The following is a 55,317-nucleotide window of genomic DNA, read 5'->3' on the forward strand; positions in this document are numbered from 1 at the left end:
GCAAGATCGAGATCTGCGAGCGTTCGTACCGGGTGCTGGTCGACGAGGTCGGCTTCGACCCGGCCGACATCATCTTCGACCCGAACATCTTCGCGGTCGCCACCGGCATCGAGGAACACGCCAAGTACGGCCTCGATTTCATCGAGGCGACCGGCTGGATCAAGCAGCACCTGCCGCACGCCAAGATCTCGGGCGGCGTCTCCAACGTGTCGTTCTCGTTCCGCGGCAACAACAAGGTGCGCGAGGCGATCCACGCGGTCTTCCTCTACCACGCGATCCAGCGCGGCATGACCATGGGCATCGTCAACGCCGGCGCGCTCGAGGTCTACGAGGAGGTCGACGCCGAATTGCGCGAGGCGATCGAGGACGTCGTATTGAATCGACAACCTCGCGCCGGCGGCGCGAGTGGAAATCCCCCTCTCCCCCGGGCGCGGGCAGGGGTGAGGGAGCGCCGGCCGAGCAATCACTGGATACCACCGAACGCCTGATCGCCCTGGCAGAGCGCTTCAAGGGCGACGCCAACGCGCAGAAGGGCGAGGACCTGGCTTGGCGCCAGCTGCCGCTGCAGGAGCGCATCACCCATGCGCTGGTCAAGGGCATCACCACCTTCATCGTCGAGGACACCGAGGAAGCGCGCCAGAGCCTGCCGCGGCCGATCAACGTGATCGAAGGCCCGCTGATGAACGGCATGAACCACGTCGGCGACCTGTTCGGCTCGGGCAAGATGTTCCTGCCCCAGGTGGTCAAGTCGGCCCGCGTGATGAAGGCCGCGGTGGCCTACCTCGAGCCCTTCATCGAGGAGGAGAAGGTGCGGCTGGGCCTCAAGGACGCCGCCGCCAAGGGCCGCATCGTGATGGCCACGGTGAAGGGCGACGTGCACGACATCGGCAAGAACATCGTCGGCGTGGTGCTGCGCTGCAATAACTACGAGGTGATCGACCTCGGCGTGATGGTGCCGGCGCAGAAGATCCTCGACACCGCGCGCGAGGCGCGCGCCGACATCATCGGCCTGTCGGCCTGATCACGCCCTCGCTGGAGGAGATGGCCCACGTCGCCAAGGAGATGGAGCGGCAGGGCTTCGACATCCCGCTGCTGATCGGCGGCGCCACCACCTCCAAGGTCCATACCGCGGTCAAGATCGCGCCGAACTACCATGCGCCGGTGGTCTACGTGCCCGACGCCAGCCGCGCGGTCGGCGTCTGCTCCAACCTGCTCAGCGACGAGCTGCGCGACGGCTTCGTCGCCAAGGTGGCCGACGAGTACGCCAACATCCGCACCATCCACGCCAACCGCGGCGCGCTGGACCTGGTGAAGATCGAGGCGGCGCGCGCCAACGGCTTCGCCTTCGACTGGGCCGGCTATGTACCGCCGCAGCCGCGCCGGACCGGCGTGCTGCGCTTCGAGCGCTACCCGCTGGCCGAGATCGCCGAATACATCGACTGGAGCCCGTTCTTCAACGCCTGGGAGCTGGCCGGCAAATACCCGCGCATCCTCGACGACGAAGTGGTCGGCGAGTCGGCGCGCGCGCTGTTCGCCGACGGCCAGGCCATGCTGCGGCAGATCGTCGAGGAGAACTGGCTCGAGGCCAACGGCGTGATCGGCCTGTTCCCGGCCGACCGGGTCGGCGACGACGTGGTGCTGTACGACCCGGCCAGCGGCGAGAAGCTGATGGCGATGCACTGCCTGCGCCAGCAGAACCGCAAGGCCGAGGGCAAGCCGAACTGGAGCCTGGCCGATTTCGTGGCGCCGAAGGAGGCCGGCCTGCGCGATCACGTCGGCCTGTTCGCCGTCACCGCCGGCCTCGGCATCGAGCCGCACGTCGCGCGCTTCGAGGCGGCCAACGACGACTACGCCGCGATCATGGTCAAGGCGCTGGCCGACCGGCTGGCCGAGGCCTTCGCCGAGCTGATGCACGCCAAGGTGCGCCGCGAAATCTGGGGCTATGCCGCCGACGAGACGCTCGACAACGAAGCGCTGATCGACGAGCGCTACGCCGGCATCCGCCCGGCGCCGGGCTATCCGGCCTGCCCCGACCACACCACCAAGACCGACCTGTTCCGCGTGCTCGACGCCGAAAGCATCGGCATGCAGCTGACCGAGGGCTACGCCATGCTGCCGACCGCGGCGGTCAGCGGGCTCTATTTCAGCCACCCGGCGTCGCAGTATTTCGCGGTCGGCAAGATCGACCGCGACCAGGTCGAGGACTACGCGGCGCGGCGCGGCGTGAGCGTCGAGCAGGCCGAGCGCGACCTGGCGCCGAACCTGGGCTACAACGCCTGACCGGTCGCCGTGCCGCTGCGGGGTGGATCAGTACGCCGGCCTGGCCGGCTTGCCGCCGACCACGTAGCGCTCGTCGACCGCCTCGACGTTGTTGTGGCGCGACGGCAGCAGCAGGGTGATTTCCTTGCTCACGCTGCCGTCGATCTCGAAGCGGTAGTCGTCGATCAGCGTGGCCTTGTCGCCGTCGCGCTCGATCAAGCGGTAGCTGCCGCGCGGCAGCGTGGCCGGCACCCACCAGGCGGTCCGGCCCGCGTCCGCGCTCGGCCCGCGGCTGAACAGCGGCCGGGTGTGTTCCTGCCAGCCGAGGGTCAGGTTCTCGGCCGGTCGCGGCGCATCCGGCCTGCTCGCGCAGGCGCCGAGTCCGAGCAGCAGGCTGGCGCCGAGCACGCCGCGCAGGAGGCGGCCGGAAAGGGGGGACGTAGGCATGGCAGACCTCGCATGGATTGGGCTTGAGAGGCGCTTGGAGCCCGCGGGCCGCTAAAAGTGCCGCCGGAATTGCGCCGCGGCAGCGGGACGGCGATCCGGATGGCGGATGCGACGAGGCCGCGATGGACCCTGGGGTTCATCGCGGCCTCGTCGTCCGGCGGCCGTGGCCGCCGTGGCTACCGCCCCGCCTCAGTGGCTGCGGGTGATCGGCAGATAGGCCTTGCCGTGGTAGCGGGCGCTGTCCTGGCCGAACTGGGACTGGAAGCGCACCTGGTACTGGCGCCCGACCTGTTCCACCGACAGCACCTCGAAGCGGATGGTCTCGCCGTGGCGGTCCTGGGTGAAGCGGTCACCGGGTTTGAGTTCTTGAACGATCATGATTGTTCCTTCCTTATGGCTGTTTTTGATCGCGGGCCGTGCGGGCCTGGCCTGCACGGACGCGCCGCCTGTCCTGGCGTTCCGCCGCCCTCGCGGGGCATGCGGCCGGCTAGTGTGCGCCGGCCGGAGCTGACTGGACAAGATGACGCGCGCAGAGTTCAGGCGGCTCGCGGGAAGACCCTCGAACCATGCACCGACACCGCGGCCGGACCGAAGCCCGGCGGCTGGACGAAACCGTGACGCCGGCGGCATGGCCGCCATGGAGCGCACGGTACGGCGCCTTCGTTACAGTGGATGAAGCGGGCGCTTGCGGAGCGCCATTCGATACAAGCTTGGGGTATCAAGGGCCGGTGTTCGCAGGAGGCGAAGCGGCTTGCCAGAGGGACGAGGCTTGAGGACTGCAAGAAGGCTCGATCAGGCTACAAGCCCGACCGGAGGCGCACCATAGCACGGCCATCGCAAATGATGCAAGCGCAAGTGCCTGTTTTGATTCCGAAAAAGAAAACCGCCGTTATCTCCTCGATCCGAGGGGCGCGCGCAGAAGGTCGAAATACACACGAACGAGCGCCGGCGAGGCCCCTCTGGTCCACCCCGCAAAGTCTGCGGCTTTGCGGGGGCCTCGGGGCGGCGAGGGCGGGGGCGTCGGATTGAATCAGGACGAAGCGTTGGCCGAGTACTCGCCCATCGAAAACGCCCGGCTTGGCCGGGCGCTACATAAAAGGTCGAGCAGAACGGAATCCAATCAACCCTAAAGCTTCGGGATTTTGATCCGGCTGATCATCAAGGAGCCCGAGATGGCAAACATCAGCACCAGCGGATGGAAGCGGAACCCGCCGATTTCGTACACGCCGAACCACATCCGGTCGCCCAGCGCATCCTGCCAGACCGCGGCGGCCAGCACGGCCACCAGCAGCAGCGAGGTCGGGATCGGCGTGCCCTCGAAATACTTCACCTTGTCGCCGCCCTCGGCGAGCTTCTCGGCCGTCACGTTGTAGCGCGCCAGCCGCGACACGCCGCTGGCGACGAAGAACAGCAGCACGATGCGGTCGAACAGCCCCTGCATGCCGCAGCCGTAGGCGATCACCGCCGGCGCCACGCCGAAGGAGATCACGTCGGCCAGCGAATCGAGCTCGCGGCCCATCGCCGAGCTCTTCTGGCGCCAGCGGGCGATGCGGCCGTCGAGCACGTCGAACAGCAGCGCGAACGGGATCAGCCCGCAGGCGAAGTAGAGATGCAGCACCTCGCCGCTCTGCAGATAGGTCATCACCGCGAACAGCGCGCCGACGCCGCAGAAGGCGTTCGACAGCGTGAACCAGTCGGCCAGATGGAATTCGCGGATCATCGAGAAGGGCTTGGGCGGTGACGTGGTCATGGTGGCGTCCGGATACGGGTTGCTGCGCATGGTAAGCGAAACTGGCCGGCATGCAGAAGGCATGGGCGCGGGTCGCGATCGCATTGCTGCGAGCGGTGCGCCGGTTGCCGGCGCGATGGCGGGAAATGCAACGTTGTGGTGCGGATGTAACGGCACCGTGCGATACGACGGTGCGAACGTGCCATCATTCGGGCTGGCTCGCGCACTGGAGCAAATATTCGGGGCGTCGTGCGCTTGCTCGCTGATCGAGCGCTAGGTAGCCGTCATGAGGGGCGGTCCGCAAAGGCCCGCAGTGTGGTGAATGGATGGAGACAAACATATGAAAATGAACAACTGCTTCAAGAGCTGGCTGGTGCTGGCCGGCAGCCTGCTGGCGCTGAGCGGGCAGGCCGCCGCCGTCGAGGTGGCCGGCGTGTCGATCGATGACAGCGCCAGGGTCGCCGGCGCCGAGCTCAAGCTCAACGGCGCCGGCGTGCGCACCAAGGTCCTGTTCAAGGTCTACGTGGCTGCGCTCTACCTGGGCGACAAGAAGTCCACGCCGGCCGAAGTGCTGGCCGCGCCGGGACCCAAGCGGGTATCGCTGACCATGCTGCGCGAGGTCAGCTCCGACACGCTGAGCCAGGCGCTGCTCGAAGGCCTCAATCACAACAGCAGCGACGAAGAGAAGTCGCGGCTGTTCAACCAGATGCTGGCCATCGGCCAGATCTTCGGCGCCTACCGTTCGATCAAGCCCCGCGACGTGATCACCGTCGACTGGGTGCCGAACACCGGCACGGTGATCCAGATGAACGGCAAGAAGCTCGGCGACACGCTGCCGGACGTCGCCTTCTACAACGCGATCCTGAAGATCTGGCTCGGCGACCGGCCGGCCGACAAGACGCTGAAGCGGCAACTGCTGGGCGAAGCGGCGTCCTGATCCCGGCTTCGCGCCGGACCGCGCCAAGGGGCCGCGATCGCGGCCCCGTTCCATTTTCGCCGCGGCCGCGCGCGGACCGGGCGCCGGGCCACTAGAATGGCGCCATTCCAAGCCAACCCGGACTTTTCCATGCCCACCCTGATCTGCGGCTCGGTCGCCTACGACACCATCATGGTCTTCCCCGACCGCTTCAAGCACCACATCCTGCCGGACAAGGTGCACATGCTGTCGGTCTCCTTCCTGGTGCCCGAGATGCGCCGCGAATTCGGCGGCTGCGCCGGCAACATCGCCTACAACCTGCACCTGCTCGGCGGCGAGCCGGTCATCATGGCCACCGTCGGCCAGGATTTCGGTCCCTACGCCGAGCGGCTCGACGCGCTCGGCATCCGGCATGACTGCACCCGCGTGCTGCCGACCCATTTCACGCCGCAGTGCTTCATCACCAACGACCTCGACGACAACCAGATCACCGCCTTCCACCCGGGCGCGATGAGCGAGTCGCACGACAACCGTTTCGACCACGTCGAGGGCCTGACGCTGGCGCTGATCGGGCCGGACGGCCGCGAGGGCATGCTGGCGCGCACGCGTGAGCTGAAGGCGGCCGGCATCCCCTTCGTGTTCGATCCGGGCCAGGGCATGCCGCTGTTCTCGGGCGAGGAGCTGCTCGGCTGCGTGGCCGCCGCCGACTACCTGGCGATGAACGACTACGAGGCGGCGCTGATGACCGACAAGACCGGCAAGACGCTGGCCGAGCTGGCCGCCATGGTGCGCGCGCTGATCGTCACGCGCGGCGCCGACGGCTCGACCATCTATGTCGACGGCCGCGAGATCGCCATCCCGGCCGCGCGCGCCGAGGCGGTGCTCGACCCGACCGGCTGCGGCGACGCCTACCGCGCCGGCCTGTTGTTCGGCATCGAACGCGGCTGGGACTGGGAGACGACCGGCCGGCTGGCCTCGCTGCTCGGCGCGCTCAAGATCGCGCAGCGCGGCGGTCAGAATCACCGCTTCGACCGCGCCAGCCTGGCGGTGGCCTACCGCGAGGCGTTCGGCTGCGAGCTGCCGGCCTGGTAGGCCTGTCCGGCATCCGCCAAGCGAAAAGCCAGCCCCGCGGGGCTGGCTTTTTTCATGCCGGGGCGATGATGCGAACGTCAGCCGGCTGCAAGCCGCCGATCTTCCAGCAGCGTGCCGGCGGCGAGCGCTTCGGCCTCGTGGCCCGGCTCGCGCCACGGCTCGGCCAGGGCCGCCGCCAGCCAGCGCTGCATGCCCGGCAGCGCGCGCAGGCGGGCGGCATAGGCATCGGCCGCCTCGCCCAATTGCAGGCCGTAGCTCTCGAGCCGGAAGGCGACCGGCGCGAAGAAGGCGTCGACCGCGCTGAACTGCGCGCCGGCCAGGAAGGGGCCGCCGAAGCGCGCGAGGCCCTCGTTCCACAGCTCGGCGATGCGGTCGAGATCGCGCTGCAGCTCGGCCGGCACGGCGTGGAGGCGGATGCGCACGCCGCAGTTCATCGAGCAGCGCTGGCGCAGCGCGCCGAAGCCGGCATGCATCTCGGCCGCCGCGCAGCGCGCCCAGGTGCGCGCGGCACCGTCGGCCGGCCAGACGCCGGCATGGCGCTCGGCCAGGTACTCGACGATGGCCAGCGAATCCCAGACCACGGTGTCGCCGTCGTGCAGGCAGGGCACCCGGCCGTTGGGCGCGAAGCGGCGGAACGGCGCCCAGTTGGCGCCGCCGGCATCGAAGGGGATCAACCGCTCGTCGAAGGCGATGCCGAGCTCGCTCAGCAGCAGCCAGGGCCGCAGCGACCACGACGAATAGTTCTTGTTGGCGATATGCAGTTGGTACATGGCCGCTCCGGCGGGGATCGAGGGGAGGGCCATCATGGCATGCGCCGGCCGGCGTGCAAGGCACAGTGGCGCGGGCGGCGGCACCGGCTGCCCGGCTGTACCGCAGCGCCGGCGCGGGATCGGAGGCGTTCAGGCGCCGCGCTGGTTCGCCGCTTCCTGCAGGTGCAGCACCAGCTCGCGCAGCGAGCAGTCGGCCGGCGGTTCGCAGGCCAGCGTGCGGACCGGCTCGTCGCCGTGCCAGACGTCGATCACGCCGGCGCCTTCGCGGCGGCGGAAGTGCCAGGATTGCAGGACCTCGAACGGGAAGGCGGATTCGCTCGCCATCAGGAGGCTGGTCGCGCGGACCGACTGCACCGCGTCGAGCGGCGGCTCGTCCGCGCCGGCCGGCCACAGGCCGCGCATCGCCTGCGTCACCGCCCGCGTATCGAGCGGGCCGCGGCCGTCGTCCAGCGCGCCGCCGCTCAGCAGCTCGCCGTCCGGGCACAGCTCGACCGCCGACAGCGTGTCGCCGCGGCCCGGCGAGATCTCGAGCGCCAGGTTGCTCACTTGCCGGCTCTCGCCGTGGAACACGCTGATATTGGTGCGCAGCAGGCAGGGGCGCGCCATCAATACGCGCAGGGTCTGGTCGATGGAGGCTTGGGCGTGCATGAGCGGGCCGACGGTTGCGTGCCGCTTTCCTGACCGGAGCGGCGAGGTGGATGACGATATTAAGCGATTAATAATATACAGATGTTGTACGTTTGTACTGTCCGATCGTCGATCCAGGCGCCGGTCCGCAATATTCACATGGCATCGACTGCCGGGCGCGGCCGGCCCGGGCGGAAGCAACTGGCCGGGGTGCAGCCGAAACTGCGGCGGAACACCGCGATGAAGGCGCTGACACTATCGTAGCCCAGGCTCAGCGCCACGTTGCCGACCGGTTCGCCGCGCGCCAGCCATTCGAACGATTTCACCAGCCGCGCCTGCTGGCGCCACTGGGCGAAGCCGAGCCCGGTCTCGGCCGCGAAGCGGCGGCTCAGCGTGCGCTCGCTGAGACCGGCCCAGTCGGCCCACTGCGCCAGCGTGCGGCGGTCGGCCAGGTCGGCCAGCAGCGCCTGGGTGATGGCGAGCAGCCGCCGGTCGCGCGGCAGCGGCAAGGACAGCGGCTCGGCCAGGCCTTGCGCCAGTTCGTCGAGCAGCACCTCGAGCAGGCGCCGGCGCGGCGGATCGAGCGGTGCGGCCGCCGGCCACTCCACCATGCGCGCCACGATCGCCGCCACCAGCGCGGAGCCGGCCAGTACGCAGGGCGTGGCCGGCAGCGCGGCGCACAGGTCGGCGTCCAGGTAGACGCTCCAGCCGGCCAGCGCGCCGTGGCCCTGGGCGGCGTGGGCGCAGTGCGGCGGCAGCCAGCCGATGCGGCCCGGCGGCATCGCCCAGGTCGCGCCCTCGGTCTCGACCACCAGGAGGCCGTCGTCGAGCGCATACAGCTGGCCTTGCGCATGGGCATGCCAGCCGGCGTGCTGATGGCCGTCGTGGCGCAGCCGTTGCACCACCAGCGGCGGGGGCGAGGTTACCGGTTCGGTCATATGGCGGTTTCGCGCTATTTATTGGCGGAGTGAAGATAACGCGCCAATGGGCCGCCCGGCTACGCTAGCGCCTCCAATCACCTACAGGAGCAATGCCATGAAAGCCGAACACATTCTGCCCGACGACCTCGACACCGTTCGCCGCGGCGACGTCGTGGTGCGCAAGGGCAGCGTCGGCGCCTTCCTGGCCAACGCCGCCGTGCTGGCCGATCCGGCCGCGCCGGCGGCCGAGCGCGAGGCGGCGCAGGCCGATCTGATCGAGCTGCTGCCGGCGCTGGAGGCGCTCGGCCTGTTCGAAGTGTTCGCGGTGCGCGATCCGGCGCTGGCCGGGCTGGTCGGCCGGGAACTGGGCCGCCGGAGCTGATCGCCCGCCGCGGCCGACGAGCCGCGGGCGCTGCGGAGCGGGCGGCGGCTACGCCGCCCGGAACGGCGCTCAGTCCAGCCGCAGGCAGCCGGCGGTGCTGCAGACGGCGGTATAGCGCGGTGCGCCCTGGCAGATCACCTGGTAGGTCTCTTCGTTGCCGTTGCGGTCGACCACCCAGGCGCCCTCGCCCTGGCAGCCGTCGGCGCGGCCCATCCGCTCGACCTCGTAGGACCACTGGCCGAGCTTGAGGTCGCGCGTGTCGGCCGGCATCGGCGGCGTGTAGACCGGCGGCTCCTCCAGCGTGCTGGCGACCGTCGGCGCCGGCTCGGCCAGTCGCGTCACGGTCGGCGCGGCGACCGGTACAGGCGCTGCCGGCGCGGTGACGGCGGCGGCTACCTGCATCGGCCGCAGGGCGGAAGCACGCAGATCGATCACGTCGTCGGCGTGGCAATAGGGGGCGAACAGACTGCAGGCGAGCAGGAGCGAGGCGCGCGACATGGCAAACATCCAGCGTATATTTATGACGATGGATTATGCCTTCGGCATTGAAATTAGCCAAGCATGATCTTGGCGAAAGTGGCGGTTCTTCCTCTTCAATTCAAGGATGTACGACGAAAGGCGTGGACCTGATCCCTTTGCGCGCCGACGCACTGAAGTGCCGCGTGATCTGCTCCCGCGGGCGAGACAAGCGACCGCTCTTCGTAGAGCCAACCCTCACCCCAACCCTCTCCCGTGCACGGGAGAGGGGCTTTGAACTCGGCCCTCTGCCATAACTTGGCGCCTGTACCGGTGCTGGCGATAGCGAAGTGTCGGGTCTAACAGTTGATTCATAGAATCACTAACGAGCGTCAGCGAGGCCCCCTCTGGTCCACCCCACAAAGTCTTCGACTTTGCGGGGGCCCCGACGCGGCGAGGGCGGGGGAGTGGGGATGAACCAGAGGAAGCGCGGCTGGTCGAGCACCCATCAAAGAAAAACGCCCGGCTATGCCGGGCGCTGCACTGACGATCAAGCGTTTCACACAGGGCTGGAGATCAACCCGCGCTTCTTCAGCATCGGCTCCACCACCGGATCCCGCCCACGGAAGGCACGGTAGGCCTGCGCCGGATCCTGGGTATTGCCGGCGCTGTAGATGAAGCGATACAGCCGCTCGGCGGTCGCCGCGTCGAACGGATCGCCGGCCTCGACGAAGGCGTCGTAGCCGTCGGCGTCGAGCACTTCGGCCCACATGTAGACGTAGTAGCCGGCCGCATAGCCCGGCCCGGCGAACAGATGGCCGAAGTGCGACAGGTAGTGGCGCTGGCCGATGTCGGCCGGCACGCCGAGGCGCGCGCACTGCTCGGCCTCGAAGGCGGCGATGTCGACCGCCGTGCCGCGCGGCAGCGCGTGCAGCGCCATGTCGATCAGCGCCGGACCGACATACTGGATGGTGGCCCAGGCCTGGTCGAACTGGCGCGCGCGGCGCAGCTTGCCGAGCAGTTCGGCCGGGATCGGCTCGCCGGTGCGGTAGTGGCGGGCGTGGCGCGCCAGCACGGATTCTTCCTCGGCCCAGTTCTCGAAGATCTGCGACGGCAGCTCGACGAAATCCTGCAGCACCTCGGTGCCGGACAGCTTCTCGTAGCGCACCTTGGACAAGAGGCCGTGCAGGCCGTGGCCGAACTCGTGGAACAGCGTGCGCACGTCGTCGAAGCTCAGCAGCGTCGGCTCGGCGCGGGCGAAATTGTTGTTGTTGATGACGATCGGCAGCGTGCCGCCGCCGTGGCTGGACTGGTGGCGGAACAGGCTCATCCAGGCGCCGCTGCGCTTGGTCGGGCGGGCGTAGTTGTCGCCGATGAACAGGCCGGCCAGCTTGCCGTCGCGGTCGCGCATTTCCCACAGCCGCGCGTCCGGGTGGTACAGCGGCACGCCGTGCTGCTCGACGAAGCTGACGCCGAACAGCCGGCCGGCACAGTCGAACATCGCCGCGATCATGTTGTCGAGCGTGAAGTAGGGCTTGAGCTCGGCGTCGTCGAGGTCGTAGCGCTGCTGGCGCACCTTCTCGGCCAGGTAGCGCCAGTCCCAGGCGGCGATCGGCGTCGGCTCGCCGAGCTCGGCGGCGCGGCGCTCGAGTTCGGCGCGGTCGAGCGCGGCCTTGTCCAGCGCCGGCTGCCAGGCCTTCTCCAGCAGTTCCAGCACCGCCGCCGGCTTGCCGGCCATGCGGTCGACCAGCTCGTAGTCGGCGAAGCTGGCGTAGCCGTGCAGCGCGGCCTGTTCCTGCCGCAGCGCGACGATGGCGGCCGCCAGCGGACGGTTGTCGTGCTCGCCGGCATGCGCGCCGCGGGCCACGCGCTCGCGCCAGATCGTCTCGCGCAGGTCGCGCCGCGACGAGAAGGTCATGAAGGGCTCGGCCAGCGAGGGCGACAGCGTGATCACGTGGCTGCCCTCGGCCAGCTTGCGCTCGGCGGCCGCGCCGCGCGCCGCGGCGCGCACGAACTCGGGCAGGCCGGCCAGGTCGGCCTCGCCGTGCAGTTCGAGCGTGAAGGCGGCCTCGTCGGCCAGCACGTTCTGGCTGAAGCGGGTGCACAGCTCGGCCAGCTCCTGCGTCACCGCGGCGTAGCGGGTCTTGGCGGCGTCGTCGAGGCGGGCGCCGGCGCGCACGAAGTCGAGATGGATGCGTTCGAGCAGCCGCAGCTGCTCGCCGTCGAGGCCCAGCCCGGCGCGGTCACGGTACAACGCGTCGATGCGGGAGAACAGGCCGGCATGCAGGTAGATGGCGCTGTCGTGAGCGGCCAGGCGCGGTGCCATGGCCAGCTCGGCGGCCTGCAGCTCGGGCGAGGTCTCGCTCAGGCACAGGTTGTCGAACAGCAGGTAGATGCGGCCGTACAGGCGGCCGGCGCCGTCGAAGGCGACCACCGTGTTGTCGAAGCTCGGCGCCGCGTCCTGGCTGGCGATCGCGTCGAGCTCGGCCAGGTGGGCCGGCATGGCGACGTCGAAGGCGGGCAGGAAATGCTCGGGCCGCACGCGGTCGAACGGGGGCAGGCCGTAGGGGGTGTCCCAGTCGGCCAACAGCGGGTTGGTGTCGAACGGCTGGGTGGGGGCGAGGGTATCGCGCAGTGCATCGTTCATCGCGGCGTTCCGGTCGGGTCAGCGGGACCGCGATCTTACCGGCTGGGCGCGGCGCCCGTTGCCTGCTGCGACGAACTGTCGGCCGGGCCGACCGGTGGCGCGCGGGCGGCCCGGCCGAGGCCGGTTCAGGCGGTGAAGAAGCGCGACTCCAGCTCTTCCAGCCCCACCTCGGCCAGCACGGCGTGCAGCCGCTCAGCCGGCGCGCGGCGCGGCCGGCCTTCGCGGCGGGCGATGATCAGCTCGTTCTTCATCGAGTGTTCCCAGCCGACCAGCTCGGTCACCGTCACCGCGTAGCCATGCGCCTCGAGCTGCAGGCAGCGCAGCACGTTGGTCAGCTGGCTGCCGAACTCGCGGGTGTGGATCGGATGGCGCCACAGCTCGGTCAGCGGGTTCTTCAGCATGCGGCCCTTGTTCTTGCGCAGCACCGCGGCGACCTCGGCCTGGCAGCACGGCACCAGCACGATGGCCTCGGCCTCCTTCTCCAGCGCGAAGCGGATCGCGTCGTCGGTAGCGGTGTTGCAGGCGTGCAGCGCGGTGACCAGGTCGATGCGCGCCGGCAGCGCGCTCGACTCGATCGACTCGGCCACCGACAGGTTGAGGAAGCGCATGCCGGCGAAACCGGCGCGGCGCGCCAGCTCCTCGGACTTGGCCACCAGTTCGTCGCGCGTCTCGATGCCCCAGATCTCGCCGGCCGGCGCGTGCTCGCGGAAGAACAGGTCGTAGAGGATGAAGCCGAGGTAGCTCTTGCCGGCGCCGTGGTCGACCAGCCGCAGGTCGGCATGGCGGCCCAGCGCCTCGCGCAGCAGCGGCTCGATGAAGTTGAACAGATGGTAGACCTGCTTGAGCTTGCGGCGGCTGTCCTGGTTGAGCTTGCCGTCGCGGGTGAGGATGTGCAGCTCCTTGAGCAGCTCGATCGACTGGCCCGGGCGGACGTCGTATTTCTCGGTCATGGGCGGCTTCCCGGCGGATTGTGACGGCGCGAATGCTACGCGCGGCGGGCGCAAACCGTAAGCGCCGCGACCGGCCGAACACGGTTAAGCTCGCGCACCCCGAAGGAGCACCGTCATGGAAGACCGCATCACCGAACTCGAAATCCGCCTCGCGCTGCAGGACGACCTGCTCGACGAGCTGAACCGCACCGTCGCCCGCCAGCAGCAACAGCTCGAATGGCTGGCGCGCGAATTCCGGCGGCTGCAGGAGCAGATGCGCGCGCAGGAGCCGGGCAAGCCGGCTTCGCTGCGCGACGAGATCCCGCCGCACTACTGAGCGGCCCGCCGCCCGACGGCGGCGCCCGGCGCCGCGCCGACGAAGGCGGCGTGGTCCGCGCCCGGCCACGTACAATCGCGCCCATTCCCTCATTCCCGCCGGAGCCCCCATGCCCGCCAAGCTCGTCCCCAAGCTCGCCGCCGCGCTCGATGCGCGCGCCGACCTGATCGCCCGTCTGCACGCCGAGGAGACCGACTGCTACCGGCTGTTCCACGGCAGCGTCGAGGGCGAGGCCGGCCTGACGGTCGACCGCTACGGCCCCTTCCTGCTGGTGCAGAGCTTCCACGTCTTCCTCAGCACCGAGAAGCTGGCCGCCGTGACGGCCTTCTACGCCGAGCGGCTGCCCGGCCTGCAGCTGTTCTACAACGACCGCAGCCGCACCAATTCGCGCATCGGCAACCCGCTCGAGGGCGAGGCGCTGCTGGCCGCCCAGGTGCCGTACGAAGTCAGCGAGATCGGCGTGAGCTACGTGGCGCAGGCCCGCCACGCCGGCCAGGACCCGTGGCTGTTCCTCGACCTGCGCGCCGGCCGGCGCCGGGTGATGCAGGAGGCGGCCGGCAAGTCGGTGCTCAACCTGTTCGCCTACACCTGCGGCGTCGGCGTGGCGGCGGCCAAGGCCGGCGCGGCCCACGTGGTCAACGTCGACTTCGCCGAATCGAGCCTGGCGGTCGGCAAGCAGAACGCCAAGCTCAACGATCTGCCAATCCGCCCGCGCTTCGTGCAGAGCGACGTGTTCGCCGCGGTGCGCCAGTACGCCGGCATCGGCCAGCCGGCCATGGTGCGCGGCAAGCGCATGCCGAGCTTTCCCAAGCTCGAGCCGCATGCCTTCGACCTGGTCTTTCTCGATCCGCCCAAGTACGCAAAGAGCCCGTTCGGCGTGGTCGACCTGGTCAACGACTACGCCGCGCTGTTCAAGCCGGCGCTGCTGGCCACCGCCGAGGGCGGCACGCTGATCTGCTGCAACAACGTCGCCCAGGTCGACCGCGACGAATGGGCCGACCAGCTGCAGCGCAGCGCGCGCAAGGCCGGCCGCGAGATCCGCGAGTTCGAGTGGATCGAGCCGGAGGCCGATTTCCCCAGCCTGGACGGCCGCCATCCGCTGAAGATGGCGCTGCTGCGGGTCTGAACGGCACGCCAGTCCCTCGATTTCCACCGGAGTCCGCCGTGTCCTTCCTCCGCCGTTTCGCCCTGACGGGCGCGCTGCTGGCCGCCATGCCGTCCGCCCGCGCCGACGATGCCGCCGAAGTCGGCAAGGTGCTCGACCGCCTGCACGCGGCGGCTGCCGCGGCGCAGTTCGAGCGCTACTTCGAATTGTTCGCGCCGGACGGCGTGTTCATCGGCACCGATGCCAGCGAGCGCTGGACCGTGCCGCAGTTCAAGGCCTACGCCAGGCCGCACTTCGACCAGGGCCGCGGCTGGACCTACACGGTGGTCGAGCGCCATCTGAACCTGCCGGCCGGCGGCCGCCATGCCTCGTTCGACGAGCTGCTCGATAACGCCGGCCTGGGCCGCTGCCGCGGCACCGGCGTGCTGCGCAAGATCGGCGGGCAATGGAAGATCGAGCAGTACCATCTGACCGTCCCGCTGCCCAATGCGCTGGCCGACCAGGTGGCGAAGCTGATCCGCGCCGAGCAGGCGCCGAAGGACCCGCCCGCCCGGCCCTAGTCCGCCGGCCGGTCCCGGGCCGCGCGCGGCGGCAGCCGGCTTCAGGACACGCTGAATTCGTCGCCGGTCTCGAAGAAGGTGCCGCCGGCGACGTAGTGGATCGAGCGGCCGCGGCCGGGCGCGAAGTGCCAGTGGCCTTCGCTGAAATCGGCCGGATCGGCCCAGGCGGCCACCACCTCGCCGATGAACAGGTCGTAGCGCTGCTGGTTGTGCGGCTCGGCGATCACCCGGCATTCGAGCCAGCCGACGCAGCCTTCGAGCAGCGGCGCCGCGATGCGCTCGGCGGCGAAGGTGGCGAGGCCCAGTTCGGCGAACTTGTCGCCGTCGCGGCCGCTCTGCGAGCCGACCGCCACCGTGGCGGCGGCCAGCGCGCGGGCCGGCACGTTGAGGGCGAATTCGCCGCTGGCTTCCACCAGGGCGCGCGTCAGCGTGCTCTTGTCGATCACCACGCAGACCTTGGGCGGCTCGAAGTCGAGCGGCATGCTCCAGGCCGCCGCCATCACGTTGCGCTGGCCGCCGTGGCTGCTTGAGACCAGCACGGTCGGGCCGTGGTTGAGCAGGCGGTAGGCTTTCTTGAGGTCGACGGCTTGGCGCATGGTGGGGGAGCTTTCGGCTGGAACGTTGAAATTGGGGGCCGGGTGGCCGCTGGACTGGCGCCATGCCCGGCAGGTCGGCTTTACGCCCGACAGCGCTATCAAGCAAGGCCGCTGTCGGGCGTAAAGCCCGACCTACGGCGGCGCGGCGCGGCGGATGGCTTTGCCGCAGGAGCGGCTTCAGCCGCGAACGCTTCGGCACGCGCCGCGGCCTGTTCGGCGATTCGCGGCTGAAGCCGCTTCTACGGTTGTTCGGCGTGTTCGCGCCGCGCCAGCCAGTCGAGCGCCCCGAGGCCCGCCGCACGGCCGCTGGCGAAACAGGCGCTGAGCAGGTAGCCGCCGGTCGGCGCTTCCCAGTCCAGCATCTCGCCGGCGCAGAACAGCCCGGGCACTGCGCGCGCCATCAGCGCCGCGTCGAGTGCCTCGAAGCGCACGCCGCCGGCGCTGCTGATCGCCTCGTCGATCGGCCGCGGCGCACGCACGGTGACCGGCAGCGCCTTGATCGCGGCGGCCAGCCGGGCCGGATCGGCGTAGGCCTCGCGGTCCAGGCATTCGCGCAGCAGGCCGGCCTTGACGCCGGTGATGCCGACCTTGCTCTGCAGATGGCTGGACAGCGAGCGCGAGCCGCGCGGATGGGCCACCTCGGCGGCGATGCGTTCGGGCGAACGGTCCGGCGCCAGGTCGAGCGCGAAGGTGGCGCTGCCGTGCGCGGCGATGGCGTCGCGCAGCGCGGCCGAGGCCGCGTAGACCAGGCTGCCCTCGATGCCGCCGGCGGTCACCACGCATTCGCCGCGGCGCTCGAAGCGGCGGCCGTCCGGGCCGGTGAAGGCGAGCGCCACCGATTTGAGCGGCGCGCCGGCGAATTTGTCGCGGAAATGCGCGCTCCAGCCCACGTCGAAGCCGCAGTTGGCCGGCACCAGCGGCGCGACGTCGACGCCGCGCGCAGCCAAGAGCGGCAGCCACGCGCCGTCCGAGCCGAGCCGCTGCCAGCTGGCGCCGCCGAGCGCCAGTACGGTGGCGTCCGGCCTGGCGAGCCGTTCGCCGGCCGGGGCGGCGAAGCGCAGCGCGCCGTCCGCGTCCCAGCCGAGCCAGCGGTGGCGCACGTGGAAGGCCACGCCGGCCGCCTTGAGCCGGTGCAGCCAGGCGCGCAGCAGCGGCGCCGCCTTCATGTCGGCCGGGAAGACCCGGCCCGAGCTGCCGACGAAGGTGTCGATGCCGAGGCCGTGCACCCAGTCGCACAGCCGCGCCGGCGAGAATTCGGCCAGCAGCGGCGTCAGCTCGGCCTCGCGCGCGCCGTAGCGCGCCAGGAACGGCTCGCGCGGTTCGGAATGGGTGAGGTTCATGCCGCCGACGCCGGCCAGCAGGAACTTGCGGCCGACCGAGGGCATGGCGTCGTACAGCTCGACCGCCGCGCCGCCTGCGGCCAGCACCTCGGCCGCCATCAGCCCGGCCGGGCCGCCGCCGATCACCGCGACGCGCGGCGCTTCAGCGCGCATGGGGCGGCTCCTTGGCGGCGTGCTGCGGCGCGGCGCCCGACGTGGCGATGCCCGCTGCCGCGGCGTCCGCCGTCGGCCGTTGCGCCAGCATCTGCTTGATCTGGTCGAGGTCGCGCAGCGTCTGCCAGGTCAGGTGGTCGAGCCGGCCGTGCAGTTCGCCGATGGCGGCCTCGGCCTTCAGGTTCACCTCGAAGTCCCGGATCATGGTCATGCGGTCGCGCGCGGTCTGGCGGTTCTGCGACATCAGGATGATCGGCGCCTGGATCGCGGCCAACATCGACAGCACCAGGTTGAGGAAGACGTAAGGGTAGGGGTCGAAGGCATGGCTGCGCAGCAGCTCGGTGTTGAGTACCGCCCAGCCCAGCAGGAACACCGCGAACAGGCTGATGAAGGTCCACGAGCCGCCGAACTCGGCGACCCGGTCGGCCAGCCGCTCGCCCAGCGTCACGCCGTCTTCCTCGGGCAGCCCGTTGCCGCGCGTCGTTTCCTGCAGCCGGCGCGAGATGCGCCTCAGCGCGGAGCGCTCGCGGCCGCCGAGGCCGCCTATGCCGGTATGCAGCAGGTGTTCCGCCAGGAAGCGGATGTGCTTGTCGTCGTGTTTCATTGCCTATGCCCTGTGGCGCGGACGCGGCGGATTATCCGGTCCGAAGGGGGAGATGGAGCGCGGCCGCGGCCGATGGTTCAGGCCGGCCGGGCCGGCGGCAAGGCCGCCACCGCGTCGAGCAGCGATTCTAACCGGCCTGGCTGCGGCCAGTCCGCCGGCAGGACCAGGCCGCGCGCCAGCTCGTGGCCGCCTTCGGCCGGCGGCGCATATTCGGCCACCATCATCGGCTGCGGCGCGGCGGCGAATTGACGCGCCGCTTCGGCCTGCTGCGCGGCGAGATCGGCGCCGGCCTCCTCCAGCCGGCGCGGCGCCAGCCAGTCCGGCTTGGCCAGCGCGCGCCAGCGGCCGCCGGGCCGGCTGCACGGCCAGGCCTCGCCCCAGCGCCGCCACCAGCCGCGCAGGTGGTCGGCGGCGAGGCCGGCCCAGGGCACATCGGCCGGATCGCGGTAGAACATCCAGCCGCGCAGCCAGGCCATCGGCTGGACCGCGGCGGCCGGGTCCGGCAGCGCGGCGCGGCCGGCCGGCGTCCCGGCCAGCCGCAGCTGGTGACCGAACAGCCGGGCCAGCTTGAGGTCGAGCGCGTCGCGCAGGCCGGGGCCGACGTAATGCAGGCCGCCGGCGTGCGGCAGCGCGACGTAGAACTTCACCGCCAGCTCGATGTGCAGCAGCGGCGCCTCGCCCGGCTGCCGCAGCAGGAAGTCGTACTCGCCGAGGCTGATGCCGCCGTCGCGGACCGGCAACTGGCTGGCCAGCAGCGCGTGGCCGGGCAGCCGGGCCAGGCCGGCGCGCAGCAGCGATTCGGCATGGCGGCCGAGACGAAACGGACCGGTGGCGGTCGAACCCTCGAATGCAGCCGCGACGGCGGCCGGGTCCAGCCGGCGCCACCAGGACTCGCCGAGCGCCGCGCTGCCGTCGGCGACGCCGGCAGGCAAGGCCGCCGGCGCCAGCAGCGAGGGCGAGCCCAGCAGCCAGTGCAGGTCGGCGAGGGCGGGCGATGCGGTCATGGGTCGAGGTGTGAAAGATGCGATGCAATACGATACGCTAGGGCCGTTGTTCGGGATGCGCGCCGCTCGCCGGCCGCCTCCTCTGGTCGGGCCCGCCCTGCGGGCCGCCGCACTGACTATCCACCAAGCGAGGACAGCCATGGGACACCACGACCGATCGCCGCGCGGCGCGCGCGAGCAAATCATCCAGCTGGCTGCCCGGCTGATGGCCGAGGAGCACGTCGACGACTACGGCCAGGCCAAGCGCAAGGCCATCAAGCGGCTGGGCCTGCCCGAGGGCAAGAACCTGCCCGGCAACGAGGAGATCGAGGCGGCGCTGCGCGACTACCGCGCGCTCTACCAGCCGGGCCACGCCGACGTGGTCGACGGCCTGCGCCGCACCGCGGCGACCGCCATGCGGCTGTTCACCGAGTTCAAGCCCTACCTGGTCGGCTCGGTGCTGGCCGGTACCGCGGGGCCGCATTCCGACATCAATCTGGTGGTCTACACCGACAACGACAAGGCGGTCGAGATCCGCTGCCTCAACCTCGGCATCGACTACCGCACCGAATCGAGCCCCAAGGGCGGCCATCCGACGCTGGCCTTTGTGGTCGACGGCAGCCTGGTCCGGCTGTCGATCCGGCCCGAGAACGACGAGCGGCAGGGCGCGCGCGGCGCCGCCGAACCGCTCGAGCGGGCGCGGCTGGCGCAGGTGGAGGCTTTGCTGGCGGTGGCGGCGTAGCGCTGCAGGCGCCGGCTGTCCAACTGGTCGGTCGGCGATCAATAGCTGAAGACACGCTGTCGCTACCCTCTCCCTCCGGGAGAGGGCAGGATGAGGGACGCCGGTTGAGCGTTAGCTGACCGTCAGCGTGTGACTGAACCGTCGCTCCCTCACCCCAACCCCTCTCCCGGAGGGAGAGGGGCTTTAACCCCCAGCTTCATCTTTGGCATATAGGCATTCGCCGTCCGCATCCATACATCCGCCGACCACCCCGGCAGGTAGCCCCTCCCCATGTAACCCCCGTGCATCCCCCGCCGCCTGGCAGTCCGCCGGCGCCGGTCTATGCTGGTACCGCCAAACCACAACACGCCTGTACGAGGCGCCGCCCTGCGCGGCGGCGCCCGCGCCCACGGCGGCCGGCGGGTGCGCGCCCGTTCCGGGAGGAGTCGATTGCATGGGATCGCTGCGGCCGCCCGCTCGCCGGGTGGCCGTCGTGCCCGTTGCGCCTGCTTCGCCTGCCCGTTCCCGCTCCCCTGCCCAGCCCGCCGACGTGCGGCCTCGTCCCGGCACCAGCCCACCATTTGCCGCGAGGAGCGCAAGCAATGGCCAAAGCCAGCAAGAAATCCGGCGCGAAAGCCCAGTCCGGACCGATCGAACTCGACGTCGCCGTGGTCGGCGGCGGCGTGTCCGGCACCTACAGCGCCTGGCGGCTGCAGGCCGCGCGCGGCGCCGAACAGCGCATCGCGCTGTTCGAATACAGCGACCGCATCGGCGGCCGGCTGTTCAGCAAGACCCTGCCCGGCCTGCCCAACGTGGTGGCCGAGCTCGGCGGCATGCGCTACATCCCGACCAGCCACATCATGGTCGCCAACCTGGTCACCCACCTCGACCTGCCGACCAAGAACTTCCCGATGGGCGCGCCCGCCCCAGTCGGCGCCAAGAACAACCTGTTCTACCTGCGCGGCCAGTACCTGCGCTACCGCGAGCTGTCCGACCCGGCCAAGGTGCCCTACAAGCTCGACTGGAGCGAGCAGGGCTACGGGCCGGAGGACCTGCAGGTCAAGGTGATGAACTACCTGTGCCCGAACTTCGCCAACATGAGCCTGTGCGAGCAGATGAACGTGAAGGTGTTCGGCAAGGAGATCTGGAAGTACGGCTTCTGGGACCTGCTCTATCGCGTGCTCAGCAACGAGGGCTACCAGTTCATGAAGGACGCCGGCGGTTACGAGGCCAACGTGGCCAACGCCAGCGCCGTCACCCAGCTGCCGGCCACCGAATACAGCGACGAGACCGTCTTCCTCACCCTGCGGCACGGCTTCCAGGCGCTGCCGCTGACGCTGGCCAAGCACTTCGCCGAGCTGCCCGGCGTGCTCGACGGCAAGGCGCGCGTGCACATGAACCAGCGGCTGGCCGAGATCCGCATCGACGACGGCGCCGACTACCGCTACACGCTGGTGTTCCGGCCCACCGTCAGCGAGAACGGCAAGACCCGCGACGTCGAGGACGGCGAAGAGACCGTGGTGCGCGCCAAGAAGCTGATCCTCGGCATGCCGCGCCGCTCGCTCGAACTGATCAAGTCCGATTTCTTCGACGATCCATGGCTCAAGAAGAACCTGACCTCGGTGCTGATCCAGTCGGCCTTCAAGATGTTCTTCGCCTACGAGCAGCCGTGGTGGCGCAGCCTGGGCCTGGTCGCCGGCCGTTCGGTGACCGACCTGCCGATCCGCCAGATGTACTACATGGGCACCGAGTGCGAGCAGGAGGGCGGCAAGCCCTGGCTCAACTCGCTGGCCATGGTGTCGTACAACGACATCGGCACCGTGCCGTTCTGGAAGGGGCTGGAGAACGACGAGCCCTACCGCGGCTTCGTGCCGCGCTGCATCGAGCCCGGCGTCGACCAGAACAACGTGGTGCCGCAGATGGCCCACATGGCGACGCGCGAGATGGTCTACGTGGCGCAGCGCCAGGTCGCCCAGCTGCACGACCAGCTCGAGCTGCCGCTACCGTATTCGACCGCCTACCAGGAATGGGGCGACGACCCCTACGGCGGCGGCTGGCACGAATGGAAGGCCAACTACCGGCTCGACGAGATCATGTGCCGCATGCGAAAGCCGGTGGACAGCCAGGACATCTTCATCGTCGGCGAGGCCTATTCCTACGGCCAGGGCTGGGTCGAGGGCGCGCTGACCACCGCCGAGTCGACGCTCGAATCGTTCTTCGGCCTGCCCCGGCCCGACTGGCTGCCGCCCGAGTCGGACTACCCGCTGATGCCGGTGCCGGTACCGGAAGGCTGCAGCATCGATACGGGCTGCCAGACCTGCCAGAACTGCGCGCCCATCCTCGACGACATCACCCAGTTCGCCTACAAGGGGATCGATCATGACGACGGTAACTAACCAGGCCGCGGCCAACGCGGCATCCGCCCCGTTCACCGTGGCGCAGTACCTGCTCACCCGGCTGGTCGAGCTCGGCGTGAGCAAGGTGTTCCAGGTGCCCGGCGACTACGTGTCGAAGTTCATGGCGGCGCTGGACGCCTTCCCCGGCATCGAGGCGGTCGGCGACGTGCACGAGCTCGGCGCCGGCTATGCCGCCGACGGCTATGCGCGCGCGCTCGGCGGCTTCGGCGCGGTCTCGGTGCAGTACGGCGTGGGCAGCTTCAGCGCGCTCAACGCGGTGGCCGGCGCCTACGTCGAGCGCAACCCGGTGGTGGTGATCTCGGCCAGCCCCTCGACCGCCAACCGTCAGGTGGCGCGCCAGCAGGGCATCCTGTTCCACCACTCGACCGGCGATTTCGAGGCCGACCGCGACGTGTTCGCCCAGGTCACCGTCGCCAGCGAGGTGCTGCGCGACGCCGCGCTGGCGCCGGGCCAGATCGACGCCGCGCTGGTCGCCGCGCTGACCCATCGCCAGCCGGTCTACCTCGAGGCCTACCAGAACGTCTGGGGCGATCCCTGCCGGCCGCCCGAAGGCCGCCTCGCGCCGCTGCCGCCGGCCAGCGACCTCGACGCGCTCAAGGCCGCGCTGGACCTGACGGTGGAGAAGCTCAAGGCGGCGCAGCGTCCGCTGCTGCTGCTCGGCGTCGAGATCGCCCGCTACGGCCTGGCCGAGCAGGCGCAGCAGCTGGTCGACCAGAGCGGCCTGCAGTTCACCACCACGCTCTTGGGCAAGACCGTGCTCGACGAATCGCAGCCGGCCTTCATCGGCACCTATGCCGGCCCGGCCTCGATCGCGTCGACGCGCGAGATCGTCAACGCCTCCGACTTCGTGCTGGCGCTCGGCGCGATCTTCACCGACGACTACCTCTACTTCATGGGCCAGCATTTCGACGCCATGACGCTGTCGGACGACCAGGGCCTGCGCATCGGGGCCGCCCACTACCGCGACGTCGCCATGCAGGATTTCCTGGCCGGCCTCCTGTCGCGCGTGGCCGAGTTCGCCCGGCCGCCGATCCCCGGTCCCAATACGCTGCCGCTGTTCGTCGACGAATCGGTCGACAAGTCCAGGCTCGACTACAACACCTTCTTCGCCCACCTGACCGACCACCTGTTCGAGCACAAGCTGACCCGCAGCACGCGGCTGATCCTGGGCGAGAGCTCCTCGCTCTACGTCGCCTCCAACATCAGCCACCTGCCGGCCGGCAGCTTCATCGGCGACGCCGCCTGGGGCTCGCTCGGCCACGAGACCGGCTGTGCGATCGGGGTGGCGCTGGCGACCGGCGCCAAGCCGGTGGTGGTGGCCGGCGACGGCGGCTTCATGATGGTCTGCCAGTCGCTGTCGACGCTGGCGCGCAACCGGGTCGAGTCGGTGGTGTTCGTGATGAGCAACCAGGTCTATGCGATCGAGCAGGCCTTCGTCGACGACAAGGCCTTCCTGCCCGACGGCGAGTTCGCGCCGTTCGACGTGCTGCCGGCGTGGGACTACGCCGGCGTGGCGGCGGCCTTCGGCGCGCGCAGCTTCAAGGTCGACAGCCTCGGCCAGCTCGGCGAAGTGCTGACGCAGGCTTTCGCGGTCGAGGGCGGGCCGGCGCTGGTCGAGGTGGCGATCTCGGACAAGGACCTGGCGCCGCAGATCAAGCGGCTGGTCGACAACACTCCTTGACCGTCGAAGCCGAGGCGCCGGCGCGCGGCCGCTGCCGCCGCGTGGCCGGCAGGTCGGGCTTTACGCCCGACAGCGCCGCAAATCGAGGTCGCTGTCGGGCGTAAATCCCGACCTACGTTGAAGCGCGGCCGCAGATCGGTGCGAGGCACGCATTTGCAGCTGCCGTCTTGCCTGCTTGCGCAATGTAGGTCGGGCTTCAGTCCGACAGCGATCCGTCCAACGGCGCCGCCGGGCTGAAGCCCGACCTGCATGGCGATCGCCGCAGGCGCGGCATCGGCTGAAGGTGACCCCGAGACCAGAACCACGCCTGCGCCACCTGTCGCCACGCCATTTCAACGGGCCGGCATAGACCGGCTCCATCCAAGAGGAGGAAAACCATGCGCACCCTTGTTGCATCCATCCTGGCCGCCGCCGCTGTGGCCTTGATCCCCACCTTGGTCGAAGCCCATTCGCTGGCCGGCCAGCGCGCCGAATTCACCCCCGCGCCGGACAGCCTGAGCTTCGCCGACGTCATGCGCGAATGCGTGCAGGCGATCGACCCGGCGCAGACGCAACTGCAGTCGGGCCTGGGCGATGCGAAGTACCCGCTGGTGACGCTCGGCCTGCACGTCGAGCAGGTCAAGCTGTTCTACAGCCAGGGCTTCACGCTGCAATACGGCTTCAACTTCCCCGACGCGATCCAGGCTTTCCACAAGGCGATCAGCCTCGACCAAGGCGTCGCCATGCCCTACTGGGGCATCGCGCTGTCGGCCAATTCCAACATCAACAGCGACGCCACCCACGGCTGCAACCGGCTGTCCTATCGCGCGAGCCAGGTCGCGCTGCGCAATGCCCAGGCGCGGTTGAAGGACCCGGCCGCCCGCGCCCAGTACAGCATCGCCCAGCTCGAGCGCGAGGTCGGCTATGCCGATGCCTTCGCCAGCCTGTTCGAGCGTTCCGGCACCAAGGTGGTGATCACCGACGCCACCCAGCGCCGCTACGTCGAGCGCATGAAGGCGCTGTCGGAGCGCTACGAGGACGACCTCGACGCCGCCACGCTGTACGCCGACGCGCTGCTCAACGTCACGCCGTGGAAATGGTGGAAGGGCACCGCCTCGACCAGCAACGAGGTCAAACCCACGCCCGAGGCTGACACCGCGCTGCAGGTGCTCAACAAGGTGCTGATGCAGAACGCGCTGCACAGCGGCGCCAACCACTTCTACATCCACGTGATCGAGGAATCGCCGTTCTCCGAGAGCGGCCAGCCGATGGCCGAGCGGCTGCCCAGGCTGACGCCGGCCTCGGGCCACCTGGTGCACATGGCCTCGCACATCTACCAGCGCATCGGCGACAACGCCGCCGCCAGCGCGGCCAACTACGCCGCGGTGTCGGTCGACCGCGCGCTGGCCAACCAGGACAAGTCCAACGACGTCTATCCGCTGCACTACCTCGGCCACAACATCCACTTCCTGACCTGGACGCTGTCGATCGAAGGCCGCCGCAACGAATCGCTGAACATGGCCGAGGAGCTGGTGCAGAACACCCGCACCTTCGCCAGCAACGACTACCTGTGCCGCCAGTTCCCCGAGGAGATCCAGGTCAAGAGCGACTACTTCTTCGCCGCGCCGTTCTACTTCGGCACCCGCTTCCAGGCCTGGGACTACGTCGAGCGCATGGCCGGCGAGGTGAAGGCGGCCAACGAGGCGATCAACCAGACCTGCCGCGCCGCGCGGCCCGACTGGCCGGAGCTGAAGATGCCGTACAGCCGCGCCATGCTGGCCTATGCGCGCGCCTACCAGGCGCTGGGCGGTCCCGGCGAGGCGGGCCAGGCCGCGCTGCGCGACTTCTGGGGCACGGTGCGCGCGGTGCTGGACGCCAACAAGAACCTGCAGTACGGCAACAATGCGGCGCTGCAGCTGTTCCGCATCGCCGACGTGATCCTGCTCGACCGCGCGCTGAATGGCGGCCGCTCGCCGGCGATCCCGCTCGAGACGCTGCGGCAGCAACTGAACGAGGCGGTCGGCGGCAGCCCGGCCGAGCCGCTGGCGCAGGATCTGGCCGACGCCAAGGGCGACGCCGAAGCGGTGGTGCTGCAACTGTGGCGCAAGGGCGTCGTACTGCAGGACGCGCTCAACTACAACGAGCCGCCGGACTGGTACTACACGCTGCGCGAATCGCTGGGCTACGCGCTGCTGTCGCGGGGCAGCGGGCTGCAGGGGCGGAGCCGCGAGAGCCAGGCCCAGGGCAAGACGGCGCAGGCGCAACGCGAAGCGGACGAGGCACAGGCCTATCTGGGCGAGTCGGAGCGGGTATTCCTGGCCGACCTGAAGAACAATCGCCAGAGCGGCCGCTCGCTGGCCGGCCTCAAGCTGAGCCTGGAAGCGCAGAAGAAGTCGGTGCCCGAGTGGGTGAAATCGCAGCTGGCGGCGGCCTGGCGCAACGCCACGGTGAGCGCGATACCGGCGCCGTAGGCAAGCGGGGCAGGTCGGTGGCGGCTACGATGCATGCCATCGATCTAGCCCCGGAGCATGCGATCCATGCGCTTGTCCTGTTTGCTGGCCCTCACGCTGTTGCTGGTCCCGGGCGCCTTCGCGGCGCCCTTTGCATTGCCGGCCGCCGCGCTGACCGACGACATCGCGCTCGGGCGCGCCATGCCCGGGCTGGCGCGGCAACTGGGGGCCGATTACCGCGACGAAGATCGCGAGCGCTACCTGGACACCGTGTTCCGGCTGCAGACGGTGGCCGGCGACCACGCCGCGGCGATCGAGAGCCTGCGTGCCTTGCGCGCTCTGCGCCGCGAGCGCGGCGTCGCCCATGCCGAGGTGCTGTTCGTGCAGTACGAGATCGCCGCCACGGCGCAGGCCCGCCTGGCAGCCGGGACGGCGACCGATGCGGCGGCGGTCGATCCCGCGGCGGTCGACGCGGCGCTGCGGCAGGCCTTCGAGACGGTCTACCGGCCGCTCGACGACCGCCCGGCCTACTGGGCCGCCACCGCCTTCCGCAACGACCTGTCCCGCCTCGACGACGAGCTGCATGCCGCGATGGCCGCGCTGCGCCGGGGCGGCGAGCCCGACCAGGCCGCCCTGCTCGAGCTGGTGCGCAAATACCAGGTGCGGCGCGACTACGGCCTGTTGCTGCCGCGCATCGACGCGCTGGTGGCCGAGGACGACGCGCGGCGCTACCGCATCGACCGCAGCTTGCTGATCCGCAGCCCGGACGGCGCGCGCATCGCCGCCATCGGCGTACGGCCGCGCGCGCTGCCGGGGCGGCAGACCACGCTGCTCGGTTTCACCATCTACGCGGTCGATGACTGGGCCTACGACGACGCCAAGCGCGCCGCGGCCTACGGCTATGCCGGCGTGGTGGCCTACAGCCGCGGCAAGGGTCGCAGCCCCGGCCCGGTGGCGCCCTACGAGCACGACGGCAAGGACGCCGCGGCGGTGATCGACTGGATCGCCCGCCAGCCGTGGAGCGACGGCCGCGTCGGCATGTACGGCAGCAGCTACAACGGCTTCGCCGCCTGGGCCGCCGCCAAGCGCATGCCGCGCGCGCTCAAGGCGCTGATGACCTCGGCCAGCGCCGCGCCGGGCATCGACGTGCCGATGCAGGGCAACGTCTTCCTCAACTTCATCTACCCGTGGCCGCACTACGTGGGCAACGGCAAGGCGCTGGACGACGCGACCTACGGCGACACGGCGCGCTGGCGCGCGCTCGACCGCGACTGGTACCGGGGCGGCCGGCCCTACCGCGAGCTGGAACGCATCGACGGCAGGCCGAACCCGATCTTCCGGCGCTGGCTCGACCATCCGTCCTACGACGCCTACTGGCAGCGCATGATCCCCTACGGCGCCGAGTTCGCCCGCATCCGCATCCCGGTGCTGGCCACCACCGGCTATTTCGACGGCGCCCAGGTCGGCGCGCTGTACTACTTCGACCAGCACACCCGCCACGACCCGCGCGCCGACCACACGCTGCTGATCGGCCCTTACGAGCACCTGGCCATGCAGTTCGGCGTGGCGCGCACGGTGCAGGGCTACGCCATCGACCCGGTCGCCGACATCGACCTGCGGGCGCTGCGCTACCAGTGGTTCGACCACGTGTTCAAGGGCGCGCCGAAGCCGGCGCTGCTGAAGGACCGAATCAACTACCAGCTGATGGGCGCCAACACCTGGCTGCACGCGCCGACGCTCGAGGCGATGCACGAGACCGTGCTCGGCTACCACCTGCGGCCGGCCGCCGGCGACGGGCCGCACCGGCTCGAGGTGCAGGCGCCGGCCGGCGACGAGGCCATCGAGCAGACGGTCGACCTGGCCGAGCGCGGCGACGCCGACTATGTCGCGCCGCCGCTGGCGATCAACGCGGAGCTCGACCGCCGCAATGGCCTGGTGTTCGCCAGCGCGCCGTTCGAGCGGCCGCTCACGCTGGCCGGCCTGTTCTCGGGCCGGCTGGCCTTCGTCGCCAACAAGCGCGACCTCGACCTGTCGGTCACGCTGTACGAGCAGTTCGCCGACGGCCGCTACTTCCAGCTCGCCGCCTGGCTGGGCCGCGCCAGCTACGTGCACGAGCGCGGCAAGCGCCGGCTGCTGCAGCCGGGCCGGCCGACGGTGCTGTCGTTCCGCAGCGAGAACCTGCTCGGCCGCCAGCTGCAGCCGGGCAGCCGGCTGGTGGCGGTGCTGGCGGTCAGCAAGCAGCCCGACCGCCAGATCAACTACGGCAGCGGCCGCGACGTCAGCGCCGAATCGATCGCCGACGCGGGCGAGCCGTTGCGCATCCGCTGGTCGGGCCGCAGCCGGATCGATATCCCGATCTGGCGCTGACGGCAGCCTGCTTGGGCCGGACGGCTCCCCGCCGCGCGGCGCGTCAGCGCGGCGGCAGGCGCAGCGTGGCCAGGCCGTCGACCGCCGCGGCGATCTCCTCGGGCGTCAGCGCCGCATAGCCGAGCAGCCAGCCGTCCTGCGCCGCCGGCCCGCCGTACAGCGCCGACAGGCTCGGCGTGGCGATGCCGAGCGCGGCGGCCTGGCGGCTCAGCGGCGCTTCCCAGTCCGGCGGCAGCGTGGCGGCCAGTTGCAGGCCGCCGGTATTGGGCTGGGCCGTCAGCCACGGCAGCTTGCCGCCGATCGCTTCCAGCAGCGCGTCGCGCCGGCCGCGATAGAGCTGGCGCATATAGCGCAGGTGGGCGGCGAAATGGCCCTGCTCGATGAAGTCGGCCGTCACCGCCTGCGCCAGCTGGGCGCAGTGGCCGTCGTGCACCGTGCGCGCGGTGGTCAGCGGCGCGACCAGCGCCGGCGGCAGCACCAGGTAGGCCAGCCGCAGCGAGGGGAACAGCGCCTTGGAGAAGGTGCCGAGGTAGAGGGTGCGGCCGTGCGGATCGAGCCCCTGCAGCGCCGGCTGCGGCCGGCCGTCGTAATGGAATTCGCCGTCGTAATCGTCCTCGACCAGCCAGCAACCGTGCCGGCCGGCGTAGTCGACCAGCGCCAGCCGGCGCGCCAGGCTCAGCGTGGCGCCGGTCGGGTACTGGTGCGACGGGGTCAGGTAGATCAGGCGCGGGATCGGCAGTGCGGCAGCGGTTGCCGGGGCGCTGGTCATCGGACCGCCGGCCCCCGGACCGCCGGCCGCCGGATCGCCGGCCGCCGCCTCCTCGATCCGCAGGCCGTCGCCGTCGACCGGTACCGGCAGCAGGGTGGCGCCGGCCGCGGCGAAGGCGGTGCGGGCGCCACGGTAGGCCGGTTCCTCGATCCACACCGGGTCGGCCGGGTCGAGCAGCACGGTGGCCAGCAGTTGCAGCGCCTGCTGCGAGCTGGTCAGCACCAGCACCTGGCCGGCGTCGCAGCGCACGCCGCGCGACTGGCCGAGGTAGTGGGCGATGGCGCGGCGCAGCGCCGGGTGGCCCTGCGGGTCGCCGTAGCGCATCAGCGCCTCGCCGTCCCGGCGCAGGCGGCGGTTGTTCAGCTGGCGCCAGGTGTCGTGCGGGAAGGCGCGCAGCTCGGGGCTGCCGGCGCAGAAGGCGCGCGGCTGCTGCGGATCGACGCAGCCGCCGTCGGTCACGATGCGGCGGCCGCGGGCCGACAGCGCCGCCGCGACGGGGGCGGGCCCGGCCATCGCGGCGCGGCCGGCGGGCGGCAGGGCGATGCGGACGAGGGTGCCCTGGCCGATGCGCCGCTCGAGATAGCCCTCGGCCTCGAGCTGGGCATAGGCGGCCTCGACGGTGACGCGCGACAGCGCCAGGTCGGCCGCCAGCACCCGCGACGACGGCAGCCGCGCATGCTGCGCCAGCGTGCCGGCGGCGATCGCCTGGCGCAGCGCGCCGCACAGCTGCTCGCGCAGCGGCCGGCCGTGCTCGGCGGATTGCTGGAACAGCGCGAGCCAGAGGCTGGATGTGCTCATCGGATCGGTCTTATCGGATTGGCTGGATGGGTATCAATGATAAGTCCATGGCGCCCTAGAATGGCTCCGTCACCCCATCATGCCGAAAGGGCGCAACGCCATGTCCCAAGCCATCTCCCAGGTTCTCGCCCATCCCGCTCCCGAGCCCGCCGCCAGCCGCGACTACATGCTGGCCAAGCTGCACTACCACGCCGACGCCTGGGACGTGGCCGAGGACCTGCGCAACGGCATCGCCGGCATCGTGGTGGTCGATACCCGCAGCGAGGCGCTGTACGCCGAGGGCCACGTGCCCGGCGCGATCAGCCTGCCGCACCGGCGGATGGACGAGGCGAGCACGGCGCGGCTCGACCGCAGCAAGACCTACGTCACCTACTGCGACGGCATCGGCTGCAACGGCTCGACCAAGGGCGCCTACAAGCTGGCCGCGCTCGGCTTCACGGTGAAGGAGATGCTCGGCGGCCTCGACTTCTGGCGCCGCGACGGCCACCCGGTCGCCACCGGCATGGCGCCGGGCAGCCTGTCGCCCGACGCGCCGCTGATCGAGTGCGGCTGCTGAACATGGCGGCGGCGATCCGCCCGGCCACGGCGCAGGACGCCGCGCTGCTGGCGCCGCTGTGCGCCGAGCATGCGGCCTACGAGCGGATCGCCGGCTGCGGCGCGGGCCATGCCGGGCGTCTCGCCGCCGCGCTGGCGCAGGGCCGGCTGCGGGCCTGGCTGGCGCTGAGCGACGGCGAGCCGGTCGGCTACGCCAGCGCGACCGTCGATTTCGCGACGCTGGCCGGCGCGCCCTTCCTGCATCTCGATTGCCTCTACCTGCGGGAGTCGGTGCGTGGGCTGGGATTGGGGCGGGCGCTGCTGGCGGCGGTCGCCGAGCATGGCCGGGCGCAGGGCTACGCCGAGCTGCAATGGCAGACGCCGGCCTGGAACCGGTCGGCGATCGGCTTCTACCGCCGGCTCGGCGGACAGATGCGGGCCAAGGCGCGCTTCAGCCTGGCGCTGGTCTGACGCGGCACGCGCGGCCGCTTCAATAGGGCGGCGCCGCGATCACCTCCGCCACCTTGGCCAAGGCCCCGCGCAGCTGGGCCGGCTCGACCGAGCCCAGCGCCAGCCGGATCGCATGCGGTACCTGCGCCGAAGTGGCGAACGGCTCGGCGGTGGAAACCGAGATGCCTGCCTGCATCAGCGCCACGGCGACCCGGTCGGCGCGCACCTCTTCGGCCAGCGGCAGCCAGACGAAGTAGGACGCCGGGTGGCCGATGCGCGGCAATGCGCCGAGCGCCTCGGCGGCGATCCGCTGGCGGGCGCGCGCGTCCGCGCGCTTTTCCGCCTCCAGCCGGTCGACCGTGCCGTCGTCGAGCCAGCCGCAGGCGATGGCGGTCATCACGCCCGGCGTGTTCCAGGTGGTGGCGCGGATGGCGCGCTCGATCCTGCCCAGCCACGGCGGCGGCGCCGCGACGCAGCCGACCCGCAGGCCGGTGGCCACGCTCTTGGAAAAGCCCGAGACGTAGACCGTCGCCTCCGGCGCCAGGGCGGCCAGCGGCGCCGGCGCGTCGTCGGCCAGGAAGGCATAGGCGGCATCCTCGACGATCAGCAGGCCGTGGCGGCGGGCGATTGCGGCCAGCCGCCGCCGCGCGTCCAGGCCCATCACCCAGCCCAGCGGATTGTGCAGCGTCGGCATGGCGTAGATGGCCTTGACCGGGCGCCGGCGGCACAGGGCTTCCAGCGCATCGCAGTCGGGGCCGTCGGCGCCGGCCGGGATGGCCGCCAGCTCCAGCCGGTGGGCCTCGGCCAGCAGCTTGAAGCCGGGGTAGCTGAGGGCGTCGACCGCCACCAGGTCGCCCGGCTGCAGCAGCGCCAGCAGCGTGACCGCCAGGCCGTGCTGGGCGCCGGAGACCAGCGCGACCTGCTCGCCGCCTATCGCCAGGCCGCGCCGGGCCAGGTGGCGCGCCACCGCGGCGCGTTCGTGCGGGCGGCCGCCGTGCGGCTGGTAGCGCAGCAATGCTTCGAGATCGCCGGCGGCCGCGAGCTGGCGCAGCGCGGTGCGCAGCAGCTCGGCCTGGCCGGGCAGCGCCGGGTAGTTGAAGTTCAGGTCGAGCATGCCGGCCGCCACCGCCTGCTGGTCGACGCCCTGGCCCGGCGGCAGCGCGGTCTCCCTGACGAAGGTGCCGCGGCCGACCTCGCCGCTGACCAGGCCCATCGTCTCCAGCTCGGCGTAGACGCGGCTGGCGGTCACCAGCGCCAGGCCTTCCTGAGCGGCGAGCCTGCGATGGGTCGGCAGCCGCGTGCCGGGCGGCAGCCGGCCGGTCCGGATCTCGCCGGCGAGCCGGTCGACCACCTGCTTGTAACGAGCCTGGACCATGGCAATGTATGCATGACAATTATTTGATTGTCCGAGATTGTGCTGCCTAGGATGGCGCCGGACAACCCACCACCGGAACCGCGCCATGCACATCGCCATCCTGACCTTCGAAGGCTTCAACGAGCTCGACTCCCTGCTCGCCCTCGGCATCCTCAACCGCGTCAGGAAGCCGGGCTGGCGGGTATCGATCGCCTGCCCCGCGGCCAGGGTGCGCTCGATGAACGGCGTGGTGCTGGAGGCGCAGGCCACGCTGGAAGAAGCGGCCGAGGCCGACGCGGTGCTGGTCGGCAGCGGCATGCTGACGCGTGAGGTGGTGGCCGACCCGGCGCTGATGGCCCGGCTGCGGCTCGACCCGGCGCGCCAGCTGCTGGGCGCGCAGTGCTCGGGCACGCTGGTGCTGGCCCGGCTCGGCCTGCTCGGCGGCGTGCCGGCCTGTACCGACCTCACCACCAAGCCCTGGGTGCAGGAGGCCGGCGTCGAGGTGCTGAACCAGCCCTTCTTCGCCCGCGGCAACGTCGCCACCGCCGGCGGCTGCCTGGCCTCGCCCTACCTGGCCGCCTGGGTCCTTGCGCGGCTGGAGGGCATCGAGACGGCGGCGAGCGCGCTGCACTACGTCGCGCCGGTCGGCGAGAAAGACGACTACGTCGAGCGGGCGCTGCGCAATATCGGGCCTTATCTCGCCGGCGACGCGGCGGGTGCCCGGTCGGCGGCCTGACGGACTCGCGGGGCCACGGCCTAGCCAGCGGGCAAGGCCGGGTCAGCGCGCGTCGCCCGGTCGCCGCCCGGCAGGCGCGGTTCGCGCAAGGCGGAAACCGACCGCGAAGCCGATGCCGGCCAGGCCCCAGACCGCGGCGGCGATGAATTCGAACGCATTGCGCAGCTCGGGATGCCCGATCGCCAGCGGCGGCAGGATCAGCGCGCGCAACAGGCAGACGCCCGCCATGGCGGCGAGCATCGGGCGCAACAGCGGCAGCCGCCGGATCCGCCGCAGCGCGGACAAGGCATAGGCGGCGCACAGCGCCATCAGGCCGGCGATGACGGCGGCGCTGGCCGGCGCGAGCCAGGTGCCGCTGCGGGCCGACTCGACGATGCGCGGCGGCGCGCCGAAGAAGGCATACCAGGCCGGGCCGCCGAGGATCGCGGCCAGGTGGATGGCGACGCCGGTCGCGGCGATGGCGGCGGCCAGGTAGACCCAGGCGGCGCGCGATCCCGCCGCGACCGGCGCGCGGCTCGAGGCGGCGCCGTCCTGCAGGCGGTCAGGCCGCACGCTTCGCCGCCTCCAGCGCGAGCGGCAGGTAGTGGGCCAGCTGCTTCGATTCGATCTCGGCGACGGTGCGGAGCTTGATATGGCGGCGGAACTTGCCGCTGCCTTCGAGATGGCCCAATGCATCCTCGATGGCCGCGCCGTGACCGAATTCGACCGAGACGTGCTCCTTGTAGGCGAAGACCCCGCAGAACGGCACGCCCGAGGCGAACAGGATGCCGCCGTACTTGACCTCCTCGGCGAACGGCTCGAACCGCTGCCGCACCAGCGCACGGACCGCGGTGGCGATCCGGTGCTGGGCGTCGCCCAGCAGGCGGAGGTCTTCGAGCAAGGCTTCGACGGTCTTGGCGGTCATCTCGGGGTATCCAGGCGATGGAAATCGGTCGGGTGCGGCGCGGCGGCCGTCATGGCTCGGCCGCCGCGGCATCGAACGCGGCGGGGTACTGCCGGCGATACCAATCGGTCGCCACCGCGTGGTCGAGCTCGAGGAATTCGCGCGCCCGCGGCACCAGCGCGAAAGCCGAGGCGCAGCCGGCCGCGGCCAGGCCGAAACCGGCATAGACCGCCTGCACCGGCCAATGCAGCAATGCCAGACCGGCCAGGGCCGGGCCGAGCGCGCTGGCGATCTGGCTCGAGGCCAGGTTGGCGGCGGCGAAGCGCACCCGGTATTCGCGCGGGATGCCGAGCAGGCGATGGGTCTGCCCGACCAGGCTCAGCACCGAATTGGCGTAGCCCATGCAGAGGAAGGCGGCGACCAGCAGCAGGGGCGATCCGGTCAGGCCGGCCACGGCCAGCGTCAGGCCTTCGGCGATCGCGGCGCCGAGCCGGCAGCGGAAGCGGCCGACGCGCGCGATCAGCCAGCCCGCCCCGCCGAGCGCGCCGAGCAGCACGCCCAGCGACAGCGCGACCTCGCAGGCGCCCAGCCAGGCGCCGGACAGCCCGAGCGCGGCGACCTTGAGCGGCACCAGCAGGGTCAGCGCCGGGAACAGGAAGATCCAGGCGAGGAAGTTGACCAGCGTCCAGCCGCGCTCGAGCGGGATGGCCCACTTGGCGCGCAGGCCGCCGCGCAGGTCCTGCCACCAGCCGCGCCGCAGGGCGGCCGATGCGTCGGCGGGGGAATGCCGGCCGCGGCCACGGCGGCCAGCGCCAGCAGGACGGCGCCGCAGGCCAGCGTGGCGGCGATGCCCGGCCCGGCCAGCAGCAGGCCGGCCAGGGCCGGTCCGGCGACGCGGCCGCAGGCCTGGGCCGATTTCTGCAGCGCCAGCGCGTCGGGCAGCCGCTCGGCCGGCACCAGGTCGGCCACCCGCGTGGCGGCCACCGGCTGGACCACGGCATCGGCCAGCACCTGCAGCAGGCTGACCAGCAGCAGCGGCGCCAGGGCGTAGCGGCCGCCGCCGGCCAGCGCGGCGAGCACCAGCGTCGCGGCGCCCTGGACCGCCAGGCCGGCCACCAGCAGCCGGCGCGGGTCGCAGCGCTCGGCCAGCGGGGCCAGCAGCGGCGTGGCGGCGAGGCGGACCAGCGCCAGCACGAAGCCGTAGATCGCCAGGTCGCGGCCGCCGCCGGCCTGGGCGATCCACCAGGGCATCGCCAGGTAGCCGACCATCGCGGCCAGCAGCGTCAGCGCCTCGCTCAGCAGCAGGCGCCGGAACGACGGCCCGGCATGCGCCAGGCGGGATCGGCTCAGGGCAAGCATGGCGGGACGGCGTCAGCGGCCGGCCGCGGCATCAGTGCGCCGCTTCCCAGTTCGGCCCGGTGCCGACCTCGGCCAGCAGCGGCACCCGCAGCTCGGCCACGCCGGCCATGATCTGCGGCAGGCGTTCCTGCACCCGCGCCAGCTCGGCCTCGGGCACTTCGAGCACCAGTTCGTCGTGCACCTGCATGATCAGCTTGGTCGCCAGCTGTTCGGCTTCGAGCCAGTCCTGCACCGCGATCATCGCCAGCTTGACCAGGTCGGCCGCGGTGCCCTGCATCGGCGCGTTGATGGCGGCGCGCTCGGCGCCCGAGCGGCGGCCCTGGTTGCTCGACTTGATCTCGGGCAGCCACAGCCGGCGGCCGAACCAGGTCTCGACGTAGCCGAGCTCGCGCGCCGATTCGCGGGTGCGCTGCATGTATTCGGCCACGCCGGGATAGCGCTGGAAGTAGCGGTCGACGAACTGCTGCGCCGCGGCGCGCTCGATGCCGAGCTGGGCGGCCAGGCCGAAGGCGCTCATGCCGTAGATCAGGCCGAAGTTGATCGCCTTGGAGTAGCGCCGCTGCTCGGCGGTCACCTCCTCGGGCGTGGCGCCGAACACCTCGGCGGCGGTGGCGCGGTGGATGTCGATGCCGGCGGCGAAGGCCTTGAGCATGCCCTCGTCGCCCGACAGGTGGGCCATGATCCGCAGCTCGATCTGCGAATAGTCGGCGCTGACGATCAGGTTGCCCGGCGCGGCGATGAAGGCCTCGCGGATGCGGCGGCCCTCGGCGGTGCGCACCGGGATGTTCTGCAGGTTCGGATCGTTGCTGGCCAGCCGGCCGGTCACCGCGGTGGCCTGGGCGTAGTTGGTGTGCACCCGGCCGGTGACCGGGTTGATCATCAGGGGCAGCTTGTCGGTATAGGTGCTCTTGAGCTTGGACAGGCCGCGGTGCTGCAGCATCTTGGCCGGCAGCGGGTAATCCTGCGCCAGCTCGGTCAGCACGTCCTCGTCGGTCGACGGCGCGCCCTTGGGCGTCTTCTTGCGCACCGGCAGCTTGAGCTTGTCGAACAGGATCTCGCCGATCTGCTTGGGCGAGCCGAGGTTGAACGGCTGGCCGGCCAGCTCGTAGGCCTCCTGCTCCAGCCGCAGCATGGTCTGGCCCAGCTCGTGGCTCTGCCGCGCCAGCATCGCGCTGTCGATCAGCACGCCGTGGCGTTCCATCTTGAACAGCACCTCGCGGCTGGGCAGCTCGATGTCGCGGTAGACCGAGGCGAGCCGCGGCTCGGCCGCCAGCCTTGGCGCGAAGGCGCGGTGCAGCCGCAGCGTGACGTCGGCGTCCTCGGCCGAGTAGCGGGTGGCGACGTCGATCGCCACTTCGGCGAAGCCGATCTGCTTGGCGCCCTTGCCGGCCACCTCCTCGTAGACGATGGTCTTGAGGCCGAGGTGGCGCGCGGCCAGGTCGTCCATGTTGTGGCGCTCGGTGCTGTCGAGCACGTAGCTCTCCAGCAGCGTGTCCTCGGCCACGCCGGCCAGCGCGATGCCGTGGTTGGCGAATACGTGCTGGTCGTACTTGAGGTTCTGGCCGACCTTCTTCCTGCCAGCGTCCTCGAGCCAGGGCTTGAGCCTGGCCAGCGTGGCGTCGAAGGGCAGCTGCTCGGGCACGTCGGCGTAGTGGTGGCCCAGCGGCAGGTAGGCCGCCTCGCCCTCGCCGACGGCGAAGCTGATGCCGACGATGCGCGCCTTCATCGGCTCGAGGCTGTCGGTCTCGGTGTCGACCGCCGCCAGCTCGGCCGCGTCCAGCCGCGCCAGCCAGGCGTCGAGTCGCGCCTCTGTCAGGATGGTCTCGTAGCCGGCGCGGTCGAGCTCGCGCACCTCGCCGACCTCGACCGGCGCGAAGCTGCGCAGCGCACTGGCGTTGCCGTCGGCGGCATGCTTGTCGCCGACCTCGGCGTCGCCCTTGATCTCGCGCAGCCAGGTCTTGAAGCCGAAGGTCTCGTACAGCTCGGCCAGCCGGGCGCGGTCCGGCGCGCGCAGCTTCAGCGTCGTCATGCCGTCCACCAGCTCCTCGGCCAGCGCCAGGTCGCACTTGATGGTGACCAGCTCGCGCCCCATCGGCAGCCAGTCCAGCGTGTCGCGCAGGTTCTGGCCGACCACGCCGCCGATCTTGTCGGCATTGGCCATCACGCCGTCGAGGTCGCCGTACTCGGTCAGCCATTTCACCGCGGTCTTGGGGCCGCACTTGGGCACGCCGGGCACGTTGTCGACCGCGTCGCCGACCAGCGTCAGGTAGTCGACGATGCGGTTCGGCGGCACGCCGAACTTGGCGGCCACGCCGGCCTCGTCGAGCACCTCGTTGCTCATGGTGTTGACCAGCGTCACCGCCGGCGTCACCAGCTGCGCCATGTCCTTGTCGCCGGTCGACACCACCACCGTCATGCCTTCGGCCTCGGCCTTGCAGGCCAGCGAGCCGATCACGTCGTCGGCCTCGACGCCGTCGACGATCAGGATCGGCAGGCCCAGCGCGCGGACCGCCTCGCAGATCGGCTCGACCTGGGCGCGCAGGTCGTCCGGCATCGACGGCCGGTGGGCCTTGTATTCGGGGTAGAGGTCGTCGCGGAAGGTCTTGCCCTTGGCGTCGAAAACGCAGCCGAGGTAATCTGCCGGCACCTCCTTCATCAGCCGCTTCAGCATGGCGATGATGCCGTACAGCGCGCCGGTGGGCGCGCCCGCCGGGCTGCGCAGATCGGGCAGGGCATGGAAGGCCCTGTACAGGTAGGAAGAACCGTCGATCAGCAGCAGCGTCTTGTCCGACATGGGATGTCCTGTTGAATCCATTGGATCGTTCGAATGCGGGCCGGCCCTGGCCGGCCCGGAAATAACACGAGAAGAAGCGATGAGCCTGCACAGCAAGCTGCCGCAAGATACCGAAGCGGCGACCATGGCCGCCACCCACGCCTACCTGTCGCACGAGGCCTGGCGCGTGTTCGAGATTATGGCCGAATTCGTCGAGTCGACTGAGCGGCTGCAGGCGATCCAGCCGGCGGTGTCGATCTTCGGCTCGGCGCGCACCAAGCGCGACCACCCGTATTACCGCAAGACCGAGGAGATCGCGCGCCTCCTGAGCGACGCCGGCTTCTCGGTGATCTCGGGCGGCGGCCCCGGCATCATGGAGGCGGCCAACAAGGGCGCCTACCACGGCAAGTCGCCCTCGGTCGGCCTCAACATCCAGCTGCCGCACGAGCAGCACGGCAACCTGTACCAGGACGTGAGCCAGACCTTCCGCCACTTCTTCGCCCGCAAGATGATGTTCGTCAAGCACGCCACCGCCTTCGTGGTGATGCCGGGCGGCTTCGGCACCATCGACGAATTGTCCGAGGCGCTGACGCTGATCCAGACCGGCAAGACCCGCCGCATCCCGATCATCCTGGTCGGCAGCGCGTTCTGGAACGGCCTCCTCGAGTGGTTCCGCCAGACGCTGAGCGCCGAGCGCATGATCAACCCGGAAGACCTCGATTTGATGCAGGTCATCGACGAGCCGCGCGCGGTGGTCGATGCTATCTTCAAGTTCTATGAAACGCGCGGCTTCGGCTTGAGTCCGGCCGAGCGCGAGATGCAGTTGAGCCTTTGATTGCTGGCTTGCGTTGTGGCGGTTCGGGAGGGTAGTGCAGCACGCGGCGAAGCCGGGTGTTTCAGGGCGGTGAGTGCTCGGCCACGGCTCAACCCTGATCCATCCCGACTCCCCCAGCCCTCGCCGCCACCGGGGCCCCCACGAAGTCGAAGACTTCGTGGGGTGGTCCAGAGGGAGCCTCGCTGGCGCTCGTCAGCTCTCCGTGGGGAGCTGCAGCTAGGCATGGCGCTGCGCCGATGCCGGTTGCGAACACGGTCATTGAATTGCACGTGTAGGAGTGTTTCAGCGGTGAAGCTACGCCTGAACATTTATGGTGCAAGCTGCTCCTACAGTTGATCGAACTGCAGCGCTGAAAGCAGGCAGAGCAGAGCCGATTCCACGAAGAGCGAACGAGCGTTAGCGAGGCTCCCTCTGGACCACCCCACGAAGTCTTCGACTTCGTGGGGGCCCCGGTGGCGGCGAGGGCGGGGGGAGTTGGAATGAATCAGGGGAGCGTCGATGGTTCGGTATCTCCCTGACGGTCAGCCCCCAGCTTTGCTGGGGGCCTGCGCAACTGGTTGAGTTCGCTTTGGTCGTCCTACGAAGCAAGCGACTCCAAACCGCCTGATCAACGAAATAGGCCCGCGTGCGGGCCACTGGGAGTCCATCATGCGCATCGTTTTCCCGGCCCTGCTGCTGGCCGCCGCCTTACCCCTGGCCGCCGCCGACAGCAAGCCCGTTCCGCCGCCCCCGCCCATCCCGCCCGCCAGCGCCGACGATCCGGCCGTGGGCGAGCCCGAGGTGACCATCGTCCAGAAGGAGGACGCCACGGTCACCGAGTACCGCATGGCCGGCCGGCTCTACATGGTCAAGGTGACGCCCAAGGTCGGGCCGGAGTACTACCTCGTCGACGACGACGGTACCGGCCAGATGGTGCGCCGCGACGGCCAACGCCCGCTCCGGCCGCCCATGTGGGTGATCAAGCGGTTCTAAACAGCATGTGAAACGTGAAAGGTGAAAAGTGAAACGTGAAGTGCGTGCGGCCCGGCCGCGCTGAACCCCACGTTTCACCGATGCCGCGCAGCGGCGGGTCACGCTTCACGTTTCACCTCACTTCCTAGCTCACATGTCCGTCTTCACTACCGTCACCGCCGCCGAGCTCTCGGCATGGCTCAAGCACTACTCGATCGGCGAACTGGTCGAGCTCAAGGGCATCGCCGCCGGCATCACCAATACCAACTACGCGGTCACCACCACCCAGGGCCGCTACGTGCTCACGCTGTTCGAGACGCTGGAGGCGCACGAGCTGCCGTTCTACGTCAACCTGATGGCCCACCTGGCCCACCACGGCATCGCCTGCGCCGGGCCGATCGCCAATCTGCGCGACGATTACATCGATACGCTGTGCGGCAAGCCGACCGTGCTGGTCGAGTGGCTCGAGGGCGAGCCGGTGGAGACGCCGAGCCCGGCCCAGTGCCGCGCGCTCGGCGCCATGCTGGCGCAGATGCACCGCGCCGGCGAGACCTACCCCGGCCGCATGGCCAATCCGCGCGGGCCGGCCTGGTGGAGCGCCGCCGCGCCGCAGCTGTACGGCTACCTCAACGCCGCCGACGCGGCCCAGCTGCGCGCCGAGGTCGGCCGCCAGGGCCGCCGCCGCTTCGATCACCTGCCCAGCGGGGTGATCCACGCCGACCTGTTCCGCGACAACGTGCTGATGCACGGCGAGCGCATCGGCGGCTTCATCGACTTCTACTACGCCTGCGACGACGTGCTGATCTACGACCTGGCGATCGCGCTGAACGACTGGTGCGGCCTGCCCGACGGCGAGATCGACGCGGCGCGCGCCGAGGCGATGTGCGCCGGCTACCAGTCGGTGCGGCCGCTCGAGCCGTCCGAGCGCGAGGCCTGGCCCTCGATGCTGCGCGCCGCCGCGCTGCGCTTCTGGGTGTCGCGGCTGTGGGATTGGCACAAGCCGCAGAGCGGCGAGCTGACCTGGCGCAAGGACCCGGCGGTGTTCCAGCGCCTGCTGTCGCGCCATGCCGCGCGCGGCGAGGCGCCGCACTGGCTGTAGCGGCGCCGCGGCGGGAAACGGCGCCTGGCCGCTGCCGGTCCCGCAAATGGGCCCGGCAGCACCTAATATAAAAGTCTTCCTGCTCCGCTCGAAGCCTGCCGTCTTGTCCCCCGATTCCTTCCGTCCCTCGTTCCGTGCGCCGTCGCGCCATGCCCGCCTGGCGGTCGCCGTGGCGCCGGCGCTGCTGCTGGTGCTCGCCGTACTGCTCGGCGGCTGGCTGCTGGGTTCGCGCGACATCGCCGAACTTCGGCTCGCCGCCCTGCTGCTGCTGGCCGCCTGCGGGGCCAGCCTGCTGGGGCTGCTGTGGCAGGCCGGCCGCCATGCTTACGAACTGGCCGAATCCGAGAGCCAGTTGGCCATATGCAGGCGGCAGCTCGAGGCCCAGGCCGATACCGACGGGCTGACCGGCCTGGCCAACCGCAGCCGCTTCGTCACCTATGGCGGCGAGGTCTGCCAACTGGCGCAGCGGCACCAGCGGCCGCTGTCGCTGCTGGCGATCGAGCTCGATCGTTTCGCCGTGCTCGAGGCGCAATGGAGTCCGGCGGTAGGCGAGCAGGTGCTGCTGCGCATGGCCCGGTTGCTCGAGACCTCGCGCCGCCATGGCGACCTGCCGGCCCGGCTCGGCGGCGCGGAGTTTGCGCTGCTGCTGCCCGAGACGCCGCTCGACCGTGCGATCGAGGCGGCCGAGCGGATCCGCGAGGCGATCGAGAACGCGCCGCTGATGCTGGCCGACAGCCGCCTGGTGGGCTTTACCGTCAGCGTCGGCGTGGCACAATTGCGCCCCGACGATACCGGTCTGCCCGACCTGATCGACCTGGCCGACGCCGCCTTGCGGCGCGCCCAGGCTGTCGGCGGCAACCGCGTCGAAGCCGATCCAGCCCGAAGCGACCCCACTTGAACACACCCGACGACCGCCAGCTGGCGGATTACCGCGACTACCTGCTGCGCTACGCGCTCTATCGCCTGCGCGACGAGGCGACCGCCGAGGAGGTGGTGCAGGAGACCCTGCTGGCCGCGCTCTCGGCGCGCGACGGCTTCGCCGCGCAATCGAGCGTCAAGACCTGGCTCACCGGCATCCTCAAGCACAAGCTGATCGACGCCCAGCGCAAGCTGTGCCGCGATCCCTTCCTGCTCGACGAGCGGCTGGACGATGACGGCAGCGCCGGCGATTTCGACAGCCTGTTCGACACCACCGGCCACTGGGGCAGCGACGGTCCACGCAGCTGGAGCAATCCGGACGCCGCGCTGGAGCAGCAGGATTTCTGGCGCGTCTACGAGGAATGCGCCAGCCGCATGCCGCGCCGCACCGCGCTGGTGTTCGCCATGCGCGAGTCGCTGGGCCACGAGATCGAGGAGATCTGTCAGAACCTCGGAATCAGCGCGACCAATTGCTCGGTATTGCTCTACCGCGCGCGCATGAGCCTGCGCCTGTGCCTCGACAAGAACTGGTTCGGCCGATGAACTGCAAAGAAGCCTCCCATCTGATTTCCGACGGCCTCGATCGCCGCCTGGGCCTGGCCGAACGCTTCCGCTTGCGCGCCCACCTGCTGATCTGCCACTACTGCAGCGCCTTCTTCCGCCAGACCCGCTTCATGCGCCGCGCCGCCCGGCTGGCGGCGAGCCGGCCCAAGCCGCCGCAGGAATAATCCATGTCGATCGCCCGCCTGTTCGGCCGCCTCTTGCTGGCGCTGGTGCTGTTGTTCGTCTGCTACCAGCTGTGGATCTTCGCCCACGTCTGGTGGTGGCGCGACCACAACCCGTCCGAGACCGCCTTCATGGACCAGCAGCGCGACGTGCTGCAGGAGAAGGACCCGGACGCCGAGCTCAAGCACCAGTGGGTGCCCTACGCCCGCATCTCGCCGAACCTCAAGCGCGCGCTGGTGGCCGGCGAGGACGCCAAGTTCCTCGAGCACGAGGGCTTCGACTGGGAGGGCATGCAGGTGGCCTGGGAGAAGAACCAGAAGAAGGGCCGCATCTCGGCCGGCGGCTCGACCATCAGCCAGCAGCTGGCCAAGAACCTGTTCCTGTCGGGCCGCCGCAGCTACCTGCGCAAGGTCGAGGAGGCCGGCATCACGCTGATGCTGGAGGCGAGCATGGACAAGCGCCGCATCTTCGAGATCTACCTGAACGTGATCGAATGGGGCAACGGCGTGTTCGGCGCCGAGGCCGCCGCGCGGCACTACTTCCGCACCAGCGCGGCCAACCTCACCCCGGCCCAGGCCGCCAAGCTCGCCGCCATGGTGCCCAATCCGCGCTACTACGACCGCAACCGCAATGCGCGCGGCCTGCTGCGCAAGACCGCGATCATCCAGCGGCGGATGGCGTACGCCGATATTCCATGAGCCAGGCCGCCATGCGGCGCCGAGCTGCAGCGTAGAGCGGGACGGACAGGTTTCACCGCCGAGGACGCGGAGAAAGGTGGGCTCGAGCGGTCCGGCGATGGCCGTTGCGGGCCGGCCGGGCCTGCCTCCGCGCCCTCGGCGTCCTCCGCGGTGAATCCTTGACGTCCGGCATGCCGGCCGCCGCCGTGGAAGCGGCTCCAGCCGCGAATCGCCGTTTCATCCACGGCTGCCATTCACGGCTGAAGCCGCTCCTGCCGGGCGCTACGCACCGGCCTAGTTCAGCAGCGTCCAGGCATCCTGCCAGTTGCTCCCCGTGCCCGGCGCGTAATGCGCCGGCGACTGCGGGCACCAGCCCGAGTAGGGGAAGGGCTTGCACTGGTAGCGCTTGCCGTCGGTGCCGCGGACCACGGTGCCGGCCTTGTAGCTGGCGATGCCGTTCGGATAGACGTAGTCGACCGTGCCGCCGCCGGTATCGCCCCCGCCGCCGGGCGCGGTGATGTCGACCGCGAAGCTGTAGTCGGCCGTCACGTTGCTGCGCTCGTAGACGCGGTTGTCGGTCGCGCTCTGCACCGGCGCGATGCTGCCGTTGCTGCCGAGCACGCCGACCTTCACGTAGGCCGAGGCGGCATTCACCTTCAGCGCCAGCTGGTAGGGCCACTGGCTGGCGGCGGTCATGCCGCTGCCGAGCGTGATGGTGTGCTTCTCCAGATCCTTGAACGCGGCGTCGAACAGCCGGAAGGTCACCTGGGTGTTGAGCGCCAGGTCCTGCTGGGCGCGCACCTGGCCGATCTCCTTCCAGCTCACCGGCACGCTGCCGGAGAAGGTCACGTCGGCGCAGGAGTAGAACGCCTCGGTACTGTCGGCGCGCTGCCAGACCGTGTAGATCACGTGGCGGCCGGTCTTGCCCTGCGGCAGCGGGCAGCTCATCTTGTAGTGGCCGTTCACCAGGGTGTTGTTGGTGATGGTGCAGAAGGGCTGGCTGTCGAGGTCGGACCACTTGAGCGGCACCGTCGGGTTGTAGCCGGTCTTGGTCACGTAGAAGCGGAAGTACTTGGTGTTGTGCGGCGCGGTGGCCTTGTAGAGGAAGTCGAACTGGCCGTTGGCGTTCGGCGCGATCGCGGTCGCCGGCCAGTCGTCGCGCGCCAGGTTGAAGCCCTTGTAGGTGTCCTTGCCGCCGGCGCACAGCTTGCCGTCGGGTACCACCGCCTGGTGCTGGTCGTTGGCGTTGGCCTGGTTCACGCCGTTCCAGTCGTACAGCGCCTGGGTGCCGCCGGCCGCCACCGCGGCCTTGCAGGCGGCCGAGTCGGGGCTTTCCGGGCCTTCGAGGAAGCAGCCGTAGACGCGGTCGAGCGGGACTTCCATCGCGCCGTGGGCCAGCGCCTCCAGCGGGGCGAGCAGGGCCAGTGCGGCGGCGATCCGCCCGATGGCCGGACGGACTGTTTGCAGGGTCATGCGTGTCTCCTTTTCTTGGGTGATGCCCCATTACAGGGGGCTGTTCGTTGCCATGCCATCGACAATTCGGCATGTCGTTTCTGTCTGCTCGAACAATGACGAGGGCATGTTAGAGGTGTCGAAGTGGTATGGCCAGCGCGCGATGATGGCGCACGGACAGGCGGTGAAGTGGTCTTGTCCATGACCGGAAGCCGGCTTCCGGCGGCCTTTCCTGCCCGGCTTGCCGCGTGTTCAGTGTCTTGTCTGGTATTGCCGAGGCCGGTTCGGTGCAGACCGGTATGGTCCGGCGGCGAACCCGTCATTTACGCCCGCCGTTGGCTGATTCGAGCGCTTGCTCGGCGTGAGTGGCGGGCGTAGTCTGGCCGCCGAACCGACGCCCGCCGGGGCGCATCCAATCAGGAGGAGACCGCCATGAGCTGGCCCACCCACGAAGTGCTCAACCAGTCGCCGCCGCTGGCCGACTACAACCTGTTCCTGGCCGACCCGGCGCTGGCCGAAGGCGCAGCGCGCGAGGGCGCTGGCTGGGCGCTCGACGGCCTGGCCGCCATCGGCGCCGAGCTCGGCCGCGCCGACAGCCTCGAGCTCGGCCGGCTGGCCAACCAGCATCCGCCGCAACTGCGTGCCTTCGACGCCAAGGGCTTCCGCCGCGACCAGATCGAGTTCCACCCGGCCTGGCATGCGCTGATGCAGGGCATCGTGGCGCGCGGCTTCCACACCGGCCCATGGGCCGAGCCGCGGCCTGGCGCCCACGCCGCGCGCGCGGCCGGCTACCTGATGCAGGCCCAGGTCGAGGCCGGCTCGCTGTGCCCGACCACCATGACCTACGGCGCCATCCCCGCCATCGCCAAGCACCCGCAGCTGGCGCGCGACTGGCTGCCGACATTGTTCAGCCGCGACTACGACGCGCGCGACCTGCCGTTCGGGCAGAAGCGCGGCGGCCTGGTCGGCATGGGCATGACCGAGAAGCAGGGCGGCTCGGACGTGCGCGCCAACACCACCGTGGCGGTGGCGGACGGCGCCGGCGGCTACCTGCTGACCGGCCACAAGTGGTTCTTCTCGGCGCCGCAGTGCGATGCCCACCTGGTGCTGGCGCAGGCGCCGGGTGGCCTGTCCTGCTTCTTCGTGCCGCGCTGGCGGCCCGACGGCGGCAAGAACCCGGTGCTGATCCAGCGGCTCAAGGACAAGCTCGGCAACAAGTCCAACGCCTCGAGCGAGGTCGAGTTCCAGAATGCCTGGGGCCTCCTGCTCGGCGAGGAGGGCCGCGGCGTGCCGACCATCCTGGAGATGGGCACCTATACCCGGCTCGACTGCGTGCTCGGCAGCGCCGGTATGATGCGGCAGGCCACCTCGCAGGCGGTCCACCATGCGCGCCACCGCAGCGTGTTCGGCCGGCCGCTGGTGCAGCAGCCGCTGATGCGCAACGTGCTGGCCGACCTGGCGCTGGAGACCGAGGCCGCCATCGCGCTGGCGCTGCGTATGGCGCGCGCCTTCGACGCGCAGGACGACGAGGCCGAGACGCTGCTGCGCCGGCTGCTGACGCCGGCCGCCAAGTACTGGGTCTGCAAGCGCGGCCCGGAGCTGGCCGCCGAGGCGATGGAAGCGATGGGCGGCAACGGCTACGTCGAGGAGGGCGTGCAGGCGCGCATCTACCGCGAGATGCCGGTCAATTCGATCTGGGAAGGTTCGGGCAACGTGATGTGCCTGGACGTGCTGCGCGCGCTCGGCAAGAGCCCGCGCACGATGGAGGCGCTGCAGGCCGAGCTGGCGCCCGCGCTCGGCCGCCACCCGGCCTACGACCGCTGCGTGGCCGAGCTGCAGCGCGGCTTCGCCGACCCGGCCGCGCTCGAGGTGCGGGCGCGGCGGCTGACCCGGCAGCTGGTGCTGGCGCTGCAGGCCGGCCTGCTGCTGCGCCACGCGCCGGAGCCGGTGGCCGAGGCCTTCGTCGCGTCGCGCCTCGGCGGCGACTGGGGCGGCAGCTTCGGCACGCTGCCGGCGGCCAGCGACTTCGAGCTGCTGATCGGGCGGGCGCTGGCGGGCTAGCGGCGCGGCCGGTCAGTAGGGGCGCTTCTTGGCGCGCTGGCCGTTCATGGTCTTGACCAGGTAGCGGAAGATCGGGCCGCCCTGGTCCTCGGGCATTTCCGCGATGCGGGCGAAGATGCTGGTGTAGAGCTTGCACACCGTGGCGTGGTCGGCGCCGAGGCTGCCGCCGGTCTCCAGCAGCCGCACGCGCGGGCCGAATTCCTCGCTCAGCCCGGTGTAGATCTTGATCATCGGCGCGCGGACGTCGTCGACGGTCGGGACGTCGCGCGGCGCCACGTGGGCGATCCGCACCACCTCGGCCAGCGCCACCTGTTCGCGCCGCTTGAGCTCCTCGGGCAGCGCGCGCACCACCTCCAGGTGCGAGCCGCGCGCAGGGAACAGGAAGCGGTAGCAGTTCTCGCCGTCGAGCGCGCGCATCTGGTCGACCATCACCTGCAGGTAGGCGACCGCGGCGGCATCGGAGGCGCGCGGCAGCCGGTCGAGCGTCAGCTGCGCCACCTGGCTGCCGGCCGCCTCGATGATCGCCGCCTGGCTCTTGTGCTGGCGCACGCCGTCCTTGAGTTCGGCCAGCACGGTCTCGTAGGTGTCGGCGTCGTACTGCTTGATGGCCCGCATCGCCGGCTGCTTGGCCAGCTCCCGCTTCATCCGCATGATCTGGATCTCGGGATCCAGCAGCTGGTGCGCCAGTCCGGCGCCGAGCAGCCCCGCCAGCACCACGCCGGCCCGGATGCCGCCGCTGTTCTCGCCTCGCCCCAGCAGCAGGGCCACCAGGCCGCTGGCCAATCCGCCGCAGATCGCTGCGGCCACGATGCTCAACCAATCCATTCGCTCATTCCTTCTTTCAAATTCATATCCGCAAGCGCACAGCGCGGCCGCAGCGTAGCGGCGGCGGCGGCAGCGGTCCAACCGGACCGCCGGCCGGTCGGCTCCGATGCGGTAAAGCGTGGCAAACGCCCTACAATGGCGGCCGGTCATTCCCGCCTACCCGCCATCGAGCGATTCCCGCCATGCCGCACATGAACTGGCCGCAACTGTTGTCCGCCGACCGCCTGCGCGCGCCGCGCCGGCCGCCCGAGACCGGACCCAGCATCGGCCGCTCCGACTTCCACAAGGATCACGACCGGCTGGCCTTCTCCTCGCCGTTCCGGCGCCTGGGCCGCAAGACCCAGGTCCATCCGATGAACGAGAACGACCACGTCCACACCCGGCTGACCCACTCGATCGAGGTCGGCTGCGTCGGCCGCTCGCTCGGCATCCTGGTCGGCCACGCATTGGGCGACCGGCTGCCGGTCCACATCATCCCCTACGACATCGGCGCCATCGTGCAAGCCGCCTGCCTGGCCCACGACATCGGCAACCCGCCGTTCGGCCACGCCGGCGAATACGCGATCCGCGACTGGTTCCGCCAGTCGGCCAATGCCTACATGCTGCAGAACCTCAGCGCCGACGAGCGCCGCGACGTGCAGACCTTCGAGGGCAACGCGCAGGGCTTCCGCGTCGTCACCCAGCTCGAGAACCACCGCTTCGACGGCGGCATGCGGCTGACCTACGCCACGCTCGGCGCCACGCTCAAGTACCCGTGGACCAGCGAGCACGCCGGCTTCAAGGAGAAGTTCAGCTGCTACCAGGCCGAGAAGAAACTGCTCGACGAGGTGGCGCACGAACTCGGCCTGCTGGCCAAGGGCCCCGGCATCTGGTGCCGTCATCCGCTGTCCTACCTGATGGAGGCGGCCGACGACATCTGCTACGCCATCCTCGACCTCGAGGACGGCGTCGAGATCGGCATGCTGCCGTTCGAGACCATCGCGCCGATGCTGATCCGGCTGGCCGGCATCGACGACGACCTCTTGGCGCTCGAAGTGGCCGGCGCGCCGAGCGTGCGGCGCAAGATGTCGCTGCTGCGTTCCAAGGCGATCGACCGCTGCGTGCGCGAGGTGACGGCGGCCTTCATGCGCCACCACGACGCGCTGCTGGCCGGCGACTACGAGGGCGACCTGATCGCCTCCTGCCCCGATTTCGTCCGCCACGGCATCCGCGACGCCAAGCAGCTGGCGCGCGACCGCATCTTCAACGCGCGGCGCAAGGTCGAGATCGAGGTCGGCAGCTTCACCTGCCTGGACATCCTGCTCGAGGCCTTCTGCGGCGCGGCCTACCAGCTGCGCACCGAGCCGGACCGGCTGAGCTTCCGCAACAAGCGCATCCTCGACCTGATGGAGTACAACGCGCCGCACCGCGAATGGCCGCTGTACGAGAGCTATATGCGGGTGCTCGACTTCATCGGCGGGATGACCGACAACTACGCGACCTATCTGGCGCAGCAGGTCGGCGGCATGGGGCGGTAAGGCTGGCCGCTGCGTCATGTAGGTCGGGATTCATTCCCGACGGCACGCTCGGCCGGCGGCGGCGTCGGGAATGAATCCCGACCTGCCGACGACCGACCGGGATCGCTGGACGCCCGTTGTTGCGCCGATACCCCAACGAGGCCGTTCATGCGGCCATGCTAGAATCGGCGCAAACCGATAATCCGCGAGACTTTCCGCCGTGTCCGTCCCCGCCCGCCTCGTCATCGCCACCCGCGAATCCGCCCTGGCATTGTGGCAAGCGCGCCACATCGCCGCCCGGCTCGAAGCGCTGCATCCCGGCCTCGCGGTCGAGCTCCTGGGCATGACCACCCAGGGCGACCGCATCCTCGACGTCACCCTCAACAAGATCGGCGGCAAGGGCCTGTTCGTGAAGGAGCTCGAGACCGCGCTGGCCGAGGGCCGCGCCGATCTCGCCGTGCATTCGATGAAGGACGTGCCGATGCGGCTGCCCGAGGGCTTCGCCATCGCCGCCGTCACCGAGCGCGAGGACCCGCGCGACGCCTTCGTCTCCAACCGCTACGCCGATGTCGCCGCGCTGCCGCAGGGCGCCGTGGTCGGCACCTCGAGCCTGCGGCGCGAATCGCAGCTGCGCGCGGCCCGGCCCGACCTGGTGGTGCGGCCGCTGCGCGGCAACGTGCAGACCCGGCTGCGCAAGCTCGACGACGGCGAATTCGACGCCATCATCCTGGCCGCCGCCGGCCTGCGCCGGCTCGGCCTCGACGACCGCATCCGCAGCGTGCTCAGCGTCGAGGCCAGCCTGCCGGCGCCGGGCCAGGGCGCGCTCGGCATCGAGATCCGCGCCGACCGCACCGACCTGGCCGCGCTGCTGGCGCCGCTGAACCATGCCGAGACCGCCGACTGCGTCGCCGCCGAGCGTGCGCTGAGCCTGCGGCTCGACGGCTCCTGCCAGGTGCCGCTCGGCGCCTACGCCGAGGTGGTCGACGGCCAGTTCCTGCGCGTGCGCGGCTTCGTCGCCAGCCAGGACGGAACCGAGCTGGTGCGCGCCGAGACCAACGGCAGCCGGGCCGCCGCGGCGAGCCTGGGCCAGCAGGCCGCCAACCTGATGCTGACCGACGGCGCCCGGCCGCTGATCCAGGCGGCGCAGGGCTGAGGCCGCCCACCACCCGACATCCACCGCCGGCGCGCGCCAGGCCGGCGCGACAGCACAAGACGCAGACCCGCACAGAGGCCGCAGCCCATGAACCGCCCGCTCGCCCAACGCCGTTTCCTCGTCACCCGCCCCGAGAGCCAGTCCGAGCGGCTGGCCGCGCTGCTGCGCGAAGCCGGCGCCGAACCGCTGCTCGCACCGATGATCGCGATCGGCGAATCGGCCGACCCGGCCGGGCTCGACGCCGCGCTGCGGCGGCTCGACGATTTCGACCTGGCGGTGTTCGTCAGCCCGACCGCGCTCGACCAGGTCGGCACCCGCATCAAGCACTGGCCGACCGAGCTGGCCGCCGCCGTGATCGGCCCGGCCTCGCGCGAGCGCGCCCACGAACTCGGCATCCTCGACGTAATCTGCCCCGACGGCCGCTACGACAGCGAAGGCCTGCTCGAGCACCCGTCGCTGGCGCGCATGGACGGCAAGCGGGTGGTGCTGTTCCGCGGCAACGGCGGCCGCGAGCTGCTGGCCGACACGCTGGTGGCGCGCGGCGCCACGGTCGAGATCGTCGAGGCCTATCGCCGCCTGCCGCCGACCATGGCGCGCGAAGAGCTGTCGGCGCTGCTGGCCGACGGCTGCGACGGCGTCATCGTCACCAGCAGCGAGGCGGTGCACAACCTGTTCGCGCTGGCCGACGAGGCGCTGGCGGCCAAGCTCCACGCCAGCCTGTTCTTCGCCAGCCACCCGGCCATCGCCGACGCGGCGCGCCGCGCCGGTGTCGGCCGGGTGATCACCACCGCGGCCGGCGACGCCGGCATCGTCGCCTCGCTGACCGAGTGCTTCGCCGTCAACGACAGCCATATCGCTGCGACTGCGGCGCCGGTCACCGCCGCGTCGCCGGCCGAAGCCGGCTGGGGCCGGCCGCGGATGGAGCGGCGCCGGCCGCTGCGCGTGCTGCGCGCCGTGCTGTGGCTGGCGCTCGGCGTCGGCATCGGCGGGGCGGCGCTGCATACCTTCTACCGCTACCGCGGCTATGACCCGCAGGGCGAGCTGGTCACCCGGCTGGCCCGGCTCGAGACGCGCCAGCAGCTGTTCAGCAACGACGAGGCGCGCGACGACGCGCGGCTGCGCGAACTCGACAACCGCCAGATTGCGGTCGACCAACGCCTGGACGAGATCCGCGCCCAGCAGGCCGACCTGCAGGCGCTCTACGGCGCGGTGGCCGGCGACCACGAGGAGACGCTGCTGGCCGACGCCGAGCTGACGCTGTCGCTGGCCAGCCAGCAGCTGCAGCTCACCGGCAACGTCGGCGCCGCGCTGGCCGCGCTGTACCGGCTCGACGAACGCCTGTCCGGCCACGACAAGCCGCGGCTGATGCCGCTGCGCCGCGCGCTGGCCAGCGACATCGAGGCGCTCAAGCGCATGCCGTGGATCGACTACATCGGCATCTCGGCGCGGCTCGATACGCTGGCCGGCGGGATCGACGCCCTACCGCTGGCGATCGATGCGAAAGCGCGCGAGGAGCGCGAGGAGGCGCGCAGCGGCGAACGCAACGGCCTGCTCGGCGAGCTGGGCCGTGCGCTCGGCGCGCTGGTCGAGATCCGCCGCATGGATCAGCCCGACGCGGTGCTGCTGGCACCCGAACAGGCGCTCTACCTGCGCGAGCACATCAAGCTGCGCCTGCTCAATGCCCGGCTGGCGCTGCTGCAGCGCGACGAGAGCAGCTTCCGGCGCGACCTCGCCGCGGCCGACCAGGAGCTGCGCCGCCGCTTCGACCTCAAGGCCAAGCCGGTGATCGCGACGTTGAAGACGCTCGGCGAATTGCGCGCGGTGCAGCCGGCGCAGGCGCTGCCGAGCCTGTCGGACAGCCTCAACGCCGCGCGCGACGCGCGCCGCAAGGCCAGCCGGGAGGACAGCAAGTGAGAGCGCTGATCTGGGTTCTGCTGCTGTTCGCCCTGGCGGTCGGGCTCGCCCTGTTCGCCCATCACAACAGTGGCTATGCGCTGCTGTTCCTGCCGCCGTGGCGGGTCGAGCTGTCGCTCAACGCCTTCGTGCTGATCTTCGCGCTGCTGGTGCTGGGCGGCTTCGCCCTGGTGCGGCTGCTGGACTGGCTGCTGGCCATGCCGCGCAACGTGCGGCGCTACCACGAGGCACGCCGCGTCGCCGACGCCCGCCGCTACCGGCGCGAAGCGATCACCGCGCTGATCGAGGGCCGCTACCACAAGTCGGTACGCGCGATCCGGCTGGCGCGCGAGGCCGAGGACGAGCGCGAGATGCAGCTGATCGACAGCCTGATCGCCGCCCGCGCCGCCCATTTCGGCCGCGACTTCGACACCCGCGACCAGAGCCTGGAAGAGGCGCGCAACCATAGCGGCGGCCGCTCGCTGGCGCTCGACATGCTCGAGGCCGAGATGTTCTACGAGCAGTACCGCAACCGCGAGGCGATGGCCGCGCTGCAGCGCGTCTACGCCCAGTCGCCGCGGCTGACCGCGGCGCTGAAGCTCGAATTGAAGATCTGCCAGCAGGAGCGCAACCCGGCCCGCGTGATCGAGCTGACCGACCTCTTGGAGAAGAGCGACGCGCTCGATCCGGGCCACGCCGCGCGCATCCGCAACCAGGCGCGGCTGATGCAGTTGCGCGGCGGCGAGATGGATGCGGCCGCGCTCGAACGCTGGTGGAATGCCCTGAGCAAGGAAGAGAAGGTGCTGCCCAAGCTGGCCGCCGCCGCGGCGCGCCAGTTCGCCCGCCTTGGCGAAGGCGAGCGCGCCGAGGCGATCCTGGTCGACGCGCTCGAAGCCGACTGGGACGTGGCGCCGCTCGAGGTCTACGGCGAGCTCGAACGGCTCGGCGTGAAGGGCGACCCGGTGCGGCGGCTGGCGCGCGCCGAGGAATGGCTGCGCAGCCATATGAACGACCACCAGCTGCTGCTGGCGCTGGGCCGGCTGTGCCGCGACGCCGGGCTGTGGGGCAAGGCCGGCAATTATCTCGAGGCCAGCATCGCGGTGGCGGCCACGCCGGTGGCGCACGCCGAGCTCGGCCAGATGCTCGAACAGCTCGGCGAGCGCACCGCCGCCGAGGAACACTACCGCGCCAGCCTCGGCCTGGCGCTGGACCTGCTGGAGAAGCGCGCATGACCGCCGCCGCCCTGCTCGCCGCCGCCCATTACCTGGGCGCCATGCTGCTGTTCGGCTGCCTGCTGGCCGAGCACATGCTGCTGGCGCCGCAACTGCCGCTCGAACGCATGCGCCGGCTGGCGCGCATCGACGCGCTGTTCGGCCTGGCCTCCGGCATCCAGATCGCGACCGGTGTCGGCCGGATGTTCATGGAAAAGGGCGAGGCGTTCTACCTGCACAACCCGCTGTTCCACGCCAAGCTCACCGTGTTCGTGCTGATCGGCCTGTTGTCGATCTACCCGACCGTGCGCATCCTGCGCTGGCACCGCGCCGCGCGCGAGGCCGGCCAGGTGGCGCCGGCCGCCGCCGAATACCGGCGCGTGCTGATGATCGTGCGGCTGGAGCTGGTGCTGATCCTGCTGCTGCCGGTGCTGGCGAGCCTGATGGCGCGCGGCGTGGGGATGCGTTGAGCTGCCCTGTAGGAGCGGCCGCGAACGGGTGATCGTTCCTCCGGTGCTGTTCGCGGCTGAAGCCGCTCCTGCGGCGTGCGTCTGCTCTTCGGCCGGGTGTGCGCGGCGGTGTGGTCGGTCGGGCTTTATGCCCGACCGCGATCTTTCCGGCGGCCCTGCTGTCGGGCGTAAAGCCCGACCTACGTTGATTACATGTCTGGCAGCCCCGCCGAAGACGAACGAACGCCCCGCAATGCGGGGCGTTTCGTCTGGGACGACGGCGCGCGTCGAAGCGGCGTCCGGCGCCGCGGCTAGAGCTGCTCCGGCGTCAGCATGGTCTTCAGCACCGTCTGCGGCACGCCGTCGCGCAGGCGGAACTGCAGCCACCAGATGCCGCCCTTGCGCACCGTCCAGTCGGCCTCGATGCCGGCCAGCAGGCTCGCCGCGACGCGGCCGATGGTCGGCTGGTGGCCGACCAGCACCGTGGTGCCGTCGGACTCTGGCCAGTCGCAAGCCGCCAGGTAGTCGGATGCGGCCGCGCCGGGATTGAGCCGGCGGTCGACGGCGTGCTCGGGGTTCAGCGTGGCGGCGGTCTGGCGCGCCCGCAGTGCCTCGCTGGCGATCACCCGCGTGCGGGTCGGCAGCCGTTCGCGCAGCCAGTCGGCCATCCTGGCCGCCTGCTTCTGGCCGCGCGCGGTCAGCCAGCGCGCCAGGTCGTCCTCGCCGGCTTCGGCCTCGGCGTGGCGCCACAGGATCAGATTGGTCTTCATATCCTCGCTCCGTGAGAAAACGGGGTGCCTTGGCACCCCGTCGATCGTCGTTGTCATGTCAGTCGCGGTCTTTCGCCGCGAGTTCTTCGAGCAGCATGATCTGCGCGCCGCGGCGGCGGTCGCCGCGCGAGGTCTTGCGGCGGTAGCGGCCGTCGGGCTGCATCTCCCAGGCCTGGCAGTTGTCGACCAGGTAGGGGCGCAGGCCTTCGCGGATCACCCGGCGCTTGGTCTTCGGGTCGAGGATCGGGAAGGCCACCTCGATGCGGCGGAAGAAGTTGCGCCCCATCCAGTCGGCCGAGCCGAGGTAGAGATCCTCGGCACCGTCGTTGAAGAAGTAGAACACCCGCGTGTGCTCGAGGAAGCGGCCGACGATCGAGCGCACCTTGATGTTCTCGCTGAGCCCCTTCACTCCGGGCCGCAGCGTGCAGACGCCGCGCACGATCAGGTGGATGGTGACGCCGGCCTGGCTGGCGTCGTACAGCGCCTGGATCAGCGCCGGCTCGAGCAGCGAGTTCATCTTGGCGATCACCACCGCGCGGCGGCCGGCGCGCGCGATATTGGCCTCGCGGTTGATCGCGTCGATCATCGACGAGTGCATGGTGAACGGCGACTGCCACAGCGCCTTGAGCTTGCCCGGATTGCCCATGCCGGTCAGCTGGATGAACAGGCTGTTGACGT

At 70.6% G+C, this 55,317-nt stretch carries 51 protein-coding genes and 1 pseudogene (2 of these 52 running past the window's edge); 28 read left to right on the forward strand and 24 right to left on the reverse strand.

All coding sequences use genetic code 11. The annotated features are described in order from the left end of the window. Positions 1–2,280, forward strand: a pseudogene (gene metH / locus H9L41_RS01550) (methionine synthase); it begins 1,492 nt to the left of the window's first position. 27 nt (positions 2,281–2,307) lie between these two features. On the opposite strand, the gene H9L41_RS01555 reads toward metH, so the two are convergent. From H9L41_RS01555 to H9L41_RS01565, 3 genes are all read right to left on the reverse strand, one after another. Beyond that, positions 2,308–2,706 (reverse strand): hypothetical protein, encoded by a 399-nt coding sequence (locus H9L41_RS01555; RefSeq protein WP_034606634.1) that lies wholly within the window; start codon positions 2,704–2,706, stop codon positions 2,308–2,310. 189 nt (positions 2,707–2,895) lie between these two features. Continuing rightward, complete coding sequence (locus H9L41_RS01560; protein WP_028445805.1) at positions 2,896–3,084, reverse strand: sortase family protein; 189 nt, start codon at positions 3,082–3,084, stop codon at positions 2,896–2,898. 748 nt (positions 3,085–3,832) lie between these two features. Continuing rightward, positions 3,833–4,456: a CDP-alcohol phosphatidyltransferase family protein gene (locus tag H9L41_RS01565; protein ID WP_028445806.1), complete on the reverse strand. Its 624-nt coding sequence runs from the start codon at positions 4,454–4,456 to the stop codon at positions 3,833–3,835. A 319-nt stretch (positions 4,457–4,775) separates the two neighbouring features. Between H9L41_RS01565 and H9L41_RS01570 the strand changes: the two genes are divergently transcribed. Then, complete coding sequence (locus tag H9L41_RS01570; RefSeq protein ID WP_028445807.1) at positions 4,776–5,372, forward strand: chalcone isomerase family protein; 597 nt, start codon at positions 4,776–4,778, stop codon at positions 5,370–5,372. 129 nt (positions 5,373–5,501) lie between these two features. Beyond that, positions 5,502–6,443, forward strand: a complete 942-nt coding sequence (locus H9L41_RS01575) for a carbohydrate kinase family protein (protein WP_034606635.1) — start codon at positions 5,502–5,504, stop codon at positions 6,441–6,443. Between the two features lie 77 nt (positions 6,444–6,520). Here the strand turns inward: H9L41_RS01575 and H9L41_RS01580 are convergent, their stop codons facing one another. From H9L41_RS01580 to H9L41_RS01590, 3 genes are all read right to left on the reverse strand, one after another. Beyond that, the gene (locus H9L41_RS01580; RefSeq protein ID WP_028445809.1) at positions 6,521–7,213 is read right to left on the reverse strand and encodes a glutathione S-transferase family protein; all 693 of its coding nucleotides are present in this window, start codon (positions 7,211–7,213) and stop codon (positions 6,521–6,523) included. A gap of 129 nt (positions 7,214–7,342) precedes the next feature. Further along, positions 7,343–7,861, reverse strand: coding sequence for a hypothetical protein (locus H9L41_RS01585; RefSeq protein WP_028445810.1), 519 nt, complete (start codon positions 7,859–7,861; stop codon positions 7,343–7,345). 134 nt (positions 7,862–7,995) lie between these two features. After that, positions 7,996–8,778, reverse strand: a complete 783-nt coding sequence (locus H9L41_RS01590) for an AraC family transcriptional regulator (RefSeq protein ID WP_157461929.1) — start codon at positions 8,776–8,778, stop codon at positions 7,996–7,998. Between the two features lie 97 nt (positions 8,779–8,875). Between H9L41_RS01590 and H9L41_RS01595 the strand changes: the two genes are divergently transcribed. Beyond that, complete coding sequence (locus H9L41_RS01595) at positions 8,876–9,142, forward strand: hypothetical protein (protein WP_028445812.1); 267 nt, start codon at positions 8,876–8,878, stop codon at positions 9,140–9,142. A gap of 69 nt (positions 9,143–9,211) precedes the next feature. Here the strand turns inward: H9L41_RS01595 and H9L41_RS01600 are convergent, their stop codons facing one another. The 3 genes from H9L41_RS01600 to H9L41_RS01610 form a co-directional block, all read right to left on the reverse strand. Continuing rightward, positions 9,212–9,640 carry a hypothetical protein gene (locus H9L41_RS01600; RefSeq protein WP_028445813.1) on the reverse strand — a complete coding sequence of 143 codons (429 nt, stop codon included), beginning with the start codon at positions 9,638–9,640 and terminating at the stop codon, positions 9,212–9,214. Positions 9,641–10,157: 517 nt separating this feature from the next. Continuing rightward, positions 10,158–12,245: a M3 family metallopeptidase gene (locus H9L41_RS01605; RefSeq protein WP_051318924.1), complete on the reverse strand. Its 2,088-nt coding sequence runs from the start codon at positions 12,243–12,245 to the stop codon at positions 10,158–10,160. Between the two features lie 125 nt (positions 12,246–12,370). Next, entirely contained in the window at positions 12,371–13,195 is an 825-nt protein-coding gene (locus H9L41_RS01610; RefSeq protein ID WP_028445815.1) for a class I SAM-dependent methyltransferase, read from the reverse strand. A 115-nt stretch (positions 13,196–13,310) separates the two neighbouring features. Between H9L41_RS01610 and H9L41_RS01615 the strand changes: the two genes are divergently transcribed. The 3 genes from H9L41_RS01615 to H9L41_RS01625 all read left to right on the forward strand — a co-directional run bounded on the left by H9L41_RS01615 (position 13,311) and on the right by H9L41_RS01625 (position 15,176). Further along, a complete protein-coding gene (locus H9L41_RS01615) occupies positions 13,311–13,511 on the forward strand; it encodes a SlyX family protein (RefSeq protein WP_028445816.1) in 201 nt (66 codons plus the stop codon). 109 nt (positions 13,512–13,620) lie between these two features. Then, on the forward strand, positions 13,621–14,637 hold the full coding sequence (locus tag H9L41_RS01620; protein WP_028445817.1) for a class I SAM-dependent rRNA methyltransferase: 1,017 nt from the start codon (positions 13,621–13,623) through the stop codon (positions 14,635–14,637). Positions 14,638–14,675: 38 nt separating this feature from the next. Beyond that, complete coding sequence (locus H9L41_RS01625; RefSeq protein ID WP_028445818.1) at positions 14,676–15,176, forward strand: nuclear transport factor 2 family protein; 501 nt, start codon at positions 14,676–14,678, stop codon at positions 15,174–15,176. 41 nt (positions 15,177–15,217) lie between these two features. Here the strand turns inward: H9L41_RS01625 and H9L41_RS01630 are convergent, their stop codons facing one another. The 4 genes from H9L41_RS01630 to H9L41_RS01645 form a co-directional block, all read right to left on the reverse strand. Then, on the reverse strand, positions 15,218–15,772 hold the full coding sequence (locus tag H9L41_RS01630; RefSeq protein ID WP_028445819.1) for a flavin reductase family protein: 555 nt from the start codon (positions 15,770–15,772) through the stop codon (positions 15,218–15,220). Between the two features lie 239 nt (positions 15,773–16,011). Then, positions 16,012–17,265 carry a TIGR03862 family flavoprotein gene (locus H9L41_RS01635; RefSeq protein WP_028445820.1) on the reverse strand — a complete coding sequence of 418 codons (1,254 nt, stop codon included), beginning with the start codon at positions 17,263–17,265 and terminating at the stop codon, positions 16,012–16,014. After that, positions 17,255–17,869, reverse strand: a complete 615-nt coding sequence (locus H9L41_RS01640; protein WP_084300109.1) for a DUF1003 domain-containing protein — start codon at positions 17,867–17,869, stop codon at positions 17,255–17,257. Before H9L41_RS01640 ends, H9L41_RS01635 begins: the two co-directional genes overlap by 11 nt. Positions 17,870–17,946: 77 nt before the next feature. Beyond that, positions 17,947–18,873 carry a DUF1853 family protein gene (locus H9L41_RS01645; protein WP_051318925.1) on the reverse strand — a complete coding sequence of 309 codons (927 nt, stop codon included), beginning with the start codon at positions 18,871–18,873 and terminating at the stop codon, positions 17,947–17,949. Between the two features lie 139 nt (positions 18,874–19,012). Between H9L41_RS01645 and H9L41_RS01650 the strand changes: the two genes are divergently transcribed. The 5 genes from H9L41_RS01650 to H9L41_RS01670 all read left to right on the forward strand — a co-directional run bounded on the left by H9L41_RS01650 (position 19,013) and on the right by H9L41_RS01670 (position 28,467). Beyond that, the gene (locus tag H9L41_RS01650) at positions 19,013–19,594 is read left to right on the forward strand and encodes a nucleotidyltransferase family protein (RefSeq protein ID WP_028445821.1); all 582 of its coding nucleotides are present in this window, start codon (positions 19,013–19,015) and stop codon (positions 19,592–19,594) included. Between the two features lie 581 nt (positions 19,595–20,175). Then, complete coding sequence (locus H9L41_RS01655; RefSeq protein ID WP_051318926.1) at positions 20,176–21,969, forward strand: flavin monoamine oxidase family protein; 1,794 nt, start codon at positions 20,176–20,178, stop codon at positions 21,967–21,969. Further along, the gene (locus tag H9L41_RS01660; protein ID WP_051318927.1) at positions 21,953–23,671 is read left to right on the forward strand and encodes an alpha-keto acid decarboxylase family protein; all 1,719 of its coding nucleotides are present in this window, start codon (positions 21,953–21,955) and stop codon (positions 23,669–23,671) included. Before H9L41_RS01655 ends, H9L41_RS01660 begins: the two co-directional genes overlap by 17 nt. Positions 23,672–24,048: 377 nt before the next feature. Next, positions 24,049–26,121 (forward strand): hypothetical protein, encoded by a 2,073-nt coding sequence (locus H9L41_RS01665; RefSeq protein WP_034606636.1) that lies wholly within the window; start codon positions 24,049–24,051, stop codon positions 26,119–26,121. Positions 26,122–26,187: 66 nt separating this feature from the next. Beyond that, complete coding sequence (locus H9L41_RS01670) at positions 26,188–28,467, forward strand: CocE/NonD family hydrolase (RefSeq protein WP_169730164.1); 2,280 nt, start codon at positions 26,188–26,190, stop codon at positions 28,465–28,467. 43 nt (positions 28,468–28,510) lie between these two features. On the opposite strand, the gene pdxR is transcribed toward H9L41_RS01670, so the two are convergent. Next, positions 28,511–30,034 (reverse strand): MocR-like pyridoxine biosynthesis transcription factor PdxR, encoded by a 1,524-nt coding sequence (pdxR, locus tag H9L41_RS01675; protein WP_034606638.1) that lies wholly within the window; start codon positions 30,032–30,034, stop codon positions 28,511–28,513. Positions 30,035–30,134: 100 nt separating this feature from the next. On the opposite strand from pdxR, the gene H9L41_RS01680 reads away from it, so the two are divergent. Further along, on the forward strand, positions 30,135–30,590 hold the full coding sequence (locus H9L41_RS01680) for a rhodanese-like domain-containing protein (RefSeq protein WP_034606667.1): 456 nt from the start codon (positions 30,135–30,137) through the stop codon (positions 30,588–30,590). Continuing rightward, positions 30,578–31,039: a GNAT family N-acetyltransferase gene (locus tag H9L41_RS01685; RefSeq protein WP_211236857.1), complete on the forward strand. Its 462-nt coding sequence runs from the start codon at positions 30,578–30,580 to the stop codon at positions 31,037–31,039. Before H9L41_RS01680 ends, H9L41_RS01685 begins: the two co-directional genes overlap by 13 nt. A gap of 19 nt (positions 31,040–31,058) precedes the next feature. Here the strand turns inward: H9L41_RS01685 and H9L41_RS01690 are convergent, their stop codons facing one another. Beyond that, positions 31,059–32,393, reverse strand: coding sequence for an aminotransferase-like domain-containing protein (locus tag H9L41_RS01690; protein ID WP_028445829.1), 1,335 nt, complete (start codon positions 32,391–32,393; stop codon positions 31,059–31,061). 85 nt (positions 32,394–32,478) lie between these two features. Here H9L41_RS01690 and H9L41_RS01695 point away from each other — a divergent pair, with 85 nt between their 5' ends. Then, positions 32,479–33,108: a DJ-1/PfpI family protein gene (locus H9L41_RS01695; RefSeq protein WP_028445830.1), complete on the forward strand. Its 630-nt coding sequence runs from the start codon at positions 32,479–32,481 to the stop codon at positions 33,106–33,108. Positions 33,109–33,150: 42 nt separating this feature from the next. Here H9L41_RS01695 and H9L41_RS01700 read toward each other — a convergent pair whose 3' ends face one another. From H9L41_RS01700 to polA, 5 genes are read right to left on the reverse strand one after another with little or no spacing between them, the layout of a single operon-like run. Further along, positions 33,151–33,660: a hypothetical protein gene (locus H9L41_RS01700; protein ID WP_051318928.1), complete on the reverse strand. Its 510-nt coding sequence runs from the start codon at positions 33,658–33,660 to the stop codon at positions 33,151–33,153. Further along, entirely contained in the window at positions 33,650–34,012 is a 363-nt protein-coding gene (locus tag H9L41_RS01705; protein WP_028445831.1) for a DUF1801 domain-containing protein, read from the reverse strand. The genes H9L41_RS01700 and H9L41_RS01705 overlap by 11 nt, the downstream gene beginning before the upstream one ends. 49 nt (positions 34,013–34,061) lie before the next feature. Further along, positions 34,062–34,622: an MFS transporter gene (locus H9L41_RS24290; protein ID WP_265583921.1), complete on the reverse strand. Its 561-nt coding sequence runs from the start codon at positions 34,620–34,622 to the stop codon at positions 34,062–34,064. Positions 34,623–34,630: 8 nt separating this feature from the next. Further along, on the reverse strand, positions 34,631–35,350 hold the full coding sequence (locus tag H9L41_RS24295; protein ID WP_265583922.1) for an MFS transporter: 720 nt from the start codon (positions 35,348–35,350) through the stop codon (positions 34,631–34,633). Positions 35,351–35,381: 31 nt separating this feature from the next. After that, positions 35,382–38,144, reverse strand: coding sequence for a DNA polymerase I (polA, locus tag H9L41_RS01715; protein ID WP_028445833.1), 2,763 nt, complete (start codon positions 38,142–38,144; stop codon positions 35,382–35,384). 79 nt (positions 38,145–38,223) lie between these two features. Between polA and H9L41_RS01720 the strand changes: the two genes are divergently transcribed. The 7 genes from H9L41_RS01720 to mtgA all read left to right on the forward strand — a co-directional run bounded on the left by H9L41_RS01720 (position 38,224) and on the right by mtgA (position 43,350). Further along, positions 38,224–38,958 carry an LOG family protein gene (locus H9L41_RS01720; RefSeq protein ID WP_028445834.1) on the forward strand — a complete coding sequence of 245 codons (735 nt, stop codon included), beginning with the start codon at positions 38,224–38,226 and terminating at the stop codon, positions 38,956–38,958. 648 nt (positions 38,959–39,606) lie between these two features. Then, the gene (locus H9L41_RS01725) at positions 39,607–39,930 is read left to right on the forward strand and encodes a DUF2782 domain-containing protein (protein WP_028445835.1); all 324 of its coding nucleotides are present in this window, start codon (positions 39,607–39,609) and stop codon (positions 39,928–39,930) included. Positions 39,931–40,063: 133 nt separating this feature from the next. Further along, positions 40,064–41,008, forward strand: coding sequence for a homoserine kinase (locus H9L41_RS01730; protein WP_028445836.1), 945 nt, complete (start codon positions 40,064–40,066; stop codon positions 41,006–41,008). Between the two features lie 103 nt (positions 41,009–41,111). Next, positions 41,112–41,906, forward strand: coding sequence for a GGDEF domain-containing protein (locus H9L41_RS01735; protein ID WP_051318929.1), 795 nt, complete (start codon positions 41,112–41,114; stop codon positions 41,904–41,906). Beyond that, entirely contained in the window at positions 41,903–42,469 is a 567-nt protein-coding gene (locus tag H9L41_RS01740) for a sigma-70 family RNA polymerase sigma factor (protein WP_028445837.1), read from the forward strand. Before H9L41_RS01735 ends, H9L41_RS01740 begins: the two co-directional genes overlap by 4 nt. Further along, positions 42,466–42,654: a zf-HC2 domain-containing protein gene (locus tag H9L41_RS01745; protein WP_028445838.1), complete on the forward strand. Its 189-nt coding sequence runs from the start codon at positions 42,466–42,468 to the stop codon at positions 42,652–42,654. Before H9L41_RS01740 ends, H9L41_RS01745 begins: the two co-directional genes overlap by 4 nt. Before the next feature lie 3 nt (positions 42,655–42,657). Continuing rightward, a complete protein-coding gene (gene mtgA / locus H9L41_RS01750; RefSeq protein WP_028445839.1) occupies positions 42,658–43,350 on the forward strand; it encodes a monofunctional biosynthetic peptidoglycan transglycosylase in 693 nt (230 codons plus the stop codon). 273 nt (positions 43,351–43,623) lie between these two features. Here the strand turns inward: mtgA and H9L41_RS01755 are convergent, their stop codons facing one another. Then, positions 43,624–44,802 (reverse strand): lytic polysaccharide monooxygenase, encoded by a 1,179-nt coding sequence (locus tag H9L41_RS01755; RefSeq protein ID WP_034606639.1) that lies wholly within the window; start codon positions 44,800–44,802, stop codon positions 43,624–43,626. Positions 44,803–45,213: 411 nt separating this feature from the next. Between H9L41_RS01755 and H9L41_RS01760 the strand changes: the two genes are divergently transcribed. Next, entirely contained in the window at positions 45,214–46,842 is a 1,629-nt protein-coding gene (locus tag H9L41_RS01760) for an isovaleryl-CoA dehydrogenase (RefSeq protein WP_028445841.1), read from the forward strand. 12 nt (positions 46,843–46,854) lie between these two features. On the opposite strand, the gene H9L41_RS01765 is transcribed toward H9L41_RS01760, so the two are convergent. Then, positions 46,855–47,667 carry a hypothetical protein gene (locus H9L41_RS01765; RefSeq protein ID WP_028445842.1) on the reverse strand — a complete coding sequence of 271 codons (813 nt, stop codon included), beginning with the start codon at positions 47,665–47,667 and terminating at the stop codon, positions 46,855–46,857. Between the two features lie 182 nt (positions 47,668–47,849). Between H9L41_RS01765 and H9L41_RS01770 the strand changes: the two genes are divergently transcribed. The 5 genes from H9L41_RS01770 to H9L41_RS01790 all read left to right on the forward strand — a co-directional run bounded on the left by H9L41_RS01770 (position 47,850) and on the right by H9L41_RS01790 (position 53,890). After that, entirely contained in the window at positions 47,850–49,184 is a 1,335-nt protein-coding gene (locus H9L41_RS01770) for a deoxyguanosinetriphosphate triphosphohydrolase (RefSeq protein WP_028445843.1), read from the forward strand. A gap of 199 nt (positions 49,185–49,383) precedes the next feature. Further along, positions 49,384–50,316 carry a hydroxymethylbilane synthase gene (gene hemC, locus H9L41_RS01775; RefSeq protein ID WP_028445844.1) on the forward strand — a complete coding sequence of 311 codons (933 nt, stop codon included), beginning with the start codon at positions 49,384–49,386 and terminating at the stop codon, positions 50,314–50,316. Positions 50,317–50,403: 87 nt separating this feature from the next. Beyond that, positions 50,404–52,230, forward strand: a complete 1,827-nt coding sequence (locus H9L41_RS01780; RefSeq protein ID WP_028445845.1) for a uroporphyrinogen-III C-methyltransferase — start codon at positions 50,404–50,406, stop codon at positions 52,228–52,230. Next, the gene (locus H9L41_RS01785; RefSeq protein WP_028445846.1) at positions 52,227–53,441 is read left to right on the forward strand and encodes a heme biosynthesis HemY N-terminal domain-containing protein; all 1,215 of its coding nucleotides are present in this window, start codon (positions 52,227–52,229) and stop codon (positions 53,439–53,441) included. The genes H9L41_RS01780 and H9L41_RS01785 overlap by 4 nt, the downstream gene beginning before the upstream one ends. Continuing rightward, positions 53,438–53,890 carry a DUF2214 family protein gene (locus H9L41_RS01790; protein WP_028445847.1) on the forward strand — a complete coding sequence of 151 codons (453 nt, stop codon included), beginning with the start codon at positions 53,438–53,440 and terminating at the stop codon, positions 53,888–53,890. The genes H9L41_RS01785 and H9L41_RS01790 overlap by 4 nt, the downstream gene beginning before the upstream one ends. A gap of 290 nt (positions 53,891–54,180) precedes the next feature. On the opposite strand, the gene H9L41_RS01795 is transcribed toward H9L41_RS01790, so the two are convergent. Then, positions 54,181–54,639 (reverse strand): SixA phosphatase family protein, encoded by a 459-nt coding sequence (locus H9L41_RS01795; RefSeq protein ID WP_028445848.1) that lies wholly within the window; start codon positions 54,637–54,639, stop codon positions 54,181–54,183. A 58-nt stretch (positions 54,640–54,697) separates the two neighbouring features. Further along, positions 54,698–55,317 carry the 3' portion of a polyphosphate kinase 1 gene (ppk1, locus tag H9L41_RS01800; protein ID WP_034606681.1) on the reverse strand. It continues 1,471 nt past the right edge of the window, so 620 of the gene's 2,091 nt are visible here — the last part of the coding sequence; its start codon lies off the right edge, out of view; it ends in the stop codon at positions 54,698–54,700.

Origin of the sequence: Chitinimonas koreensis (assembly GCF_014353015.1) — a bacterium.
In the GTDB taxonomy this organism is placed as follows: Bacteria; Pseudomonadota; Gammaproteobacteria; order Burkholderiales; family Chitinimonadaceae; genus Chitinimonas; species Chitinimonas koreensis.

What these genes read in the sequence shown, in the direction of transcription:
- H9L41_RS01600 (WP_028445813.1), bottom strand. Translation starts at nt 9,640, where the DNA reads ATGTCGCGCGCCTCGCTCCTGCTCGCCTGCAGTCTGTTCGCCCCCTAT.
- H9L41_RS01765 (WP_028445842.1), bottom strand. Translation starts at nt 47,667, where the DNA reads ATGGATTGGTTGAGCATCGTGGCCGCAGCGATCTGCGGCGGATTGGCC.
- H9L41_RS01755 (WP_034606639.1), bottom strand. Translation starts at nt 44,802, where the DNA reads ATGACCCTGCAAACAGTCCGTCCGGCCATCGGGCGGATCGCCGCCGCA.
- H9L41_RS01665 (WP_034606636.1), top strand. Translation starts at nt 24,049, where the DNA reads ATGCGCACCCTTGTTGCATCCATCCTGGCCGCCGCCGCTGTGGCCTTG.
- H9L41_RS01560 (WP_028445805.1), bottom strand. Translation starts at nt 3,084, where the DNA reads ATGATCGTTCAAGAACTCAAACCCGGTGACCGCTTCACCCAGGACCGC.
- H9L41_RS01695 (WP_028445830.1), top strand. Translation starts at nt 32,479, where the DNA reads ATGCACATCGCCATCCTGACCTTCGAAGGCTTCAACGAGCTCGACTCC.
- H9L41_RS01705 (WP_028445831.1), bottom strand. Translation starts at nt 34,012, where the DNA reads ATGACCGCCAAGACCGTCGAAGCCTTGCTCGAAGACCTCCGCCTGCTG.
- H9L41_RS01745 (WP_028445838.1), top strand. Translation starts at nt 42,466, where the DNA reads ATGAACTGCAAAGAAGCCTCCCATCTGATTTCCGACGGCCTCGATCGC.
- H9L41_RS01610 (WP_028445815.1), bottom strand. Translation starts at nt 13,195, where the DNA reads ATGACCGAGAAATACGACGTCCGCCCGGGCCAGTCGATCGAGCTGCTC.
- mtgA (WP_028445839.1), top strand. Translation starts at nt 42,658, where the DNA reads ATGTCGATCGCCCGCCTGTTCGGCCGCCTCTTGCTGGCGCTGGTGCTG.
- H9L41_RS01595 (WP_028445812.1), top strand. Translation starts at nt 8,876, where the DNA reads ATGAAAGCCGAACACATTCTGCCCGACGACCTCGACACCGTTCGCCGC.
- H9L41_RS01660 (WP_051318927.1), top strand. Translation starts at nt 21,953, where the DNA reads ATGACGACGGTAACTAACCAGGCCGCGGCCAACGCGGCATCCGCCCCG.
- H9L41_RS01725 (WP_028445835.1), top strand. Translation starts at nt 39,607, where the DNA reads ATGCGCATCGTTTTCCCGGCCCTGCTGCTGGCCGCCGCCTTACCCCTG.
- H9L41_RS01565 (WP_028445806.1), bottom strand. Translation starts at nt 4,456, where the DNA reads ATGACCACGTCACCGCCCAAGCCCTTCTCGATGATCCGCGAATTCCAT.
- H9L41_RS24295 (WP_265583922.1), bottom strand. Translation starts at nt 35,350, where the DNA reads ATGCTTGCCCTGAGCCGATCCCGCCTGGCGCATGCCGGGCCGTCGTTC.
- H9L41_RS01780 (WP_028445845.1), top strand. Translation starts at nt 50,404, where the DNA reads ATGAACCGCCCGCTCGCCCAACGCCGTTTCCTCGTCACCCGCCCCGAG.
- H9L41_RS01730 (WP_028445836.1), top strand. Translation starts at nt 40,064, where the DNA reads ATGTCCGTCTTCACTACCGTCACCGCCGCCGAGCTCTCGGCATGGCTC.
- H9L41_RS01720 (WP_028445834.1), top strand. Translation starts at nt 38,224, where the DNA reads ATGAGCCTGCACAGCAAGCTGCCGCAAGATACCGAAGCGGCGACCATG.
- H9L41_RS01575 (WP_034606635.1), top strand. Translation starts at nt 5,502, where the DNA reads ATGCCCACCCTGATCTGCGGCTCGGTCGCCTACGACACCATCATGGTC.
- H9L41_RS01790 (WP_028445847.1), top strand. Translation starts at nt 53,438, where the DNA reads ATGACCGCCGCCGCCCTGCTCGCCGCCGCCCATTACCTGGGCGCCATG.
- H9L41_RS01690 (WP_028445829.1), bottom strand. Translation starts at nt 32,393, where the DNA reads ATGGTCCAGGCTCGTTACAAGCAGGTGGTCGACCGGCTCGCCGGCGAG.
- H9L41_RS01630 (WP_028445819.1), bottom strand. Translation starts at nt 15,772, where the DNA reads ATGCGCCAAGCCGTCGACCTCAAGAAAGCCTACCGCCTGCTCAACCAC.
- H9L41_RS01795 (WP_028445848.1), bottom strand. Translation starts at nt 54,639, where the DNA reads ATGAAGACCAATCTGATCCTGTGGCGCCACGCCGAGGCCGAAGCCGGC.
- H9L41_RS01580 (WP_028445809.1), bottom strand. Translation starts at nt 7,213, where the DNA reads ATGTACCAACTGCATATCGCCAACAAGAACTATTCGTCGTGGTCGCTG.
- H9L41_RS01770 (WP_028445843.1), top strand. Translation starts at nt 47,850, where the DNA reads ATGCCGCACATGAACTGGCCGCAACTGTTGTCCGCCGACCGCCTGCGC.
- H9L41_RS01760 (WP_028445841.1), top strand. Translation starts at nt 45,214, where the DNA reads ATGAGCTGGCCCACCCACGAAGTGCTCAACCAGTCGCCGCCGCTGGCC.
- H9L41_RS01680 (WP_034606667.1), top strand. Translation starts at nt 30,135, where the DNA reads ATGTCCCAAGCCATCTCCCAGGTTCTCGCCCATCCCGCTCCCGAGCCC.
- H9L41_RS01635 (WP_028445820.1), bottom strand. Translation starts at nt 17,265, where the DNA reads ATGCGCGCTGAAGCGCCGCGCGTCGCGGTGATCGGCGGCGGCCCGGCC.
- H9L41_RS01615 (WP_028445816.1), top strand. Translation starts at nt 13,311, where the DNA reads ATGGAAGACCGCATCACCGAACTCGAAATCCGCCTCGCGCTGCAGGAC.
- H9L41_RS01655 (WP_051318926.1), top strand. Translation starts at nt 20,176, where the DNA reads ATGGCCAAAGCCAGCAAGAAATCCGGCGCGAAAGCCCAGTCCGGACCG.
- H9L41_RS01585 (WP_028445810.1), bottom strand. Translation starts at nt 7,861, where the DNA reads ATGCACGCCCAAGCCTCCATCGACCAGACCCTGCGCGTATTGATGGCG.
- H9L41_RS01590 (WP_157461929.1), bottom strand. Translation starts at nt 8,778, where the DNA reads ATGACCGAACCGGTAACCTCGCCCCCGCCGCTGGTGGTGCAACGGCTG.
- pdxR (WP_034606638.1), bottom strand. Translation starts at nt 30,034, where the DNA reads ATGAGCACATCCAGCCTCTGGCTCGCGCTGTTCCAGCAATCCGCCGAG.
- H9L41_RS01570 (WP_028445807.1), top strand. Translation starts at nt 4,776, where the DNA reads ATGAAAATGAACAACTGCTTCAAGAGCTGGCTGGTGCTGGCCGGCAGC.
- H9L41_RS01620 (WP_028445817.1), top strand. Translation starts at nt 13,621, where the DNA reads ATGCCCGCCAAGCTCGTCCCCAAGCTCGCCGCCGCGCTCGATGCGCGC.
- H9L41_RS01605 (WP_051318924.1), bottom strand. Translation starts at nt 12,245, where the DNA reads ATGAACGATGCACTGCGCGATACCCTCGCCCCCACCCAGCCGTTCGAC.
- H9L41_RS01650 (WP_028445821.1), top strand. Translation starts at nt 19,013, where the DNA reads ATGGGACACCACGACCGATCGCCGCGCGGCGCGCGCGAGCAAATCATC.
- H9L41_RS01645 (WP_051318925.1), bottom strand. Translation starts at nt 18,873, where the DNA reads ATGACCGCATCGCCCGCCCTCGCCGACCTGCACTGGCTGCTGGGCTCG.
- H9L41_RS01670 (WP_169730164.1), top strand. Translation starts at nt 26,188, where the DNA reads ATGCGCTTGTCCTGTTTGCTGGCCCTCACGCTGTTGCTGGTCCCGGGC.
- polA (WP_028445833.1), bottom strand. Translation starts at nt 38,144, where the DNA reads ATGTCGGACAAGACGCTGCTGCTGATCGACGGTTCTTCCTACCTGTAC.
- H9L41_RS01555 (WP_034606634.1), bottom strand. Translation starts at nt 2,706, where the DNA reads ATGCCTACGTCCCCCCTTTCCGGCCGCCTCCTGCGCGGCGTGCTCGGC.
- H9L41_RS01640 (WP_084300109.1), bottom strand. Translation starts at nt 17,869, where the DNA reads ATGAAACACGACGACAAGCACATCCGCTTCCTGGCGGAACACCTGCTG.